The organism is Aneurinibacillus sp. Ricciae_BoGa-3 (genome assembly GCF_028421645.1).
In the GTDB taxonomy this organism is placed as follows: domain Bacteria; phylum Bacillota; class Bacilli; order Aneurinibacillales; family Aneurinibacillaceae; genus Aneurinibacillus_B.
In genome coordinates this window covers 4,337,501-4,395,171 of sequence record NZ_CP116887.1, presented here as the reverse complement: position 1 = coordinate 4,395,171, position 57,671 = coordinate 4,337,501, and the positions used below count along the sequence as shown (strand labels likewise).

Annotated in this window: 46 protein-coding genes, 2 tRNA genes and 3 pseudogenes (1 of these 51 cut by a window edge); 36 read left to right on the top strand and 15 right to left on the bottom strand. The window is 44.5% G+C overall.

Annotated features, from left to right (window positions below; genetic code table 11):
* Both metH and PP175_RS22435 read left to right on the top strand, forming a co-directional pair.
* Positions 1 to 2,831, top strand: the 3' portion of a protein-coding gene (metH, locus tag PP175_RS22440) for a methionine synthase (protein WP_272440440.1). 634 nt of this gene lie to the left of the window's left edge; only the last 2,831 of its 3,465 coding nucleotides appear in the window; its start codon lies beyond the left edge, outside the window; it ends in the stop codon at positions 2,829 to 2,831.
* A gap of 75 nt (positions 2,832 to 2,906) precedes the next feature.
* Positions 2,907 to 4,721, top strand: a complete 1,815-nt coding sequence (locus PP175_RS22435) for a bifunctional homocysteine S-methyltransferase/methylenetetrahydrofolate reductase (protein ID WP_442870493.1) — start codon at positions 2,907 to 2,909, stop codon at positions 4,719 to 4,721.
* A 323-nt stretch (positions 4,722 to 5,044) separates the two neighbouring features.
* Here PP175_RS22435 and PP175_RS22430 read toward each other — a convergent pair whose 3' ends face one another.
* Positions 5,045 to 6,421: a dipeptidase gene (locus PP175_RS22430; RefSeq protein WP_272440438.1), complete on the bottom strand. Its 1,377-nt coding sequence runs from the start codon at positions 6,419 to 6,421 to the stop codon at positions 5,045 to 5,047.
* A gap of 135 nt (positions 6,422 to 6,556) precedes the next feature.
* On the opposite strand from PP175_RS22430, the gene uvsE reads away from it, so the two are divergent.
* From uvsE to PP175_RS22355, 15 genes are all read left to right on the top strand, one after another.
* Positions 6,557 to 7,528, top strand: a complete 972-nt coding sequence (gene uvsE / locus PP175_RS22425) for a UV DNA damage repair endonuclease UvsE (protein ID WP_272440437.1) — start codon at positions 6,557 to 6,559, stop codon at positions 7,526 to 7,528.
* 46 nt (positions 7,529 to 7,574) lie between these two features.
* On the top strand, positions 7,575 to 7,913 hold the full coding sequence (locus tag PP175_RS22420; RefSeq protein ID WP_272440436.1) for a toprim domain-containing protein: 339 nt from the start codon (positions 7,575 to 7,577) through the stop codon (positions 7,911 to 7,913).
* A 19-nt stretch (positions 7,914 to 7,932) separates the two neighbouring features.
* Positions 7,933 to 8,550 carry an NUDIX hydrolase gene (locus tag PP175_RS22415; RefSeq protein WP_272440435.1) on the top strand — a complete coding sequence of 206 codons (618 nt, stop codon included), beginning with the start codon at positions 7,933 to 7,935 and terminating at the stop codon, positions 8,548 to 8,550.
* Between the two features lie 484 nt (positions 8,551 to 9,034).
* Positions 9,035 to 9,982, top strand: a complete 948-nt coding sequence (locus tag PP175_RS22410; protein ID WP_272440434.1) for a COX15/CtaA family protein — start codon at positions 9,035 to 9,037, stop codon at positions 9,980 to 9,982.
* Positions 9,983 to 10,003: 21 nt separating this feature from the next.
* Entirely contained in the window at positions 10,004 to 10,930 is a 927-nt protein-coding gene (gene cyoE / locus PP175_RS22405) for a heme o synthase (protein ID WP_272440433.1), read from the top strand.
* Between the two features lie 163 nt (positions 10,931 to 11,093).
* The gene (locus tag PP175_RS22400; RefSeq protein ID WP_272440432.1) at positions 11,094 to 12,026 is read left to right on the top strand and encodes a 50S ribosomal protein L11 methyltransferase; all 933 of its coding nucleotides are present in this window, start codon (positions 11,094 to 11,096) and stop codon (positions 12,024 to 12,026) included.
* Between the two features lie 72 nt (positions 12,027 to 12,098).
* Complete coding sequence (locus tag PP175_RS22395) at positions 12,099 to 12,935, top strand: amino acid ABC transporter substrate-binding protein (RefSeq protein ID WP_272440431.1); 837 nt, start codon at positions 12,099 to 12,101, stop codon at positions 12,933 to 12,935.
* A gap of 72 nt (positions 12,936 to 13,007) precedes the next feature.
* Positions 13,008 to 13,631, top strand: coding sequence for an amino acid ABC transporter permease (locus PP175_RS22390; RefSeq protein ID WP_272443347.1), 624 nt, complete (start codon positions 13,008 to 13,010; stop codon positions 13,629 to 13,631).
* Positions 13,632 to 13,694: 63 nt separating this feature from the next.
* Positions 13,695 to 13,781, top strand: a tRNA-Leu gene (locus PP175_RS22385).
* A gap of 220 nt (positions 13,782 to 14,001) precedes the next feature.
* Positions 14,002 to 15,243, top strand: coding sequence for a PucR family transcriptional regulator (locus PP175_RS22380; RefSeq protein WP_272440430.1), 1,242 nt, complete (start codon positions 14,002 to 14,004; stop codon positions 15,241 to 15,243).
* 247 nt (positions 15,244 to 15,490) lie between these two features.
* Positions 15,491 to 16,621, top strand: coding sequence for an alanine dehydrogenase (gene ald / locus PP175_RS22375; protein WP_272440429.1), 1,131 nt, complete (start codon positions 15,491 to 15,493; stop codon positions 16,619 to 16,621).
* Between the two features lie 323 nt (positions 16,622 to 16,944).
* Positions 16,945 to 18,105: a glycosyltransferase family 4 protein gene (locus PP175_RS22370; RefSeq protein ID WP_272440428.1), complete on the top strand. Its 1,161-nt coding sequence runs from the start codon at positions 16,945 to 16,947 to the stop codon at positions 18,103 to 18,105.
* 24 nt (positions 18,106 to 18,129) lie between these two features.
* Positions 18,130 to 19,431: a UDP-glucose dehydrogenase family protein gene (locus PP175_RS22365; protein WP_272440427.1), complete on the top strand. Its 1,302-nt coding sequence runs from the start codon at positions 18,130 to 18,132 to the stop codon at positions 19,429 to 19,431.
* Between the two features lie 295 nt (positions 19,432 to 19,726).
* Positions 19,727 to 19,800 (top strand) — tRNA-Thr (locus tag PP175_RS22360).
* Positions 19,801 to 20,081: 281 nt separating this feature from the next.
* Complete coding sequence (locus PP175_RS22355) at positions 20,082 to 20,477, top strand: hypothetical protein (protein WP_272440426.1); 396 nt, start codon at positions 20,082 to 20,084, stop codon at positions 20,475 to 20,477.
* Between the two features lie 143 nt (positions 20,478 to 20,620).
* Here PP175_RS22355 and PP175_RS22350 read toward each other — a convergent pair whose 3' ends face one another.
* Positions 20,621 to 20,992: a CBO0543 family protein gene (locus tag PP175_RS22350; RefSeq protein WP_272440425.1), complete on the bottom strand. Its 372-nt coding sequence runs from the start codon at positions 20,990 to 20,992 to the stop codon at positions 20,621 to 20,623.
* Positions 20,993 to 21,191: 199 nt separating this feature from the next.
* Between PP175_RS22350 and PP175_RS22345 the strand changes: the two genes are divergently transcribed.
* Positions 21,192 to 21,743, top strand: a complete 552-nt coding sequence (locus PP175_RS22345; protein WP_272440424.1) for an NADPH-dependent FMN reductase — start codon at positions 21,192 to 21,194, stop codon at positions 21,741 to 21,743.
* 264 nt (positions 21,744 to 22,007) lie between these two features.
* Here PP175_RS22345 and PP175_RS30145 read toward each other — a convergent pair whose 3' ends face one another.
* A complete protein-coding gene (locus PP175_RS30145) occupies positions 22,008 to 22,235 on the bottom strand; it encodes a MarR family winged helix-turn-helix transcriptional regulator (protein ID WP_442870399.1) in 228 nt (75 codons plus the stop codon).
* A 343-nt stretch (positions 22,236 to 22,578) separates the two neighbouring features.
* Between PP175_RS30145 and PP175_RS22340 the strand changes: the two genes are divergently transcribed.
* Both PP175_RS22340 and PP175_RS22335 read left to right on the top strand, forming a co-directional pair.
* Complete coding sequence (locus PP175_RS22340) at positions 22,579 to 24,555, top strand: methyl-accepting chemotaxis protein (RefSeq protein ID WP_272440423.1); 1,977 nt, start codon at positions 22,579 to 22,581, stop codon at positions 24,553 to 24,555.
* Positions 24,556 to 24,626: 71 nt separating this feature from the next.
* Positions 24,627 to 25,751: a type II asparaginase gene (locus PP175_RS22335; RefSeq protein WP_272440422.1), complete on the top strand. Its 1,125-nt coding sequence runs from the start codon at positions 24,627 to 24,629 to the stop codon at positions 25,749 to 25,751.
* Positions 25,752 to 26,099: 348 nt separating this feature from the next.
* Here the strand turns inward: PP175_RS22335 and gloA2 are convergent, their stop codons facing one another.
* Complete coding sequence (gene gloA2, locus PP175_RS22330) at positions 26,100 to 26,486, bottom strand: SMU1112c/YaeR family gloxylase I-like metalloprotein (protein WP_272440421.1); 387 nt, start codon at positions 26,484 to 26,486, stop codon at positions 26,100 to 26,102.
* A 99-nt stretch (positions 26,487 to 26,585) separates the two neighbouring features.
* Between gloA2 and PP175_RS22325 the strand changes: the two genes are divergently transcribed.
* Positions 26,586 to 27,257 (top strand): BsuPI-related putative proteinase inhibitor, encoded by a 672-nt coding sequence (locus PP175_RS22325; RefSeq protein WP_272440420.1) that lies wholly within the window; start codon positions 26,586 to 26,588, stop codon positions 27,255 to 27,257.
* 583 nt (positions 27,258 to 27,840) lie between these two features.
* Here PP175_RS22325 and PP175_RS22320 read toward each other — a convergent pair.
* The 4 genes from PP175_RS22320 to PP175_RS22305 form a co-directional block, all read right to left on the bottom strand.
* A complete protein-coding gene (locus tag PP175_RS22320) occupies positions 27,841 to 28,515 on the bottom strand; it encodes a PspA/IM30 family protein (RefSeq protein WP_272440419.1) in 675 nt (224 codons plus the stop codon).
* Positions 28,516 to 28,517: 2 nt separating this feature from the next.
* On the bottom strand, positions 28,518 to 28,808 hold the full coding sequence (locus PP175_RS22315; protein WP_272440418.1) for a hypothetical protein: 291 nt from the start codon (positions 28,806 to 28,808) through the stop codon (positions 28,518 to 28,520).
* A 163-nt stretch (positions 28,809 to 28,971) separates the two neighbouring features.
* Complete coding sequence (locus tag PP175_RS22310; protein ID WP_272440417.1) at positions 28,972 to 30,345, bottom strand: sensor histidine kinase; 1,374 nt, start codon at positions 30,343 to 30,345, stop codon at positions 28,972 to 28,974.
* On the bottom strand, positions 30,335 to 31,009 hold the full coding sequence (locus PP175_RS22305) for a response regulator transcription factor (protein WP_272440416.1): 675 nt from the start codon (positions 31,007 to 31,009) through the stop codon (positions 30,335 to 30,337). Before PP175_RS22305 ends, PP175_RS22310 begins: the two co-directional genes overlap by 11 nt.
* 180 nt (positions 31,010 to 31,189) lie before the next feature.
* Between PP175_RS22305 and PP175_RS22300 the strand changes: the two genes are divergently transcribed.
* Positions 31,190 to 31,942: a hypothetical protein gene (locus PP175_RS22300; RefSeq protein WP_272440415.1), complete on the top strand. Its 753-nt coding sequence runs from the start codon at positions 31,190 to 31,192 to the stop codon at positions 31,940 to 31,942.
* Positions 31,943 to 32,099: 157 nt separating this feature from the next.
* Positions 32,100 to 32,930 carry an STAS domain-containing protein gene (locus PP175_RS22295; protein ID WP_272440414.1) on the top strand — a complete coding sequence of 277 codons (831 nt, stop codon included), beginning with the start codon at positions 32,100 to 32,102 and terminating at the stop codon, positions 32,928 to 32,930.
* 528 nt (positions 32,931 to 33,458) lie between these two features.
* Here the strand turns inward: PP175_RS22295 and PP175_RS22290 are convergent.
* The 4 genes and pseudogenes from PP175_RS22290 to PP175_RS22275 all read right to left on the bottom strand — a co-directional run.
* A pseudogene (locus PP175_RS22290) lies at positions 33,459 to 33,743 on the bottom strand (IS5/IS1182 family transposase); the annotation flags it as partial.
* Between the two features lie 90 nt (positions 33,744 to 33,833).
* A pseudogene (locus PP175_RS22285) lies at positions 33,834 to 35,196 on the bottom strand (transposase).
* A 251-nt stretch (positions 35,197 to 35,447) separates the two neighbouring features.
* A pseudogene (locus PP175_RS22280) lies at positions 35,448 to 35,910 on the bottom strand (transposase); the annotation flags it as partial.
* A 157-nt stretch (positions 35,911 to 36,067) separates the two neighbouring features.
* Positions 36,068 to 36,394, bottom strand: a complete 327-nt coding sequence (locus PP175_RS22275) for a hypothetical protein (RefSeq protein ID WP_272440413.1) — start codon at positions 36,392 to 36,394, stop codon at positions 36,068 to 36,070.
* 387 nt (positions 36,395 to 36,781) lie between these two features.
* Here PP175_RS22275 and PP175_RS22270 point away from each other — a divergent pair, with 387 nt between their 5' ends.
* Positions 36,782 to 41,077 (top strand): AAA domain-containing protein, encoded by a 4,296-nt coding sequence (locus PP175_RS22270; RefSeq protein WP_272440412.1) that lies wholly within the window; start codon positions 36,782 to 36,784, stop codon positions 41,075 to 41,077.
* A gap of 67 nt (positions 41,078 to 41,144) precedes the next feature.
* Here PP175_RS22270 and PP175_RS22265 read toward each other — a convergent pair whose 3' ends face one another.
* Positions 41,145 to 41,357, bottom strand: coding sequence for a hypothetical protein (locus PP175_RS22265; RefSeq protein ID WP_272440411.1), 213 nt, complete (start codon positions 41,355 to 41,357; stop codon positions 41,145 to 41,147).
* A gap of 200 nt (positions 41,358 to 41,557) precedes the next feature.
* Between PP175_RS22265 and PP175_RS22260 the strand changes: the two genes are divergently transcribed.
* The 4 genes from PP175_RS22260 (at position 41,558) to PP175_RS22245 (ending at position 45,407) form a co-directional block, all read left to right on the top strand.
* The gene (locus tag PP175_RS22260) at positions 41,558 to 42,316 is read left to right on the top strand and encodes a DUF3891 family protein (RefSeq protein ID WP_272440410.1); all 759 of its coding nucleotides are present in this window, start codon (positions 41,558 to 41,560) and stop codon (positions 42,314 to 42,316) included.
* A 400-nt stretch (positions 42,317 to 42,716) separates the two neighbouring features.
* Positions 42,717 to 43,919 carry a DUF1343 domain-containing protein gene (locus PP175_RS22255; protein ID WP_272440409.1) on the top strand — a complete coding sequence of 401 codons (1,203 nt, stop codon included), beginning with the start codon at positions 42,717 to 42,719 and terminating at the stop codon, positions 43,917 to 43,919.
* Positions 43,920 to 44,013: 94 nt separating this feature from the next.
* Positions 44,014 to 44,214, top strand: a complete 201-nt coding sequence (locus PP175_RS22250) for a ChaB family protein (RefSeq protein WP_272440408.1) — start codon at positions 44,014 to 44,016, stop codon at positions 44,212 to 44,214.
* Positions 44,215 to 44,324: 110 nt separating this feature from the next.
* Complete coding sequence (locus PP175_RS22245; protein ID WP_272440407.1) at positions 44,325 to 45,407, top strand: DHH family phosphoesterase; 1,083 nt, start codon at positions 44,325 to 44,327, stop codon at positions 45,405 to 45,407.
* Between the two features lie 121 nt (positions 45,408 to 45,528).
* Here the strand turns inward: PP175_RS22245 and PP175_RS22240 are convergent, their stop codons facing one another.
* Entirely contained in the window at positions 45,529 to 46,146 is a 618-nt protein-coding gene (locus PP175_RS22240; RefSeq protein ID WP_272440406.1) for a 3D domain-containing protein, read from the bottom strand.
* A gap of 248 nt (positions 46,147 to 46,394) precedes the next feature.
* Here PP175_RS22240 and mnmA point away from each other — a divergent pair, with 248 nt between their 5' ends.
* Entirely contained in the window at positions 46,395 to 47,510 is a 1,116-nt protein-coding gene (mnmA, locus tag PP175_RS22235) for a tRNA 2-thiouridine(34) synthase MnmA (protein WP_272440405.1), read from the top strand.
* A 43-nt stretch (positions 47,511 to 47,553) separates the two neighbouring features.
* Here the strand turns inward: mnmA and acnA are convergent, their stop codons facing one another.
* Positions 47,554 to 50,304 (bottom strand): aconitate hydratase AcnA, encoded by a 2,751-nt coding sequence (acnA, locus tag PP175_RS22230; protein ID WP_272440404.1) that lies wholly within the window; start codon positions 50,302 to 50,304, stop codon positions 47,554 to 47,556.
* A 121-nt stretch (positions 50,305 to 50,425) separates the two neighbouring features.
* On the opposite strand from acnA, the gene PP175_RS22225 reads away from it, so the two are divergent.
* From PP175_RS22225 to PP175_RS22195, 7 genes are all read left to right on the top strand, one after another.
* Positions 50,426 to 50,614 (top strand): hypothetical protein, encoded by a 189-nt coding sequence (locus PP175_RS22225; protein WP_272440403.1) that lies wholly within the window; start codon positions 50,426 to 50,428, stop codon positions 50,612 to 50,614.
* Between the two features lie 127 nt (positions 50,615 to 50,741).
* On the top strand, positions 50,742 to 51,227 hold the full coding sequence (locus PP175_RS22220; RefSeq protein WP_272440402.1) for a CcdC family protein: 486 nt from the start codon (positions 50,742 to 50,744) through the stop codon (positions 51,225 to 51,227).
* 249 nt (positions 51,228 to 51,476) lie between these two features.
* A complete protein-coding gene (locus PP175_RS22215) occupies positions 51,477 to 52,169 on the top strand; it encodes a FadR/GntR family transcriptional regulator (protein ID WP_272440401.1) in 693 nt (230 codons plus the stop codon).
* A gap of 137 nt (positions 52,170 to 52,306) precedes the next feature.
* Positions 52,307 to 53,971, top strand: coding sequence for a lactate permease LctP family transporter (locus PP175_RS22210; RefSeq protein ID WP_272440400.1), 1,665 nt, complete (start codon positions 52,307 to 52,309; stop codon positions 53,969 to 53,971).
* Between the two features lie 103 nt (positions 53,972 to 54,074).
* Positions 54,075 to 54,806, top strand: coding sequence for a (Fe-S)-binding protein (locus PP175_RS22205; protein ID WP_272440399.1), 732 nt, complete (start codon positions 54,075 to 54,077; stop codon positions 54,804 to 54,806).
* The gene (locus tag PP175_RS22200; RefSeq protein WP_272440398.1) at positions 54,803 to 56,302 is read left to right on the top strand and encodes a LutB/LldF family L-lactate oxidation iron-sulfur protein; all 1,500 of its coding nucleotides are present in this window, start codon (positions 54,803 to 54,805) and stop codon (positions 56,300 to 56,302) included. Before PP175_RS22205 ends, PP175_RS22200 begins: the two co-directional genes overlap by 4 nt.
* Positions 56,299 to 57,018, top strand: coding sequence for a LutC/YkgG family protein (locus PP175_RS22195; RefSeq protein WP_272440397.1), 720 nt, complete (start codon positions 56,299 to 56,301; stop codon positions 57,016 to 57,018). Before PP175_RS22200 ends, PP175_RS22195 begins: the two co-directional genes overlap by 4 nt.
* The last annotated feature ends 653 nt before the right edge of the window (positions 57,019 to 57,671 follow it).

Sequence of the window (57,671 nt, the reverse complement as noted above, 5' to 3'; positions counted from 1 at the left end):
AGAATATCGAAGCATTCTACCTCTCGCTGGAACACCTTTCTCCGGTGGCCATCGGGCTCAACTGTGCAACCGGTCCTGAGTTTATGCGTGACCATATCCGCACGCTGTCTGGATTGGCATCTTGTTCGGTATCCTGTTATCCCAACGCCGGCCTTCCGGATGAGGATGGGCATTATCATGAGTCACCGCAGGGCCTGGCCGCAAAGTTGGCAGGCTTTGCTGAGAAGGGGTGGCTGAACATAGCAGGTGGATGCTGCGGAACGACTCCGGAGCACATTCGCGCAATTGCCGAGGCGATGAGGGACATCACTCCGCGGCAAGCTGAGCAAAGAGAGGGGCACGCGGTATCCGGAATTGAGCCTGTATATCTGGAGAAAGATAACCGGCCTCTTATGGTCGGAGAAAGAACGAATGTTATTGGCTCGAAGAAATTCCGAACGCTTATTGCGGAAGGCAAATATGAAGAGGCCTCTGAGATCGCCCGGGCCCAGGTTAAGCGGGGCGCTCATGTGATCGATATATGCCTGGCCGACCCTGACCGCGACGAGCGGGGTGACATGGAGGAATTTCTTCAATTTGTAACCAAAAAGGTGAAAGTGCCGATCATGATTGATTCAACCGATAGTTCAGTCATCGAAATGGCGCTGACGTATTCACAGGGCAAAGCGATTATCAATTCTATCAACCTAGAAGATGGCGAGAAGCGCTTTGAAGAAGTAACGCCACTCATCAGGCAATTTGGCGGGGCGGTAGTGGTTGGCACAATTGACGAAGAGGGAATGGCTGTAACCGCGGAGCGCAAGCTTGAGGTTGCCAGGCGTTCCTATGATCTGCTAACGGGTAAATACGGACTTAAGCCGAGCGACATTATTTTCGACCCGCTTGTCTTCCCAGTTGGAACAGGGGACGAAGCTTACATTGGATCGGCAAAAGAAACGGTAGAGGGGATCCGGCTCATTAAGCAGGAACTGCCCGAATGCCAGACCATACTTGGCATTAGTAACGTTTCGTTTGGCCTGCCTGCAGCGGGACGCGAAGTGCTGAACGCCGTTTTTCTCTACCATTGTACAAAAGCCGGCCTCGATTACGCCATTGTAAATACCGAGAAGCTGGAGCGCTATGCGTTAATTCCGGATGAGGAAAAAATGCAAGCAGAAAGCCTTATTTTTGATACGAACGATCAAAATCTTGCGGAGTTTACGGCTTTTTACCGTGAAAAGAAAGTGGAAACGAAAGAGGCCGATTTGTTAAATCTGACGTTAGAGGAGAGACTTGCGCATTACATTGTAGAGGGTACAAAGCAAGGGCTTATTCCCGATTTAGAGAAGGCACTGGAAAAATATGCGCCGCTCGATGTTATTAACGGGCCGTTAATGGATGGGATGAGTGAGGTAGGCCGCCTGTTCAATGACAATCAATTGATCGTGGCCGAAGTGCTGCAGAGTGCGGAAGTAATGAAGGCGTCCGTGGCTTATCTGGAAACATTTATGGAGAAAACGGAAAGTGCTACAAAGGGTAAGATCATGCTCGCTACCGTTAAAGGCGATGTACATGATATTGGCAAGAATCTAGTGGAGATTATCCTCTCTAATAACGGATACAAGATTATTAACCTTGGTATAAAAGTACCGCCTGAACAGATTATTCAGGCCTACCGTGAACAAAAGCCTGACATGATCGGACTGTCCGGCCTTCTTGTAAAATCGGCGCAGCAGATGGTTACGACCGCACAGGACTTACAGGCGGCAGGCATTGATGTGCCGATACTCGTAGGCGGAGCGGCCCTGACGCGTAAGTTTACGGAAAACCGCATCACTCCAGAATACAACGGCCTGGTCCTTTATTCGAAAGACGCGATGGATGGATTGGAGCTGGCGAATAAAGTAAGCAATCCGCAGGAAAAGGAAAAGCTTGTGCAACAGCTGCTGGAAGTGCGCAATCGGAGGTTAACAGATCAGGATGCAGAATGTACGGCAACACCTGCAGCGCAGCTGAAGCCTGTCCGATCAGCGGTCAGCACCAATGGGCCAGTGATTTTGCCGCCTGACTTGCACCGCCATATCTTTACTGATTATCCGCTGGCTTATCTGCAGCCTTACCTGAATCTGCGGATGCTTCTTGGAAAGCATCTAGGAATTCGCGGGAACGTCGATAGACTGCTCGCAGATGGCGATCCGAAAACGGTAGAACTTAAGGAACTGGTAGATGAGTTGCTCGAAGAGGCTAAAACGACCGGGCTGATTCAGGCGAACGGTATGTACCGCTTCTTCCCAGCGCAGTCGAAGGGAAATGATATTTTCATCTATGATCCGGCCGATCCCAGCAAGGTACTTAAAACCTTTACCTTCCCGCGTCAGAAGGAGGATCCGCATCTGTGCCTGGCCGACTTCGTTAAACCGGTGGAGAGCGGACAGATGGATTATGTAGCGTTTCTTGTTGTAACAGCAGGCCATGGGATTCGCGACCGGGCGGAAGAACTCAAAAATAAAGGCGAATACTTGCGTTCCCATGTGCTTCAGGCGCTTGCGCTGGAACTGGCAGAATCTTATGCAGAGAGGATTCACCACATTATCCGGGACGCATGGGGATTCCCGGATCCGGCGGAGATGACGATGCTGGAACGTTTTGGAGCCCGCTATCAGGGGATCCGCGTTTCGTTTGGCTATCCTGCCTGCCCGGATCTTGAGGATCAAAAGCTGCTCTTTGATTTAATGAATCCAGAAGAAATTGGAGTTGAGCTGACAGAAGGATGCATGATGGAACCGGAAGCTTCCGTTTCTGCGATGGTATTCTCTCATCCGGAAGCCCGCTACTTCAATGCGGAGCAATAAAAGGAGGGAAAAGAATTGAAAAAAGAAAAACTTACATCTTATCTCTCCAACCATTTGCTGATTGGGGACGGAGCCATGGCAACCTGGCTGTACGGTCAGGGCATTCCGGTGGGCGTGTCTTATGAAGAACTCAATCTGTCCAACCCGAAATTGATCGCTTCTGTCCACAGAAGTTACTATAAAGCAGGGGCCCGGTTTATTCAGACCAACTCATTCGGTGCCCACCGCGACTCGCTGTCCCGCTATGGATTTGAAAACAGTGTGTCTGCTATAAACCGGGCAGCCGTTCGAATTGCCAGGGAGGCTGCTGGGGATGACGCCTATATAGCGGGTGGCATTGGATCGATCAATGCAGGCCGGGTTAGAGACAACAAAATGAAGGGATACCGTGAACAATTTGAGGAGCAGGCAACGGCTCTCCTCTCTGCTGAACCGGATGCTATTCTGTTGGAAACTTTCCTTGACTTAGATGAATTGCTGCTGGCTGTCGATGTCATCCGTCCGCTATCGGATATTCCAATCGCAGCGCAAATCGCATCAATTGATGTGGGAAGAACCCGTGACGGTTACACCATAAGCCAGGCGTTTCGCGCGTTGAAAGAGGCGGGGGTTGATATTGTAGGCCTGAACTGCCGAATGGGACCAGCTGAAATCCTGCGTTCGATAGAGCAGGTTGTTGTGCCGGAGGAAACGCCGCTTTCCGTTTTTCCGAACGCAGGGCGACTTGGCCTCTCCGATGGGGAGTATGCCTACAAATCTATCCCGCAATATTTTGCTGACAGCGCGCTGAAGTTTCGCGAACAGGGGGCACGCTTAATTGGCGGGTGCTGCGGTACGACCCCGGAACATATTCGGGCCATGGCGGATGCGCTGGAAGGCCTTGCTCCAGTTTCCCGGATTAATCCTAAAGAGATAATAGAGGAAAATGTGCCCGTCAGACTGGCTATTTCGGAGCGTGAACCGGTGAAACGCGGCATTGTTGAAAAGGTTGCTGAGCGCCATACAATTATAGTCGAGTTCGACCCGCCAAAGGATCTGGATGTCGAACAATTTGTTCAAGGAACGCAAGCTCTATATGATGCCGGAGCTGATGCTGTGACACTGGCAGACAATTCGCTGGCTACCACAAGGATGAGCAATATGGCTTTAGGCTCGATTATTAAAAACAAAGTGGGTGTTGAACCCCTTCTGCATATTGCCTGCCGAGATCGAAACCTGATTGGCCAACAATCCCATCTCATGGGTCTTCATGCCCTGGGGATTCATCAGGTACTGGTCATTACCGGTGACCCGGCGCGCTTTGGTGATCTTCCGGGAGCAAGTTCTGTGTTCGATGTTTCGTCCTTTGATTTAATCCGCATGGTTAAGCAATTAAACGATGGTATCACGTTCTCAGGAAAACCGCTGAAACAGCGGGCGAACTTTGTAGTGGGGGCCGCTTTCAACCCGCATGTCCGCCAGTTTGATGCAGCCATCCGCCGTCTCGAGAAGAAGGTAGACGCCGGCGCGGATTTCATCATGACACAGCCGGTATATGACAGGGAAACGATTGAGCGGATCTACCAAGGTACCCGTCATATTGATGTCCCGATTTTTATGGGGGTTATGCCGCTAACGAGCGTTCGCAACGCCGAATTTCTGCATAATGAGGTACCTGGCATTAAGCTGTCTGATGCTGCTCTTGAGCGCATGCGCAGGGCGGGCAGCGGACCGGCAGCACGCAGTGAAGGGGTCGACATTGCGCGTGAACTCCTGGATATCGTAATGGAATACTTTAAAGGCATCTATCTGATCACGCCTTTTACGAACTACGGGATGACAGCTGAGCTCACCCGATATGTCCATAAGCAATCCAGCGTTCCCACACCGGTGAAAACATCGGCCATATAAGATGAGAAAAACATCGTGGGCCATGCCGCTCTCTCCTTTCCCCTCATAGAAGTTTTTACGGCCGCTTTGTGGAACGGCGGCGGACCGGCATTAGCAAAGCTTGGTCAGCAACAAGCGGAGCGCTGGCGATGACATTATACGGACATGTACCTCACGATGTTTTCCTAGGGTATATATAAACTGCATATCAACATAGAGAAAGGGACCCTTCGGTCCCAGTAAAAAATAACTTTAATTAATAAAACGAAATATACTTTCTAATGTATGAAAACAAAAGCCTGAGCACGTTGCGGAATAAACGGGGTGCTGCAGGCTTTTTCTGTCTACAGTTTCGTCTGAGCTAATTCATGCCAATAATCACAAAGCGTAAGCATTCCTTTGTCGAAATTTTCCAGGTGGAAATGTTCGTTTGGTGCGTGGAAATTCTCGCCAGGAAGGCTAAAACCCATCAACACGACTGGCAGGTTAAGCAGGCGGCCGAAGGCTTCCACAATCGGGATCGATCCGCCCATTCTAGTTAAAGCAGGTGTGATTTCGTATGCATGTTCATAGGCGCGCATAGCCGCCTGAATCACTGGATGGTCTTTCGGAGTAAGAAATGGCCGCCCTGTATCCATCTTTGTTATCGTGATGTCTACCCCTGGCGGCGTAAGTTTGCGGACATGGTTTTCAATCAGTTGCTGGATTTTTACTGGATCCTGATCGCCTACCAGCCGGCAGGATAGTTTTGCATGTGCTTCTGATGGCAGAACAGTTTTTGTTCCTTCCCCTTGGAATCCGCCATACATCCCGTTAATTTCAAGCGTGGGGCGGGTCCACGTGCGTTCCAGGAAGGAGTATCCTGCTTCCCCATACAGTTCTTTTACGTGTAACTCTTCTTTCACTTTATCTTCATCATATTGCAGGGAGCGGATGGATTCCCTTTCTTCAGCTGTTAATTCAGGCACGTTATCATAGAAGCCCTCGACTGCAACACGCCCACTTTTATCATGAAAGGAAGCCACGATAGAGGCGAGAGCATGCAGCGGGTTTTGCACACCGCCGCCATATAGGCCGGAATGAAGATCACCTGCGGCTCCTTTTACATCAATCTCCATGGCGCACAATCCGCGAAGCCCATAGCAGATGGCTGGTTTGCCTTTCTCGAGCATGGGTGTGTCTGAAATTACCAGTACATCAGCACTTAGAAGCTCCTTGTTTTGTTCAACGAATGGTTCAAGGTTGGGACTGCCTACCTCTTCTTCGCCTTCTATTAAGAATTTTACATTGATTGGAAGCTTTCCTTCTGTCGCAAGCAGGGCCTGAATGGCTTTTATATGCATGAATACCTGGCCTTTATCATCGCTTGAACCTCGGGCGTATATCTTTCCATCCCGGATGTCCGGCTCAAAAGGAGGGGTCTGCCACAGGTTAAGCGGGTCTACAGGCTGCACATCATAATGCCCGTATACGAGTGCGGTCGGCGCGCCTTCCGCATGTATCCAGTCCGCATAAACAATGGGGTTTCCTTCGGTCTGCATAAGGTTTACATGCTCTAACCCGGCTTCGGTTAACGACTCCTTCAGCCATTCGGCAGCGGTTTGAATATCTTTCTTATGGGCAGTAAGCGCACTTATGCTTTCAATTTTTAGGAACGCTTTCATCTCTTCTAGATGCCTGTTCCGGCTTTGTTCAAGGTATGAACGATAATTACTTGCCACCTGAGTATCCCGCCTTTTCTGTATGGTATATATCATTCTCTACGGTTAAGCATAGTACAACAGGTAGAAATTTTCAAAGCGTGGAAAAAAACACGTAAGGGAACCCTAGAAGAAAAACAAAAAGGGGATGAGCTGATGGAGGTTCGGCTAGGATATGTCGCCATGAGTGTACATGTGGCAAATGCTTCTCCTTCTAAAACGATGACGGCCGCCCAGTTCGACAAGATTGGGGACAAAGAGGCAGGATTGCATAAATTGGAGCGAATCGCAGAAGAAAATATCCATAATTGCATTCGGCTGCTGTACCATAATCGAGCTTATAACATTAAATTCTTTCGCCTGTCATCCAGGTTAATCCCGCTTGTCGGACATGAATACACGCATGGTTGGAACTATATGGACGAGCTTGCGCCCCACTTTCAGAAGCTAGGGGAAGTTGCACGGGAGGACGGTGTTCGGATTGATTTTCATCCGGATCATTTTGTGCTGTTAAATTCGCCTAGAAAGCAAGTGTTTGATACTTCCCACAAGGTTCTTGAACACCACATTCGGATGCTTACAGCTATGAGCCTCTCTCCAAAGCACCGCTGTGTCATGCATGTAGGAGGTGCTTATTCGGATAAAGAAAAGGCGCTTAAGCGATTCGTGGCTAACTGGGACAAGGTATCCCCTGAAGTGCGGCAAGCCATTATGCTTGAAAATGATGATAAGGTATATACAGCCAGGGATACTCTTATGCTTTGCGAAACACTAGGCATTCCCATGGTGCTCGACATCCATCATCACCGCTGCAACCCGGGGCAAGACGCGGATATTTCTTCGCTGTTGCCGCGTATTCTTGCGACCTGGAGCCGGTCTTCTCTCCCGCCTAAAATGCATATCTCAAGCCCGCGCAGCGACAAAAACAAACGTGCGCATGCAGATTACATCCGGCCGGAAGAACTGTTTCCTTTTCTAAAGGAAATGGCCAGGATGACTGAGCGCCTCGATATTATGGTCGAAGCCAAACAAAAGGATGATGCGGTACTTAGGTTGATGGACTGGGTTAAGCGGGAAGGTGAAGTTCATGGAATTCAAGCAGTTAATGGAGGGGCTTTTACAGTATAATAAAGAAGAGGGAAGTATTATCCAGCCGGCAGTGAGGTGACCGAACGTGATTATTAATAAAGTGATAATCGTTGAAGGGAAAACCGATAAGAAAAAACTTGAAAAAATATTGGCCGAGCCAGTTGAAATCATCTGCACCCATGGAACGTTAAGCAGTAAAAAGATTGAGGACCTATACGAAAAGACGGGTGCGGAAGAAGTTTTTATCTTTGTAGACGAAGATTCATCCGGTAAGAAGCTTCGTTCTCAGCTGAAACATGAGTTTCCGAATGCACACCATTTATATACCAGGAGAAGTTATGCAGAGATAGCCCGTACACCTTATGAATATTTAGCTAAGGTGCTAAGGGATGCGTATTTTCAAATTGATGAATCTGCCATATAAAGGGGAGGGGATCCGGAAAATGATGGAGGAAATCTACAGTAAAATGAACGCAAAAGGCCGGCCGTTTAACCTGTTCGGCTTCGCCCCGCTGATGCGTGCGGCCGTCATGATTCCTCTTGTTGAAATTGATGGCAGCGTGCATGTGCTATTTGAAACGCGTGCACATACGTTAAAGAGGCAGCCAGGGGAAATTTGCTTCCCGGGCGGAAAGATTGACACGGGGGATGCCTCAGAGGAAGCCGCGGCCATTAGGGAAACGTGTGAAGAACTCGGCCTCCAGAAAGAAGACGTCGAGATTATTGAACATCTGGGCGTGCTTATCCCGCCTCATGCTTCCTCTATCTACTCTTTTGTAGGCAAAATTAAAAATTACGAAAAAATAGTCCCAAGCAAAGATGAAGTAGAAGAGATTTTTTATGTTCCGCTTGATTTTTTTCTGAAACAAGAGCCGGATACGCATTATATCCGGCTTGCCATTAATCCTGAGGAAGATTTTCCATTTGAATTGATTCCGCATGGCAAAGACTACAAATGGCGTACGGTCCGCATGCCTGAATTTTTCTATGAGTACGAAGGCCATATTATATGGGGGTTGACCGCAAGAATTTTATTGGAATTCGTCACACTGTTAAAATAACGAATTACGCTCATTGATGAACGCTAAGGAAGGGTCCGACGTCTGCGCCCTTCCTTTTTGCATGTAGAGGTTCCTACACAAAATCGACACTTTTTAATCACAATTCGACCACATATAGCAGTTGATATATAGTCTGCCTCTCGATATGCTAATTATAGCATGTACGTAGTGAAAACCTGCTGTGAAAGCTGCTACATTGACACTGTTAAGCAGCGGACACTGCGGGAGGCCACTTCGTGGTATGTATAGCATCACTAGAGATGGATATAACTGGAGAGAGAGAGTGTTTTTTTCGGAACAATTCCGTTGCCTGTAACAGGATTGAGCGATTCTCCTGATTTTCAAAGCTCCTCTAACGTTGTATAATTCTATGGGTATTCCTGTATTTTGCGTGCAGCACTATTATTACGTTATATAGTTGACACCAGGCTTTAGCTAAAGTGATGGTAATTTTTTTGGAAACTCATGAATGGGAGTGGTAGTTATGGGTTATCGTTTGCCTCTGGTAACAACAATTTCGATTTTCCTGCTCCTTCTGGCCGGTAGTCTGGTGGTTAATTTTGATGCCGGACTGGCCTGTCCGGACTGGCCTCTGTGCAACGGTAAAATCATTCCGCCTTTACAGGGGAAGGTTGTTATTGAATATTCCCACCGGATGCTGACAACTGTTGTAAGCTTATTGATTTTCGTTAATGTTTTTGTAGCATGGCGTAAACGCAAGCATAATGGACTTCCATTTAAGCTTTCGCTGGTAGCCGTTGTGCTTTTATTCCTTGTAGCTGCAAGTGGAGCTATAAATGTTATGCTAAAATTGCCTCCAGGATTTACAGCGATTGATGTAAGCGAGGGAATGCTGTTATTCGCAACCTATGTTGTGATGACTGCCGTTACGCTGGCTGATCATCTTAAGAAGCAAAACAGCTTTCATCCAGCCAAGCTGGTAAAAGCCATCTACAAACCGGCTCTCGTTGCCACTATTGCCACTTTCTTGGAAGTCGTATTAGGCACATTTTTTGAACATAGCAAGGCAGGAAAAATCTGGATAGCAGAAGAATACCGCCTCCTGAATCATGTCATCAGCTCAAAAGAAATTGCAGCTGCTGTCGGATATACCCACATGTTTACGACATTTATCGTATGTGGTACTATTCTGTATGCTTTCTTTCATTCCATTCAAAAGAAAGTGCTTAAAGGAACTTCGATTACGCTCATCGTCCTGCTTGTCCTGCAAACACTGGCTGGTTTTGCTGCGATTCTTACCAAGCTGTCGATCGTATCGGAAATGGCGCATCTTGCATTGGCTGCTTTAACGCTAGCTGGTTGTGTATTTTTGACCGCGCAGGCAAAGTTTGGGGTCGATTTGCTGGTTCATAGTCCTAAATTGAGTGTTGTACCTATTAAGAAACAGAGGACGCACCTAAAAGCTAATTAATGTTGTGGAGGTAGATAAGAAATGGGCGCTCCTGTTGATCAAACGATTGAGAATAACAATCTAATAGAAAAACCGGCCGAATTAATGAAAGCCAAAGGCACATGGCGTGATTATGTGGAGGTAACCAAGACGGGCATTACGGTTTCAAATCTGATGACCGCGTTTGTCGGTTTCTGGATTGCAACCCAGGGCCCGCTCGATATGGTAACCATGCTTCTCGCTATGATTGGTACCGCACTCGTTATTATGTCCGGTACGGCTCTAAATAACTTTATTGACCGCGATCTGGATATGCTCATGGAGCGTACGAAAACACGCGCGCTTCCTTCAGGCCGGCTTGAACCGGCTAATGTTCTGCGATTTGGGATTATTCTAGGCGTATTAGGCACCATAACGCTGGCATCGATAAATGTTCTTACAGCTGTCCTTGGTCTTGTTGCGTTATTTTTCTACGTTGTGGTGTATACGCTCTGGACAAAGCGGACGACTACGCTAAATACGCTCGTTGGCGGTATCTCCGGTGCCATGCCTCCTATAATGGGATACGCAGCGGTAAAAGGCAGCCTCGATGAAACCGCGTTAATTCTCTTTACTGTCCTGTTTATCTGGCAGGTGCCTCACTTTCTTGCACTGGCTATGCGCAAGGCGAAAGATTACAGTGCCGCCGGATTTCAGATGCTCCCGTCTGTCTCCGGATTTAAGGTAACCAAGCGTCATATTCTGAGCTATACGATAGCCCTTCTGCCGGTTTCGCTTTTCCTGTATGAAGTGGGTGCTGTCGGCATTGTTTATTTTATTGGAATGGCACTGCTCGGATTGGGTTATGTGGTCCTTAATATGAGCGGATTTTTTATGAAGGATACCATGAAGTTTGCCAGAATGTCATTCATTTACTCCTTAGTGTATATTATGATGTTTAGCATCCTGATCATTATGGACCATGCATAATCAATTTTTTAGGTGAGTTAGATAAAACTGGGCTCTGACAAGGAGTCCGGTTTTTTTGGTTTTTCCCATGTTTCTGTCAGCGATGATGAAAGCGGGATTGGTGAGAATGGGTGCTCAGATATGGGACGAAAAGTTTAGAAAAGAAACACTGGAGGAATAATAAATGGAATGGATTGAATATCATTTGACTTTTCCATCTGTAACAGATACAGAATCAGTCATGTATCTGCTAGAAGAAATGGGTTATGAAAAAAGTTGGCTTGACAGCCCGATAGAAATTGTGCAAATACCGGATGGATATGACTACGCAGTAAAGGACTCTGATGTTACCGTTGTAACCTACCAGTCCATCCAACCGGGAACAAACGCTGTAGAAACAGCTGAGCAATCGCTTATCCTTCTCAATGCAAAACTTGAACCATTTGGGATAAAGAAAGTGTCATGGCAGAAGCCGCTTCTGCAGCAGGGGGATGAATGGAAAGCGTTCTTTCAGCCTGAAGCCGTCTCAGATGAGCTGGCGCTTATACCTGCCTGGCGGAAAGAAGAAGCGGGTTCTTTTCCGCAGCGTTATCATCTGATACTGGAGCCGGGCGGCGCATTTGGCACAGGCAATCACGGCACAACCAGAAGTTGTCTGCGTTTTATTGAGCGGGTCAATCTTGCGAACAAGGAAGTGCTGGATATTGGCGCCGGCTCAGGCATTCTATCCATTTACAGTGCGATGCGCGGCGCCAAGTCGGTATTAGCGATCGATATTAATCTTTCTTCACCTTCCGAGATCGCTTATAACGCTGCGTTCAATGGTGTTGCGGATAAAATCCGGACACATGTGGGGGACGGAAATAAGCTGGCCGGTGCGGAGCAATATGATTTAATCCTTATTAATATTGGCGGGGAAGAAGCTATCCGGCATGCGGCTACATGCCGGCGCCTGATCCGTGCAGGGGGTACGCTTATTGTTTCTGGAATCGTAGAATGGGCAGAGACAGATGTTAGGCAAACATATGAAAGGTTAGGATTTGTCTACTGTGATCGACAGACGGACGATGAATGGATAACGCTGCTTTATCAGGTTAGTGAACAGCTTGACAGCTAGAATTGTTAGTACTAGTATCAATGAGTAACAAAAAACCTATCATGCTGAGGGAATAACTGGGGGTAATAGACGATGAAAAAGATATACGGATTACTTGCTGTCCTTGTTGTTTTTGCTATGGCCCTTACGGCTTGCAGCAGTTCGAACCAGAACAGCAGTGAGAATACAAACCAAGGCAGCAGCCAGAATGGCCAACAGGCCGGCGGGCAGAACTTGCTGCAGAAGATAAAAAAAGCGGGTGTTATTAACATCGGAACAGAAGGTACATACGCTCCGTATACGTTCCACGATAAATCCGGAAAGCTTACAGGCTTTGATGTAGAGCTGGCGCAGGAAGTGGCCAAGCGCATCGGCGTAAAACCTAATTTTGTTGAAACCAAGTGGGATGGCATGTTTGCCGGACTCAATGCGCAGCGATTTGATATGGTAGCGAACGAAGTGGGCATCCGCCCTGACCGCGAGCAAAAATATGACTTCTCTAAACCGTATATTTTCTCAAAGGCTGCACTTATTGTCAGCCAGAACAATAACACAATCAAAACGTTTGCTGATTTAAAAGGCAAAAAAGCTGCGCAATCACTTACAAGCAATTTTGCGGATATCGCAAAGAAAAATGGCGCAACGATTGTTCGTGCAGATGGCTTTAATGAAGCGGTAAGCCTGCTAACATCCGGCCGTGTTGATGCATCAATTAATGAGGAATATTCCTTTAAGTCCATTAAGCAGGAGAATCCAAGCACATCGATTAAAATTGTGGCCGAGCAGCCTGCAGCAGGCAGCGGATTCCTCTTTAACAAAGGAAATAAAGAACTGGTTGACGCTGCAGACAAAGCGCTGGATGAGATGAAAAAAGATGGCACATACCTGCGCATCTCTAAAAAATATTTTGGCGCAGACGTTTCCAAATAAAAGGGTTGATAACGAGTGGCGACTGACCGTATAAACCATATTATAGGTATCCTGAAAGAGTCTTTCTTTCCGATGCTGACGGCGGGGATTGAGTTCACGGTTCCCCTGACGCTTATTTCCTTTGTGTTGGGGTTAATCCTCGCTTTCCTTACGGCCCTGGCCCGCCTGTCCAACATAAAACCGCTGCGGGCGATTGCCTGGTTTTATGTATGGATTATCCGCGGTACACCGCTTCTGGTCCAGCTCTTTATCATTTTCTATGGACTGCCAAGCGTGGGAATTACAATCAATGCTTTTCCAGCTGCCGTGATTGGTTTTACGCTTAGCGTAGGGGCTTATAACTCTGAAATCATCCGGGCTGCGATTTTATCCGTCAACAGAGGGCAATGGGAAGCGGCCGCTGCGCTAGGGCTTGCGAAGGCTCAGGTTATGCGCTGGGTTATCATTCCGCAGGCCCTGCGTGTTTCTGTTCCACCGCTTGGTAATTCATTTATCAGCCTGGTTAAGGATACTTCATTGGCCGCGACCATTACGCTTACCGAATTGTTTGAAGTGGCACAGGAGAAAACCGCAACCAATTATGAGCCGCTGTGGATGTACGCGGAAGCCGCTTTTATTTACCTGATATTCAGCAGCATTCTTACAGCGTTGCAGAATCGACTGGAGACGCGGTTTGATCGGTATACAGACAGATAAATATTAGTTATTGACTATTAAAGCAGCAAGTGATATTATTATCTTGTTGCTTTAAAAACATGTGCGGGTGTGGCGGAATTGGCAGACGCGCTAGATTCAGGTTCTAGTGGTGGCAACACCGTGGGGGTTCAAGTCCCTTCATCCGCACCAATAATATCGAATTCTTCTACGTCGAGTTACCTTCTCAGTTGAATTCGAATCAGTTGTACCCGCAGGGTGCACCATTAACTTAAAAAACCATTTACTTTTAAAATGACGGTTCATCTTAAAAGTAAATGGTTTTTTTTATACGTAAGCGCAGCACCGCGCGAGCCGTCCCCAGGAGGTTGTGTGCTATACTGAAGGAAGCGGAAGTGTAGGGGGAAAAACAATGGAAAACGTCGAATTCTCGGATTTAATGGAACTGGCTGAAATGATTTCTGAGCGGCTGGATAATCCGATTACGATAGAAGATATGAATCATCGCGTGATTGCCTACAGTACGCACGGCGACATGACAGATCCAGTTAGAATGCAGACCATCATGAAGCGCAAGGTGCCGGAAGCCGTCCTCGTACGGTTCTGGAAAGAAGGGGTAATTCAGGCGCTGATGCACACGGATGAACCTGTCCGTATACCGGCTATTAAAGATGTTGGCCTGGACAACCGGGCGGCTATTTCGATTCGGCGCGGCCAGGAAGTGCTTGGCTACATATGGGTTCAGGAGGCTGTGCGCAGGATTGAGGATGCGGATCTAGACGTATTAAAGTGGGCGGCCCGTATGGCGATGCCGCGCATGATTCACCGCAAGACTCGCCACTCGCAGAATGAAGAGAAGCGGAGGGAGCTGTTCTGGCAGCTTCTTTCAAAGGGCGCAATGGATCGCCGTGAGATAGAGAAGCAGGCAGCAGATCTGCAAGTCCACCTTCCCGCTGTGATGGAAGTGCTTGTGTTTGAAGCAAAGTGTGCGGCAGATATCTGGCGGAATGTGCAAAAAGAACTGGAATATCTGTTGTCCAACCTTAATGACTTCATCCCTTTTCAATCGCTGCCGCTTTGGACGTTTGATCAGAGGCAGCTTATCGTATTAGGCGGGTTGGATAAAAAAAATGAAGGCAAGATACAGGCCATAAGCATGCAATTTATTGAGCAGCTCCTGAAACGCCTGGACCAGCGTTTTAGCGGGGAGAAACTGATGATTGCCGGCTACGGTCAGCCTGTTTACGATGTGTTGCAAGTATCCAGAAGCTATCAGCAAGCGCTTGAAGTGATCCACTTAAAACAATCCCTTTCCGATGAATTGGGTCATGTGTGCGGATACCACCAGCTTGGTGTATATCATATGTTCCCGCAAATGGCCCGCCTGAATGAACAGATGGGATACCGGAACGAGAAGCTGGAGCGGCTCATGGAATACGACCGGCAGAACAACAGCAACCTTGTGGAAACACTTGAGGCTTTCTTAGATGCAGCCGGAAGAATGAACCGAACAGTCGAAGTTCTTCATGTACACCCCAACACACTTAGCTACAGGTTAAAGCGGATTGGTGAAGTGGGGGATATCAATTTGAATGACCCGAATGACCGGGTCACGTTATTTCTCGATATTAAACTTAGCAAATACAAACCTTAGCATCCGCCTCTGTGGGCGGATGTTTTTAATTAGGCTATTTGCGGGTGCATAAAGGGATAAGTTTTCAACAATAAGGACATGGAACCGCTATTTTGTGTAAATACACAAATAACATTATACAATTTTAAACTTTGAAACAAAGAAATTATGACGAAATAAACATAAAATATTTATAAGAAAGACGTGCTAATACTGAATAGACATTATAGGTCCTTTAGGGCTTATAATAGTAGGAGGAATTATTGCGATGATCGTTGGGATTCCTAAAGAAATTAAAAATAATGAAAATCGTGTAGCTATTACGCCAGCCGGTGTTGCACAGCTTGTGCATGCTGGCCAGAAAGTTATCATTGAAACCAACGCAGGTCTTGGCAGCGGCTTTAGTGACCAGGAATATAAAGCAGAGGGTGCCAAAATTGTTGCAACCGCAAAAGAGGCCTGGTCTGCTGATATGATAATGAAAGTGAAGGAGCCGCTTGAAGAAGAGTTCCAATTTTTCCGTGAGGGGCTTGTGCTGTTTACGTATCTTCACCTTGCTCCGGAACCAGAACTGACGAAAGCCCTTATCGATAAAAAGGTCATCGCGATTGCTTATGAGACCGTGCAGCTTGATAACGGTGCGCTGCCGCTCCTTTCTCCGATGAGTGAAGTAGCAGGCCGCATGGCTGTTCAAATAGGTGCTCAATTCCTTGAAAAATTTGAAGGCGGCAAAGGCATTCTGCTCGGTGGTGTGCCAGGTGTTGAAGCTGCTAAAGTAACCGTAGTGGGTGGCGGAATTGTTGGTACAAATGCTGCAAAAATCGCACTGGGAATGGGTGCCCGCGTGACTTTGCTTGATATTAACCCCGACCGCCTACGCTACCTCGATGAGGTGTTTGGCGGGCGCGTTCAGACACTCATGTCTAACCGCTATAACATTGCCAAAGCTGTAAAAGATGCGGATCTCTTAATCGGTGCTGTGCTGATTCCCGGCGCACGCGCTCCTCGCCTTGTTACGGAAGACATGGTTAAACAAATGGAAGAAGGTTCTGTAATCGTTGACGTAGCTATTGACCAGGGTGGCTCTATTGAAACCATCGACAGAATCACCACCCACAGCGAACCGACATACGTAAAACATGGCGTTGTTCACTACGCTGTAGCCAATATGCCTGGTGCTGTAGCCCGTACATCTACGCTCGCTCTAACAAATTCTACTATGCCGTATGCCGTGCAGCTTGCAACCAAGGGTTACCTGGAAGCGGCACGCAGCAACAAAGCCCTTGCAAAAGGCTTCAACGTGATCGATGGCAAAATCACCTTTAAGGGTGTAGCGGACGCGCTTAGCTATCAATACATCGATATCAACGACGTATTAGCGGGCGGAAAAACCGTCTAGCCTAATAAAAACAGAGCCTTCACCATGTAAATTAAAAGAGATACGACTGCTAAATCCATTAGTTACACTGTTAGTTAAGGGGCTAATACCCAAGGAGATGTAAATGATCCTTTGGGTGTCAGCCCCCATTTTATTTAATAAATTTATTTGAACATTTTGGCATATATTTCTTTATGAAGCTGCTGTGAATTTTAAATGAAGAATCATTTAAGCTGATTGTAAATATTCCTTATACTTCATATAAAGTGTAATAACTTATCAGTATGTTAAAAGCGAATATTGTATAACGGAGGAGAAAAGAGGATCACAAGGAGGGTGATAAAATGCGGCTTGCGCTGTTTACGGATACTTATTACCCGCAGGTAAACGGAGTGGCCTTAACGCTGCAAAAGCTTGTCAGGCATCTTGAACACCGGAAAATTACTCATCAAGTTTTTATCCCGGACGTTACTGACCAAGATTTATTTGCAAGTAATATCCATCGTTTTGCCAGCCTCCCTTTCTTTCTATATCCGGAATGCCGTATTGCTTTTCCCAATTACTTTTCCGTTCGCAACAGTCTGCAAACATTTCAGCCTGACCTCATTCATATCGCTACCCCTTTTAACATCGGTTTATGCGGTCTGTACTATGGCAAGAAATATAAAATCCCCCATATTGCTTCCTACCACACACATTTTGAACGTTATTTGGAGTACTACCGGCTGCAAGCCGTCTCATATTGGCTATGGCGTTACATCCGCTGGTTTCATCACTCATGCGCGATGACATTGGTGCCTTCCGAAGAGACCAAGAGACATCTGCGAAGCCATGGGATTTTCAGATTGGGACTTTGGAAGCGCGGGGTTGACTGCCATCTTTTTACCCCTGCCAAAAACAATGGCCAGATACGGAAGAAATACAATATTAATGCCCGTTTACTTTGTCTGTATGTCGGCAGAATGGCTCCGGAAAAAGACCTCGATATCCTATTGGAAGTAATGAGACGAATACCCGCCCCTTTATCCGGCGACATTCACTGGCTTCTGGTTGGTGATGGGCCCCTGCTCGATAAATTACGTACCCAATTCCCCACAAACAATGTGACATTTACAGGTTACTTACAAGGAGAAGCTTTGGCCGAAGCCTACGCGGCAGCAGATTTGTTCGTTTTTCCTTCCAGTACGGAGACCTTCGGTAATGTGGTGCTTGAAGCGATGGCATCAGGAACGCCGGCCGTTGGAGCTCAAGCCGGGGGGGTGCAAGAAATCATTCAGCATAAAGTTACCGGAATGTTATGTCCGCCGCGTGATGCTCAATCATTTGCCGATGCGGTTACGGCAGCAATAAAAGATGCGGACCTTTTAAAGGAAATGAAACAACAGGCGCGCCGCTATGCCCTAACCCAGTCATGGGAAGCGATTTTCGACGAACTGCTTACCTGTTATGAGAGGGTTATTTTTCTGAGTAAATCCCCGGATGATGGAAATATAGACTCGGCCTGAGCAGAGAGAAGGGGGACTTGTCAGATGAAAGTTACTGTCATAGGAACCGGATATGTAGGTTTGGTTACGGGAGCCTGCCTGGCGAACCTGGGGCACCAGGTTATTTGCGCTGACATTTCCGTCGAAAAGATCACCACCTTGACGTCAGGCGAACTACCCATCTGGGAAATGGGACTGGATGGTCTATTAAAAGAAGCGAGAAGAAGTGAACGAATTCGCTATACAACCAACATGGATTTTGCCATTGAAGAAGCTGAAGTTTTACTCATTGCGGTTGGTACGCCATCTCAACCCGATGGAGACGCTGATTTGTCACACTTATGGTCCGTGGTACATGACCTTGCAGCTTATAATCTGACAAATAAATTACTTATCATAAAAAGTACCGTGCCGGTTGGAACTACGGATGCAATTGATGTTTTTTTACATCAGCTGTCATCCGATCATCATCCAATTGATGTGGTTCATAATCCCGAATTTCTTCGTCAAGGGAATGCCGTGCATGACTTCTTCCATCCTGACCGGATTGTTGTGGGTTGTGCCTCAGAAACGGCGCGAAATATAATGCGCACCCTTTACAACGGTGTTTCAGCCCCGTTTCACTTCTGTAACCGCTCCAGTGCAGAACTTATTAAATATGCCTCAAACGTCTTTTTGGCAATGAAAATTTCGTATATCAACATGATTGCAGACTTGGCCGAAAATCTTGGTGCAAATATTGAAGATGTCGCAAAAGGAATGGGATTAGATAAACGAATTGGAGCTTCTTTCCTCCAGGCCGGAGCGGGATACGGCGGTTCTTGCTTTCCGAAAGACATCAAAGCGCTTAAAACGCTTGGACAAAAGTGGGAATGTGAACTTCCGCTTCTTGATTCCATAGAGGCCATTAACAATGAACGACCGCGCGCTATTGTAAACAAAGCAAAAAAGTATTTGGGATCCTTAATTGGTAAAAAAATTGCTTTATTTGGTCTTACATTTAAACCGATGACGGACGACATTCGCGAAGCCTCTTCACTCGCAGTAAGTCAGTTATGTATAGCCGAAGGGGCAGATGTACACGTTTATGATCCGCTTGTTCATACGTATCCGGTGCAAGGGGTGACCGTGCATCGCGATATGTACCTGGCTGCCGATTCCTGCGATTCGCTTATCATTCTAACCGAATGGGAGGAATTCCGGGATCTTGATTGGAGTATTATCAGTAAAGCGCTTCGTTTTCCTCTTATCATTGACGGGAGAAACATGTTCTCTTGGGAGTATATGCGGCAGCATGCAAAAGAACATCATCTTATTTACCTTTCTATAGGCCGTCCTCCAATGTAAAATGGAGAGGTAGTAACGGAAATTTGGCCGGAGAATTAACCTCATTTCTTTCCGTTTAGATAAACAAGAAACTCCCCTGTAACCGCATGCTGCAGGGCATATTTCTGCTGGGCGATGTGAAACGGCAAACTCTACGTACAAAGTAGGATAGAGTTAAGGGGATAACAATCCGTTTAAATCTATCCTCTATTTTTTGTATTTTGCTTTTATTAGCATATTTTAAGCTTGTTTTTTTGAAGTTGCATATTGACACATGATTTTTTAGGGTATATAATATTTTTCGTTGATAAAAATTGCTCCTATAGTTAAACGGTATAACAGATCACTCGTAATGATCAGTTCGTGGTTCGATTCCGCGTGGGAGCACCATCCACAAACACTTAATATTACTGCGTTTTGATACATAAGGCCACTCATCCGAGTGGCCTTTTTTTTGCGGCTGGTGTGTCTATGGTGTGCCAACTTTTTAAAGTGCTGTGTCAGGGTTTATTTCAACAACATGCTTTCTAATTTCTCAGCAGCCTTTTCTGCATATCAGGAAGGACATGCAATATAAAGGCTCTTTATCACCGCTCATTTTGTATTAAAGAAACGGTTGTCTATATCACCTCATAGCTTGTTCTCATATTTATATAGGGGAGGTGATAAAAATGGCAACAACAGCTACGGTGGAAATTGGTTCGAGATGTATTATTAACAACAATGGACGCTTTTTCTTATTGGCTGAGATTGAAGCAAAGGCTCCTGGAGTAGAAATTGACCCGATTATCATTATTCGTATTACGGCTGAACAAGCTAGACGACTTCTTAGTGGTGGATTAAAACTATGTCCGATCACAAATAAGAGACCGCGTCCTACTCCAGGTACTAAAGTGGAGTTTAAATGTATCTTTATCGATAATGGTCGTGCGTTTTCTATTTTTGATGTGGAAAACAGTACAGATAATGCTGTACTGTTACGAATTCCTTTAGCGCTAGCTCGTCGATTAATTGCAAAAGGGGTTCGTCGTTGTACGGTTATCCGTCGCCCCTTTTTAGGTAGCTAAAATACCGTTACATCATATGAATCAGCCGTTTCCATGAAACGGCTTTTTTGTCTTTTCCTCTATTTTTATTCTTCTTTTAGTGATACCAATAGTTCAATATTATTCATGGTGCTTAATTTTTTAATGAACGATTCCGCGGTAACTCATTTCCCCTGAATACTTAGTTTCTCTAATTGAAAGACCTTATGGAAATAATAAAAAATCATATATAAGAAAAAATTAGCAAGGTATGACCATCCATAATTCCACCATTTCTCATGTGTCATATGGTGGGTAACCACATGTATCCATTCAATAGTGATACCAATGGTTGCAAAGACCAATATGTAAAGAGATAGCCAGCAGTATGTCTGCCGTTCAGGTAGCCATTGGATAAATAAGTATGTAACGACAATATAGATACCCCAGTCATCGCCTATAAGGGGGATTAAGGGATGATTTGTTGGATAAGTCCATAAAGCGTAATGCTGAATAATATTGTCTGTTGTAGCACCTAAAAGCCCTGCAAAGAACATACAGGAAATATCTCTCTCCATCGTTCAAAGGATGATATTCCCCCTTGTTAAGTTAGGATTATTTTCGCATAATTTACTAAATAATTGAAATATATAGAGGTGATAAACGTAATAATTTTTACCTATACATGGACGGAGAGAAGGACTTTTTGTTATTATAAAACTGTTTACATAGATTAATTAAAAGGAGAATTCAAAATTGCAATCATTAAGGTCAGAATTGCATATCGTTGGAATATGTGGGAGTTTACGTAAACATTCTCATAACCTTGGATTATTACGTGCTTTCGAGCAGGAATTACCAGATAATATTAAGTTTACCTTAGCGGATATTTCAGAAATCCCGTTTTTTAATGAAGACCGAGAACAACCCTATCCAGAAGCGGTTTTAAAACTTAAAGAAACATTGGATTCTGCTGATGCTTTGGTAATTAGCTCACCTGAGTATAATCTGTCTTATACAGGCGTACTTAAAAATGCATTAGAATGGGTATCACGCCGGTCGTTACAAACAAAACTAGCAGGTAAACCTGTTGCTCTTATTGGGGCTGCAGCTATTGGAGTTGGAGTGTCACAAAGTCATCTGCGAGATGTAATGTTCGCTTTGAATATGAAGGTGATAAATAGACCGATTGTACAGGTTGGATACACTCGTGAAAAGTTTGACAGTGAAGGGAATTTGAAAGATAACGTTACCAGGGATTTGCTAGTGCAGTTAAAAAATGCATTAATCGATGCTATTGTTACTTAGGTAATCTGAGGAGCAGGTTATTTTACTCAGTGGTTCCGGAGAGCAGCACGGGCATTTTATATAAGGTATTAGAATAAAAAGTCGATTACTTAATTCAAGTAATCGGCGAGCGAAAGAAAAGTGTAATGGGCGCCTAAGATTAAAATCCTACGGTGTTTTGTACTTTCATAGTCTTTTTCAATTGGTTTTATTATCGGTTCCGATATTTTATTTTCTCCTCTCATACTATATTACTCCGTTTTCATAATGAAATTTAAAATTCATTTAATTAATGTCTTCCACTGTTGATGCAATTCGAGCCAATTTCTCATAAATCTGCACCAAATTTTCCAGTTGCTCCGACTCTAAATGCTTAAAATAATAAGAAATTATTTCAAATCGCCTTTGTTTGGCTTTTTCTAAGACTTCTTTTCCTTTCTCTGTTAAATGGATAAAAACAACTCTGCGGTCATTTTCATCTCGGTCTCTAATTACCAATCTGTTTTTATGCAACCGTATCGATTTACTGAGTAAAAATACGTCAGTAATTTTTCGAAAACGTTTATATACAAATGATATTTAATCGTGTAAAAAATCTATTATTTTATCTAGCCACTCGAAAGATGCATTATATCAATTACAATGACGCATAGGTAGTATTGCTTATCTTTAGAGAAATACGTTTAATAATTTATAAAAAACATATAAAATGCATTAGTGTTAGGGAAATATATCTACAGAAAAAAGGGAGATGAGTGTATGTAGACGTGTGATTAGTTAAGAAATCCCGTTATTTTTACCTAGTCACATTTTGAATTTATACAAAGTCTGAGTGTTGCTTTAAGGGGAGATTAACATGAAAAAACGATTTGGAAAATCTTTAAGCATCAGAGGTAAATTAATTCTATCTTTTGCCCTTATCCTACTTTTGCCAGCCATCTTTATTGGATATTTCTCATATGAAACCGCAAAAAGTCGCATAGGAAACGAACTAATTAAAGCAGCACAACAAAATACTTCTCTATTAAATCAAGCTGTTGATCAAATGATCAGTCCGAAATTAAGCGATGCAAACTATTTAGCTCAACAACCGGTTATAAAAAATAATAATCTTATAAATTTAAGTCAACTTAAAGACAAATTTGATGAGTATCAAGCCTTACATAAAGAAAGCCAGCTTGTCTATATCGGTACATCAACTGGTAAATTCATTAGCTCTCCTTTTGTTGTGAACCCTCCCGATTACGATGCGCGTAAAAGGGGCTGGTATAAAGATGCGCTTGCCCGCAAAGGAGAAGTGGTCATTTCGAGCCCCTATGTCTCAGCTTCTGCTAAGAATATGGTGATTACAGTTTCTAAAGCATTAAATGACGGATCTGGTGTTATCGGGATCGATATTAGTTTAGCTCAATTAGGACAGACCGTAAAAGGCGTAAAAATTGGAAACAATGGGTACGTTACGATGTTGGATAAAGAAAAAAATTACTTGTTTAATCCAACTATAGAGGGTGGTACTGCCGCAACCGGTTCTTATATTGATCAGATGTACGCTTCAGATTCCGGCGAAATGCAGTTTACCCTTCAAAACAAACCAAAGGAAATGGTCTTTCTAACAAATCCTACTACTGGGTGGAAACTTGCCGGTGTCATGGATTCTCAAGAGATTCAAAATGAAGCGGCCCCTATTTTCAACAACATGTTAGTGGTTATACTTGTATTCTTAGTGATTGGCGGTATTATCATTTACTTTAACATCCGCTCCTTCACACGGCCTCTTATGCATCTTATGTCAGCCACGAATAAAATAAGCAAAGGTGATTTGAAAGAACGCATTGAAATCACTTCAACGGACGAGTTCGGCAAACTCAGTAATCATTTTAATGAAATGGCAGATTCCCTTCATGCCGTTATTAACGAAGTTTCAGAAAACACAACGCAATTAGCTGCTTACTCTGAACAACTGACAGCCAGTGCTGAACAAAATAGCAAAGCGAGTGAGCAAATTGCTGATGTTATTCAAGAAGTAGCGGTAGGCTCAGACAATCAAGTACAAACCGTAGAAAAGACCACGGAAATCATTATGAACCTATCACAAAATATGAAGGATATTGAAGTTAATTCAGAAAGCTTAACGTACAAGGCCGTTGAAACAGAGGAAAAATCACAACAAGGAAACAAAGCGATTAGTACTACCATGAATCAAATGAGTGAAATTAACGAAACCGTCATGGGATTATCAACCGTAATTAAAGAGTTAGGCGAACATTCGGAAGAGATTGGGAAAATTATTGAGGTTATTACCAATATTGCCGAACAAACCAACCTTTTAGCTTTAAATGCGGCTATAGAAGCCGCTAGAGCGGGAGAGCACGGGCGTGGATTTTCAGTCGTAGCCGATGAAGTACGGAAATTAGCGGAACAATCCGGCCAATCCGCTCAACAAATTGCTGTGTTGGTTTCCGCCATCCAAACAGAAACCGTAAAGGCTGTAGAAACAATGGAAACAACCACCGCTCAAGTGAAAGAAGGTATTGATGTAGTAAATACAGCTGGTAAATCATTCAATGATATTCAGGAATCTATCAAAGAAGTTACGGAACAAATCAAGGGGATTTCAGCTTCGATGGTTAAAATGTCAGCAGAAACAGAAGACGTGTTCCAATCTATTAATCTCATTAAAACTGTATCAGAGGACACTTCCGGCGGGATGCAAAATATATCGGCTTCTACAGAAGAACAATTAGCTTCTATGCAAGAGATTACAGCGTCGTCTAGTTCTTTATCAAAAATGGCTGAAAACCTGCAAACCTTGATAAACAAGTTTACTTTATAAGCGTACAAAGTTATAAGCACAGTAAGAATGAAATCTATTACATATTTCTTAAGAACTGGGGGCTTTTCTAGATGAAACCAACATTTAAAAAAATTCTTAGCACCACTCTTCTTATGGCGTTAGGCGCATCAGGTTTTCAAACCGCATCTTTTGCCGCGACAACGCCAGCCAACAACAAAGCGGTCACTTTATCACAGTCGGCTGCTAACCATCTTAAAAATATTAAAATTTTAGCTACTGGAGGAACCATTGCGGGTACGGGAACTTCCAATACACAAACTACCGGCTATACAGCTGGGGTTTTGGGCGTCGATGCTTTGATTAAGGCCGTTCCTGGCTTAGATAAAGTCGCTAATATTTCAGGAGAACAAGTTGCGAATATTGACAGCTCCGCTATGACAAACGAAATCTGGTTAAAACTCGCAAAAGAAGTCAATGCTCAGTTAGCGAAACCAGATGTTGATGGGGTTGTCATCACACATGGTACGGATACCTTGGAAGAAACAGCGTATTTCCTTAATCTTGTTGTGCATTCTGATAAACCAGTTGTTTTAGTAGGTTCTATGAGACCTGCTACGGCTACAAGTGCAGATGGCCCAATGAACCTTTATAATGCGGTGGCACTTGCTTCAAGCAATGCGGCAAAAGGGAAAGGGGTTTTAGTTTCCTTGAATGATCAAATTAACGGGGCCCGGGATGTAACGAAAACGAATACTACGAATATGGATACATTTAAAAGCCCTGAACTCGGATACATGGGATATATGCTTGGTGGAAAAGCCCATTTCTATAATCAATCGACAAAAAGGCATACAACTAACTCTGAGTTTTCTGTTGATGATCTAAAATCCTTACCGCGAGTTGATATTGTTTATAGCCATGAAAATGATGGCCGTGAATTCGTAGATGCAGCTGCTAAGGCAGGAGCCAAAGGGATTATCCATGCTGGGACAGGGGATGGTAGTGTATACCCGGTAACCAAAGAGGGGTTGCTAGATGCACAGAAAAAAGGCATCGTGGTTGTGCGCAGTTCACGTGTAGGAAATGGTATTGTTTCTCACGAGGCCGATGATGACGTTAATCATTTCGTAACCTCTGATAACCTTAATCCTCAAAAAGCACGCGTTCTGCTTATGCTGGCTTTAACCAAAACAAATGATCCATCTGAAATCCAAAGAATGTTTGATGAATATTAAAAACAATATTTAAGTAAACATTAAAAAAGAATTTGTATGTGGCGACCTTTTCTCGGTAATCTCAGAGAGAAAGGTCGCTATTTTTATTGGGATCTCTTTGAGCAATAATCAGCTTGCTCATAGTTCAGCGTCATGGAATGTACTCGTTGTATATCACGAAGGCAAAAAAAGAGCCCATAGCCTGTGGCTATGGACCAAAAAAGGGTGGAGAACTATATAGGAGTTGAATAAGCTAACGTCTACTCTCGTTAGCAAAAAACATTATAACACTAGACAAAAATAATAAGCCGTATTCAGAAAATGTTCACCTAATGTTCAAAAAGATCCGGAGACATAGAAAGATAAATCTCACTTTTCATACAGTTCAAGTGGCAGTCCATCCGGATCATTAAAGAAGGTGAATTTTTTATCGGTATGTACATCTAAACGAATCGGTTCAACAGAGATGCCCATCGATTGCAGTTCATTAACCGTTGTATGGATATCATCGACTTCAAAAGCTAAGTGCCTCAATCCACTGGCTTCTGGATAGCTTGGCCTTGCCGGAGGATTCGGAAAGGAAAATAACTCGATTTGATAATCCTCACCTACTTGTAAGTCCAGTTTGTAAGAATTCCTTTCGGCACGATACGTTTCTCCGAGAATTTTCAAACCTAATAACTCAACATAAAAATGCTTAGACGCCTTATAATTGGCACAGATGATCGCTACGTGATGAATCTTGTTTAACTTCATCGTACACCCCCGCTTCAATTAGCTTGTGATTTATTGAATGTTGCACACTTCATTATAACTTGCAGCGTTATAAGGGTATAACACCCAGGAGGTATTGGTATGATAAAACTAAATGTAAAATCTCTCGCGATTGGTGTCGTCATTGGCAGTGTATGTACTACAGGAGTTAGTTTTGCAGCAGTTGCGGGATTAACGCAAATTTCAGTTGATTTAAATCCAGTGGCCATTAAAATTGATGACAAATTGGTCGAACAGTCGAAAGCTAACACTTTCAACAATGGAAAGACGACGGTTCCGCTATCCATGGTTTATCAGGGAACGACCTATGTCCCCCTCCGTTTTTTGAGTGAGGCTTTAAACAAACAAGTCGAATGGAGTGATCGTTCAATTTCTATCAAAAATAAAGGCATTTTGGCCGGTTCCATTGAAAGTTCTCTCACATATGATGGGCAAGGCTCATTATTGTTTACTATTAAAAATCAAACAGAAGACGTTCAAGCGTTAACATTTAACACGGGCCAGAGATATGATTATATCATTTGGGACGATAAAGGACAAAGAATTCAACAGTATTCATCCGGCAGGATGTTTAATCAGTTAGTCTCAACAGAAAGTTTAAAACAAGGGGAAGAGAAAACATATACGGCCCCTCTTAGCCGCTTGAAAAAAGGAAAGTATAAAGCGGAGTTTTGGCTTGCAACGCAAAGCGCTAATTTGAGCAAAACGATCCCATTTGAAGTAACACAGGATTTAACGGACGCTTCTGAATAGGATTTAAAAAATACAGTTTCAATAAAAAACCCGCGTATCGGCGGGTTTCTTTCATGTAGCATAACTTTGAGGGACTGCAATCGGCTTAAACGGATTGTTACAACCACCGACTCCGCACTGGATGTGCCTAAACTATTGTAATAAAAAAGGAGCCTACTTAAATATAAAATCGCAAAATATTTAGCCAATTTACTTCTATCCCAAAGGGTTGCACATATAAACTTATAATAAAGTTGATGATGTTGGTATACTAGCCCAAATATTACATGTGGAAAAATACAAAACATCTGCCACAATAGTCATAGTAATAATTTGTGGAGAGCAGAGTGATAGAATGCAGTGGTTGATAGAATTTTTCGTAGACATAATCGTTGATCTCATTTTGAAAGGTATATTTATCGGGGTCTCCACATTAATGAAAGGCATAGTCCAATTCGTTTCCGTTTGCTCAAGTTACCTGGTAAACCGAGGCAAGCCGCAATAAAAATTGCTGTCTAAAGGAGCGTATCCATACAAAGTAGAAAGAAGAACCGTTTCAGCTGGGAAACGGTTCTTTAAATCTTAGACAGACAAAATCAGGGAATTACGCTGTCTCTTGCTTCGTTTGTTTTAACTTATCTAATTCTAGCTGTACTTCTTCTTGAAGGGCGGAGTCTACCAGATAGGGAGAAACATCCTTTGATGCCTGATACAGTTGGCTGCCTGCTTCGGCCTCAGCTTCCATCCTTATAATTCTTTCCTCCGCACGGGCAAAGCTATGGGCTATATTATCGCCACTATTAAATGAAGCAAATGACTGATTCATCTGTTTGATAGATTGGGCGACATTCGCTCGAGATATCAGAAGGAGGCGTCTATTCTGTAGTTCATTATACTTCTCTTTTAATTCATTTAACTTATCAAGCAGCAGCGCGGTCTGGTTTTTGATCGTTTCATATTGATCCAGATACAGGTTTAACTTTTTTTCCTGGAGCAATTTTTCCTGGAGAGCCAGCTTTGCGATGGCCTCTTCCCCTTGATCCACAGCCAGCTTGGCCTGTCGCGTCCTCTTCATAACGGAAAGGTCGGCGTCAGCGATAAAAGCCATTTGCCTCTTCTCCAAATACAGCTGGTTCGCATATGCCTGCTGTCCTCTGGCAATTTCCTCTTCCATCTCCCGCACGTAATGATTCAGCATCTTAATCGGATCCTCTGCCTGATCGAGCAGGGCATGGATCTCTGCGGTTGCTATGTCTTTAATCCGTTTTACTATTTTCATAATTATGGTTCCTCCTTATGTTTTGTTTGGCGTTTTTCCCATTCGTCAAGGAAATCAACTTCATCGCGGGTAACCGTATGATAGGTAACAGGCAACTCCATTAGCGATTGGCTTACTGATTGGTTCCTTCTTCGCTTCTGCAGCCATGCAACGACAAGCACCACAGCGGCTAACCAGAACAAAAGGGTTACAGCAGTCCCAATGAAATGAAAACCTTCCATAGCGTGGTATTCTCGCATAAAATGGTGTCCATGCATAACGTAGATTTGGCGATAATCATCACCTGGGTTCATTGTCTTTCCTCCTCTTGCTTGTCCTGCTAACGGTTTTGATTATAGAGAGTGAAAGTGAAAAATAGGAGAAATCAAGCATCGACAGGGAAAGTGCCGGATAATGGCAAGGACAGCTGTGTTGGTGATGGCCTTCTATCAGAAAAAAACAGCGTGCCGGGTTACGTCACGCTGTTTCATCCACAACAGGCATTATGATGGTAAATGTACTTCCTTTTCCTAACGTACTGGCAACCTGGATGGTTCCATGATGCGCTTCTACGATCCACTTCGCGATTGCCAAACCCAATCCGGTGCCTCCCATTTGTCTGGATCTGTTCTTGTCGACTCTATAAAATCGGTCAAAGATGTGTTCCTGTTCTTCCGGCGGAATACCGATGCCTGAATCCTGAACAACGATCTGCAGGGCCGGTTGTTTTTCATATGCTTGAACTAAAAGCGTAAGGCTAACCTCTCCGCTATCTGGCGTGTATTTGATCGCATTATCCAGCAGGATATAGAGCAACTGTTTTATCCTTTCATGGTCACCTTGAATTACCAGGCGTGAAGGTGCTTTTAAGCGAAGGCTCAGCATCTTCGAATTGGCAAGTGTTTGCGTGGATTGAACCAATTGCTCGACAGACGGAACCAAATCAAATCTTTCGAGCTGAAGATGAGGTGATCCGGAATCGGAGCGTGCCAGTGTTAATAGATTACCAACCAAATGGGTCATCCGTTTTACTTCGTCTTTCATATTCGACATAATCTTTTGTGAGAAATCCGATAGATGTTCCCCTTCCTCCATCTGCAGAACATCCAGCGACGAATTTAGGATGCTGAGAGGCGTGCGCAGCTCATGAGAAGCGTCCGCGACAAATTCGCGCTGCCGGTTGAACGATCTTCGTATCGGAATCATGGCCCTTTTGGACATGAAATAACTAAGAAGCAGCGCGATCCCAAGAAACAAAACGCCTAATATAACCAGCGTGGTGAGCAGCTGGTGAATGAGCTGGTTGTAAAACGAAATATCTTTTCCTATATAGAAAATACCTACCAGTTGGTCCCCCTGGAAAAGGGCCCTTCCGGTCATCATCAAATCGATGGACCGGTGCCTGTCATGTCCGTGGGGGTGAATATCAACGGTTGCATAGCGTATATCGTTTTCCTGTGGCACCCAGCCCTGTAAGAGTTGCAAAATCTGAGGCTGTAAAGGGTGAATGACTTCGTCTCCAAAAAGCAGCTGTCCATTTGGGCGGACTACATAGTAGAAGAATTGGGTTCCGCTTTCTTGATTTGCGCGAAGATTGTCAAGCTCCCGCGCGCTGATTGCATCATCTTGTATGGCGTTTCGAATAATATTTCCCTGCTGGAAGGCGATTGATTCGAGCTCCTGTTTCTGTTGATAAGAAATAATCGTGTTTATTAAGAAGTAAACAATAAGAATAAACAGCATTAGAAAAACCATAATCAGCACGCTGTACTGAAGGGTCAACCGATTTTGCGTGTGGATAAAGAGATCCTTTTTCCAATCACGAATGCGTGACTTCCAATCAAAAATCAAGTTTATATCCCACCCCGCGAATGCTTTGAATGATGTCTTTTGAATCGCGGCCGTATAATTTCTTGCGCAGCAATTTAACGGTCGCATCAATCGTTTTCATAGACGCTTCAGAATCATATCCCCAAACTCTGTCATAAATAATCTCGCGCGATAAAACCTGTCCTTTGTTACGAATAAGTAAATCCAGCAGTTGAAATTCCCTCGGAGTTAACAGAATTTCTTTATCTTCATAAGAGACCGTGCGATTGGTAAGATTGACTATGATATTTTGCAGTTGAACAATCTGCTCCTGAATCGGAGCATAGTTGCGGCGTGCCAGCGCCCGGATTCTGGCCAGAAGTTCATCTGTTTCAAAAGGCTTGACTAAATAATCATCCGCACCAGCATCGAGCCCTTTGACCCTGTCTTCCAGCCCATCTTTCGCCGTTAGCATAATGATCGCCCCTGAATAACCTTTTTTCCGAAGCCGGCTGCAAATGCTAACTCCTTCTTCACCCGGCATCATCCAATCAAGAATAAGTACATCATATGGCGTTTCCACCGTGTAATCATATACATCGTTGCCGTTTGTAACCCATGTTACCTGGTATCCTGCTTTTTTTTTCAGAAGGTGGGTAATCAGTTCACCGAGGCGTATATCGTCTTCAGCCAATAAAATATTCAAAAATAACACTCCCTATATAAAATAAGTACGCGTTAAATCGCTGCTTATCTTTTTGATTGTATACGATGTTGGTGAAAAATGAGTAAAAATAATTTCCTTCATAATTTCACCATTTTTTCACCAACCTTGTCTAAATTAATTACTGTCCAAAACAAAACCTAAACATAAGGAGTGTTACTGATGAAAAAATTACTTACCCTTGCTTCTGCTGGAGTGGCTGTTCTTGCCATAGCAAGTTCTGCTTATGCTGCTACAACCAGTACAACCACTTCAACTGGTTCAACCGCTACTGCAGCGACACAACAAGCAGCTGTGGCCCATCAACACAAAGGGCAATTTAACAACCAGCAACTGTTGACATTATTGAACGTGGATGCCACCACACTGCAGCAGGATTTGAAAGCAGGTAAGTCTTTAGCAGATATCGCTTCTGCGCAGGGAGTAGACGAACAAAAGGTAATTGACTTATTGGTAAGCCAACAGTCTCAAAGATTGGACCAGGCTCTGCAATCGGGAAAATTAACACAGGATCAAGTAACCAAAAAGAAAGCGGATTTGCAAAGTGAAATCAAGAACAGAGTAGAACATAAAGGCGAATTTGGTTTTGAAGGAAAACATGGTGACCGCGGAGGACAATTCAAGGATGCAGCATCTGTGCTGGGAATGAACCCGCAGGACGTGTTGACCCAATTAAAGTCTGGAAAATCTCTCGCACAGATCGCGCAGAGCAAAGGCATCAGTGAAACCGATTTAGTAAATCAATTGCTTCAAAAGGATAAAGATCGCTTAACTAAAATGGTTGAACAAACATGGAATCAGAAGCAGCACAGAACGAACGCCGATGGCGAAACGAATGACGCTGCTACAGCATCCAGCAGTACGAATACCCCTTCTACAAGCACAACCTCTGACACAATTAGCAATGCACAATAAGAAAAAACCCCGCTTCTTCTGGAGCGGGGTTTTTTTATGACTCCCATCATAAACAGGCCTGGGCTGAAATTCTTCCCACTAATGTCTGTATTATCTTACTTTCTCTTTGGGTTGTAAGATATAATAGAACTATAATGAAGGTGGGGATGTGGGAATTATGAGCCCGATTTCAAAGGTTGCTAAATATTTTATTGAACACGCACAATCATTGGCTGCTGAAATCGTTGAGACTATCATTGATAGAATGAAGTTGGAGCCTGTTCTGCTTGAAGGCGAAAAAGAGCAGGCAGTGAACGTATACGCGGAATTTTTGGGTTTTCTGGGTCGCTCTTTTGCATCCAAAGAAGTAGAAGCACCTGAGGGGCTTGTAACCTGGAGTAAAAAGAATGGGGAGCAGGAGGCCTCCTGCCGTGGGAAAATTTCTGAAATTATCATGCGTTATCCCGCTACGCGAATGGTTTTCGCGGAATATGTGATGAAAGTTAGCATCCTCTATGGATTAACGATAGAGGAAGTTGTATTTATAAATACGCGAATTAATTATTTGCTGGATATTAGTATTAATGAAACGGTTCTTGCTTTTGAACGCCTCAAAGACAAAATCATTAAAGAAACACAGGACGAGATCAATGAGCTATCAGCACCTGTGGTCCCTATTGAAGATGGCATTGCCGTACTTCCGTTGATTGGGTCAATCGACTCTTACAGAGCCAACTATATCGTTGAAAAAGTTATTCCCAAAATCACCGAATTGAGCGTTACATGCCTGGTAATTGACTTTTCTGGCATCCAGATTATCGACACAGCCGTTGCGAATCATGTGTTTAAAATCCACAGCGTACTTCGGCTGCTAGGGATAAATGCCATCGTAACAGGGATACGCCCTGAGTTAGCACAGACAGTCGTTGGGGCAGGCATCGATTTTTCAACGATTGAGGTATATGCTAATGTTCAGCAGGCATTGGAAGAGATAAAAGCAAAGTCATAACAAACACATCGTCCTGAGCATGACGTAAAAGGGCTTTTTTTTTGGCATAAAATACATAGCTTGCATATAGTATAAGAGAGTTAAAGTATACAAATTTTTTATTTAGTCAAGGGTTAAATAAAATATTAATATAAAATTTACAAAAACTTAACAATGTGTTACAATAATTTTACAAAATAAAAGGGAAAAGGAGGCGGACTGCATGTTTCAGTTCATGAAGGTTAATACTAAGAGAGGTATTGAGAAAATTTTGCCCCACTATGGTACTGTAGTTAAGGAATCGGAGCAATTTGTCTACCTTCTATTCCAAGACGGTCTGTGTAAAGTTCCTGTAGAGGAATATAAGAAAATGTAGGTCAACAAAAAAGAGCCAGTCTGCCTGAGGGCACTGAAAAACCGAAGGTTTTTCAAAGACGGTAAAAAGCAACATTAAAAAAGACGACTTTAAAATTTCTAAATGTGAATTTTAAGTCGTCTTTTTATATTCAAAGGGGCTATTTCGCCACTATTCTTCATCGATTCGTTTCAATATTCTTTTTGTTCTGTATGTTCATTTGATTTGATACTTACAGAATAAGTTTTACTTTTAGCACCTTCCTTATAACATCCATCTTTAAACGGGCAGTGTTTACATTTTTCTATATTAAAATAGTACGTATAAACTTGGTTTGTACCTTCCCCTTTTTTTCCTTGTTTTGCTTTCCTGATAGCCATATGTCCTGCCTTACAGACATACATTCCAGCATCTTTATTAAATTCAAATTCATCTTCTTTTGAACGAAAACCTTGCGTGACAGAAGGGTTTAATTTAGCTGAATCAATTTCATAGTTACTTTTGCTCGGATGCTAAGACTCTCAGAATTTCAATATTTTCATTTTAAAACGACCGTAGGTCGTAATGTGTTACGCTGCTTTGCAATTTAATCTAGTGTTAATACGGTCAACAGCAATTTTACAAGCGTTGAATAGTAAGCATGTTAAATCTACTTGAACTCTTGCAAGTTCTCCTAAGCGATATCGTAGGTTATTTAGCTGGAAGTATTCTTTTAAATAGGCATTTACTCGTTCAACAGAAGTGCGTTCTTTATAAAGTTTTTTCCATGCTTTACTACCTCGTGATGGAGCAGGATAACGTCGTAAATCCGTTGTCTTTTTGATTTTAATAATTTTTTGACATAGCGTATCATGCGCAAGCGGACAATCTTTACATTCGTTCGGTCTGGAATATTTCAGCGTCTCGTATTTCATATCATAGCTGTCATACTGATAGGAATGTTCCCGTACACACGTAGGGGCAAAATGCTTGTCAACACCGATAGGTGGTGCTTCGTTGCGCTTGTTATACGCAATAATACCGTCCGCCTTCATGCGATAAATTTGTTCATAAATTGGTTTGTAATCATAGCCAGCATCCGCCATCACTTTCGTGATGTTTAGGAAAGGAAATCGCTCAGCTAGTCCTTTTAGCAAGGGAATGGCGGCTTTAGCATCATTCATGTTCCCTGAAGAAAGCAAGTTAACCAGAATGTATTGGCTTTTGGTTTCAACAGCCAGGTGAAGCTTATATCCATACCAGTAAACATGTTTGTTCTCGGAATTTTTCTTAATTCCCTAACGAGGAGAACAGGGCATCTCTTTCTGAAGTTCACCGAAGGTATGGTTTAATTGTTTGTCAATTTTCTGTTCAAAAGAGGAAGTGCGTTTTGAATTTCCTCTTGTTCTTTTTTCCATGATTCCACGTCTTCTTTTTTCTTGCGACCCGTTTTTTCGGTTCTTTGACAGGTCCTTCCACCTTACTTTCTTGCTTTTGTGGAGCCTGGTCTCTCGCTTCAATGTGGGTAGCATCGATTGCAATATGTTCACCATCTATGAAGCCTTCTTTAATTGCATGTAAAAGAAATTCATGGTTCATTTCATTCAACACATTGGATGTTTTCATTTTTTGGACCAAACGTGAAAAAGAAGCTTCAGACGGAACTCGATCCGAAAGAGCAAAACCGCAGTCTAAAAAGAACAGCATGTCTTTTTTCAATCGACGAACAAGAAGTTTAATCGTTGGAATGCCTTCTAAAATACGGGCAAACAGTGAATAGATCATGGATGCATAATTAAGCGATTGTGGAGCACCCTCTCTTACCTTCTTGGATACAATTGTGAGTAGCGGCATAATATTAATGCATTCAAAAATTGCTTCAAAACGATGGGTAGGTTCTAAATCTAATAAATCTTGCAGGGAAAACAAACAGCCTTGACGAATTGAATACATGAGGAGAACACCCTTTCTCATTGAGTTGTCTGGACAACTACTCTATTCGAGATTTGAGGAGGTACTCCTTTTTTCTATGCTCGTTGAACCTTACGGTTCAAGGGTTGTGAATTATGAAATTGATTCAGCTACTAATTTTATTTCATTCTCACTAGCATATTGGATATTTCCCTTTTCAGAGTAAGCAGCATCACCGATTATAGTTTCAATCTGCATCCCCGCTTTAATACTTTTTTCAATCAGTGTTTCTAATTGTAGCGAGCTTTTGTATGGGTGGCATCCATGATAATGGATTTACTTTTGATAATTTCTTTTTCAATAGCAATTTCAAGCAGTTTTATTGATAAGCATGTCCAAGAGGTTTATATCTTTTAAACGAAGCTTTCGGAACTTAGTTAAAGAACTGGGTTCGATTACTGGCTCCTCTGGAGCCATGTTAAGAAAATACTTAAAAGACATGTCGTATTTAGAACGCTCAACCACATCGGCATCAAACAGGTCATAGATTGACTTCAACAATAAATATTTGAACATACGAATAGGGTCCACGGCGTTCCGACCATTATCATGGCAATATTTGTCTTTAAGTTCATCATAAACAAAAAAGAAGTTGGTCAAATCGTTAATTTTACGCAACACATTATCCTTTGGAACAACCAAATCATAAATAGCCGAATATGGACTGAAAATCATTGACTGTTGATTTTTAATCATAGTACCCACCCGTTTGAAATTGATACTATAATTATACAGCAAAAAAGGTATAATTCCCTCAATAACGGGGTATTATACCTTTTTCACATTTAAGGGCACTTTTTCAGTGCCCTCGTCTGCCTTGGCTCTTTTTTTATTTATAGGAAATTAAATGGGTTCAATCTACTATTTCCCTGTAACGGCTGAAATATTTCTCCGTTTTCAGCGCGCTGCTGCGTCCGGTTAAGTCGACATCGGTATGATCGTCGCCGAATTTATCGGCCATATGTTTTGCTAGGTGCAATTTTAACCCCGCATCTTCGTAATCCCTAATAATTGATTTCAACTCGCTTATGACAACAATCGTCGGTTTCCCCAAAAGAATGAACGAACCTTCCTCGCTGCTGCGGCTTGTCTCCAGCAGTACCCAGCCACTGCTTAAATGTTCATTAATTGCTTTTGTCTCTGAGTCATGAAATCTTTTTGTTTGCAGTATATGCTCCATAACGAGACCCTCCTTCTTCATAGTACTGCGGCTGTTAGCTATTACTATTTACGAAAATGATCATCAATAAACAGAAAACGGCCGGGAACAAGGAAAAGCGTGTATGTTTATATTCCCTAATGTGTAAAGTTGAAAACGCACAGAAAGACGGCTGGATTCTCCTGTCAGTAGAAGTAGATGCCAATCTTGCGTCTTTTCGAATTGAAACGGAGTTGGAGGAAGGTGAACTTGTCGTATAAGCTTTACAAGTGTAGTTTAGCAATAGAGCAGGTGACAACGGTGCCCAATTCCTGTTTTAGCTTCTCTTTTGTAAATTTATGATAAAATATGGCTATTAACGTCTATTTTTCATGTGAACAATTTTCTAAGAAATTAAGGTGGGAAAAAATGTCCGTAAAACCTCAACAAATATTTGAATATCTGCTGGCCATAAAAAATATGACATCCCCGCCGATGCGGGATTTCCGCGATTATGAATACTATCGATACCTGGAAGAACTCCCACAGGGAGAAGGGTGCTATCTTTTAGGAGAAGGAAACGATACTGATGCATGGATAGAGGTACATAAGCAGCAAATATCACCGCCTCCACGCCCAGCAAAAATGCTGGAGGCCTGGATAACAAACGGTTTTCGTGATGAAACAGTTGTTCCAGAAGTGTATGAAGAGAAGAAATTACCTCCTGCACAAACAGATTACCACGAAGAACCCACTCAAACCGAAAAGTTTACCGATGACATTGAGCGGGCCCGTCTTTTCGATGACTGGCTGGACATTTGGAAGGGATGGGCCGAAGATACAAAACGAAAGAAACAAATTCAGGAATTTTATGGTTTTCTATTTGCCTTGGTTCAAAGGATTGAACGCGAAGGGGAATCCATTGAGTTGGGTTTTGGCCACGGACTCCTTTCCTGGAAACATCCACAGGGAGACGTAATGCATCCTATCCTAATTACACATGCAGAGCTTACATTTGATGCTGGCAAGGGTATTTTTTGTTTAAAACCTAACCAGCGCGGGACCGTTCTAGAAACGGAAATGCTAACAGGTCTTGAGATTCCGAATCATGCCCATCTTCATAAAATGAAACAATCGATTGGAGAGGCTGGGATAGATCCAAGACACATTGAAAGTGTGGCAGGTTTCTATAAAGAGTTAGTTCAAACGCTTGATCCAGATGGGGAGTACGGCAAGAAGCTGGATAAAGTTACGCTTTCTTCTACCCCTTATATAACTGAAAAGCCCGTACTATTTATAAGAAATCGTTCCGCCCAGTTGTGGAAAGAGGAACTTTCCCAGATTATTGAATACCTCAATAACAATGGTCAAGCCCCAAAAACAATTCAGGCTCTGCTGCAGATAGAACCCCTGTTGCAAAATGAATCGGAAAAAAGAGAATGGAATGCTATTGGTGAAGATTTACTGTTTCCGCTGCCGGCTAATGAAGATCAGAAAGAAATTGCCCGCCGCCTTGCGGGGAATTTTGGTATCACCGTTCAGGGACCACCGGGCACAGGGAAAAGCCATACCATTGCCAACTTAATTTCGCACCTGCTGGCCCATGGCAAAAAGGTGCTGGTTACAAGCCATACAGAGCGTGCACTTAAAGTGTTGGCAGATAAAATACCCGAAGAAATCCGTTCTCTGTGTGTTCCTGTACTGGGCGGAGATGCCCGTTCTCTGCAGGTGATTGAAGATGCCGTCCGTTCTATCTCGGATAAAATGGAATATTACGATGTAGAAATGCTAAACAAGGAGATAGAGATTTTTCAGCAGCATCTGATAGGGACGCGAAATAATATTGCACAGTTAAAGGAAAAGCTCCGACAAGCTGCTTCTGCATCCCACCAGACTGTGGATTGGAAGGGAAAAGAACTCTCTGCAATAGATGCTGCGAAGAAATTGCATGAGGAGCAGGCACATAACTGGCTGCCTGATGCCATTGGACTGCAGGCTTCTTTTCCTTTATCCGACAAAGAATTTAATCGTTTATGGGAGCTCCGGGGAGAGCTGCAGGCTAAGGATTCCTCCATTGTGGAGCAATATCTGCCGGATGAAGAGAAAGTCTTATCCCCACAAACCGTGAGGGAGTTCTTTGTTGAAGGAGAAAATTTAGAACGGCAGGTAGCAGATGCTCAGCACCATATTACACGGTATTCGATCCCGCTTGAGGAAAACTTTCTTGCAGAAGCTGCCGAACATGTAGAGGCTATTATAGCGGAGAATGAGATATTAGATACTGCTTATCTAAGTCAGATAATAATGGATGTAACTGCAGGAGGAGAAAGGGAAAAAACGTGGGTAGATCTCACAACGGATGCATCAAATGAGGTCAATGAAATTAGCATGTTAACTCGCAGACTGGCAGAGTATGAAATTACGCTGCCTGATAAGGAACTCCATGAGATAAAGCAGGATTTATATGTTATTAAGGAGCGCCTTGCTAAAAGGAAGCTTGGGAAGCTGTACTTGATGACTTCCGGTCGAAAAGTAAAATACCTGGCAGAATTCGGGGTTATTAACGGCAAACATATTGAAAACCTACAAGAAGCGGAAGTCGTACAATCCTTCATCAAACTCACGGAAAAGAAAGAGCGTTTAATAAGAAAATGGAATGCAACTATCCAGGAAGTGAATGGTCCTGTGTTTAAACAGGAGGAGGGTAGGCTGACAGCCCGCTTGGATGAAGCAGTTGGTCATATTAAAAAGGCAGTTGGCTTGGCGTATAAGATTATGAAAGCGCAAAAGGTCATGCAGAGGTTACGTCCGCCCTCAGGTTTCTCTTTTTATTCATCTGAACAACTTCACGATTTAGCCCATGCATTAGAGGAAGCAAAATGGGCTGTCAAAAAAGAGTTATGGGATAAATCGTTTGCACAGCATGAAGCTAATCTTGATACGCTTCTTTCCAGGGACAGGGCACATAGTAATTGCCAGCACTTATTAGAGGTATTTCGTTCTAGAGATATAGACGGCTGGGCCGAGGCATACGAGATTATGGGGAGGGTACATGAACTCCGAGATAAGCATCGGGCGTTTAATGAATTGTTGGATAAAATCCAGTTGGCTGCTCCAAACTGGGCTAGCCACATACGGACAACAATGGCAAGCGCAGTTGATTTTCCAACCGATTGGAAGCAAGCATGGGAATGGAGTCAGTTGAACACGTGGCTTACCATACTTAACAGTGAAGGCCCTGAGAAGATGGAGGAGAAGCTGCAGGCAGAACAAAAGCACGAACGAAAGCTGATAGAACAAATTGTGGCCAAATCAACTTGGAAAAAGCAGATTGAGAGAACAACTGAGCCACAAAAAAGGGCTCTTCAGGCATGGAAACAAAAGATAAAAAGGATCGGTAAAGGAACGGGGAAATATGCAGACAAGTTTCGGAAAGAAGCACGTGAGGAAATGGATCAGTGCCGTCCCGCGATTCCTGTATGGATTATGCCAATTCATCGGGTTATTGAAAATCTGTCTATAAGTGATGACAAATTTGATGTTGTTATTGTGGATGAGAGCAGTCAGTGTGACCTATTTGCTTTGTCCGCTTTACTACGTGCAGAAAAAGCTGTGATTGTCGGCGATGACGAACAAATTAGCCCCTCAGCAGTAGGGGTTCATCAGGAAGAGGTCCGCTCTTTAATTTCCCGCTACCTGGTTGATGTCCCACAAGCCAATAGTCTTGATATGCAGACATCCCTTTACGATATAGCTGCTCGTGTGTTCCCGGGAAAATTGATGCTCAAGGAACATTTTCGGTGTGTACCGGAAATTATCCAGTTCTCCAATGATTTAAGCTACGGGGGAGAGATTATTCCTCTACGCCTTCCAACTCTTAAAGAAAAGATTGAACCCGCTGTTGTCACCAAGAGAGTGATAGGATACAGGAGCGAAGGAACAAGAATATTCAACGAGGCAGAGGCAGAAGAAATAGTGAAAGATGTAAAAGAAATGGTTGCAGATCCGGCTTTTGAAGGGAGAACGATTGGGGTCATTTCATTGCAGGGCCAGCATCAGGCACAATTAATCGAATCGAGACTCCGCGAAGAAATTGGTGAAGAAGAAATCGTAAAAAGAAAGCTTATTTGTGGTGACTCTTACGATTTTCAAGGGGATGAAAGAGATGTTATTTTCTTATCGCTTATTGTTGCAAATAATGTTCGCTTTATGCCATTAACCAAAAAAGATGCACAACAGCGCTTTAATGTGGCCGCCAGTCGTGCGCAAAATCAACTGAGGTTGTACCATTCAGTCGATCTCTCCGAGTTAAACCCTGAGGATATGCGTTATCGTCTGCTTGCTTATTGCCTAAATCCATCAAGAGTTATGGAAAGGGTAGAAGAAGCGGAAAAGTTGTGCGACTCTCAGTTTGAAATTGATGTTCTCCGAATGATTACTGCCAAGGGATATCAGGTGCGACCGCAGGTTCAGGTTGGCCGCTTTCGAATTGACTTAGTAATTGAAGGGGTAAAAAACCGATTGGCTGTAGAGTGTGACGGTGACAGGTGGCACGGAATTGATAAATGGGAGGAAGATCGTGAAAGGCAGCGTATCCTTGAGCGTGCAGGGTGGATCTTCTGGAGAGTTCGGGGCAGTAAGTTTTATCTGGACCAAAAGAAAGCGATGGAGGATTTATGGATAAAGCTTGACGAGATGGGGATCGATCATGAAGCTGTCTCATAGTTGCATTCTGGATAAACAAAAGACAACCGGTCCAATTTGAAGGCCGGCTGTCTTTTTATTTGATGTATTAATGAGTGTCGGTCGATTCAATCAGCGTGATTTTATCTTCATGTACCCAGAAGCCCATATCTTTTCGGTGGTCTTCAATGACATCACCGGTTATAATGCTTTTTTTAAACATGGTTGGGGCCTGCAGCCCTTCATTTCTGTCCCCTGTGTGAAGACCCCATGCTTCAGGGGAGATTGAGGTTAGTGAGTTTTTCTTCTCCTGTGTTTTCATATCATACTTCTCCTTTGGCTGTGGTTATCTCTTATTTACTCGCTTTTCTTTACCACGCATTAGGTCCTTTTGTAACCTGAATCAGGGGTGATTGTGCAGAAAAAAGTCGGAAAAGATACCCGAAGTGAAACGCTTAAAAACAGGCTTATCCAAAAAAATAGGTTGTCTGATTTGCATATAAAACAAAGGGAGGACTTATCGTGATTGTATATGAGCAAAACAATCAGTGGGTTATGATCACGCAACATGACCATGCTGCGGTATCGGGACAGGTGGCGAAAGTGTGGCGCAAGGATGTGTTTGAGGGTATGCACGTTAGAGATGATGTGCTTTACGCGATTGCCCAGCACGATAGGGGCTGGATTGGCTTGGACCAAACACCCTTTTGGAATGATGGCGAAAAGAAGCCGTATTCCTTCCAAGACTTCCCTGCTGTTCCCAAGCTGGCGTTTTACCGCAAGGGTGTGGATGAAGTGGAAGCTCACAGCCCATACGCAGGACTGCTGTGCAGCCTTCATTATGTCTCTTTTTTCCCGCATCCCGATAGTCCGGATGTGATGGCGTATCTTGCCGACGAAAAAGCGAGACAGAATAGAATTAAGGGGGAGCTTGAGTTTAACCAGCGAGAGCTCGTATTTCATTTTGATCTGCTGCAATTTTGCGATAATCTTTCGCTTTATATGTGCATGCAGGAACCGGGAGTGACTAAGGAAAAAGAGATAACCTGGTTCCGCAATGGTTTTCCGCAGCAGTTCCGTTTTACACAGGGAAAGAAAGTCATGGCAAGATGGGTGGATAATGAACATGTATCGCTGCATCCTTTTCCTCTGCAGGCTGAAACATGCGTGTCGGTTCCGGCCCGGGCGGTTTCCATGGAAGCTGCCCACAGAGCAGGCATTGCAGCTGCCTATCATGATGCGCCAAGGGATCATATAAGGGTCACATTCGTGCAAGGTTAACGAGCCTATTAATTGGTTTTTTTATCGTATGGGAAAGTATTTGGCTTTAACTTGTTGGTGCGTTGAGCGATTTTTTAAATGGGACCTCCGGTCCCCAAACACCCAAGGAAAACATCGTGAGGCGCATGACCGCACCTTTCTTTCCCCTTGTGGAGCGTGTGGAACAGAGGGCGAAAAAGACCGGCAAACTGTCTCCATCACTGAGATACCCAGATGTTTTTGCCGGTCCGCCCGTAGTTCCGCAAAGCGGCCGTAAAAGCTTCTATGAGGGGAAAGGAGAGAGCGGCATGGCCCGCGATGTTTTTCTCATTGCTAATTAAGGAAACTTATGGGTGACTCCCGCGTCCAATTATGTAGAGCAGGAACAGAACCTGCAATAGATGGAAGGGAGTTATACAGAATGAAAGGGAGAAAGGTTGTGCTGCTTCTGTTGGTCATGCTTCTGGCAATTGGAATCAGTCTGCCAGTCGCCGCCCAGGGGCAGAAGCCTGTAGTCAAGCTGGGGGATGACCTCTTGCTTAGCAAGTATAGCAGACTAATAGACGGGAAAAGGATAGGTTTTGTAACGAACCAGACTGGAGTCAACAGCTTCGAACAGAGTATGATCCAGCTGCTTGCTGCTTATCCGAAAGCAAAGCTGACTGCTTTGTACGGTCCGGAGCATGGCATTGATGGCAAAGCATCAGCGGGAGCTACTGTGAAGACTTACATGCATCCGACCCTGCACATCCCGGTGTACAGCCTGTATGGGGATACCCGGATGCCTACAGTGAGTATGCTGAAGAACGTGGATGTGCTGGTTTTTGATATACAGGATATTGGGGCGCGTTCTTATACGTTTATGTCAACCCTGAATTATGTCATGCAGGCTGCCAGGCGTGACAATAAGCCAATTGTAGTTTTGGACCGTCCGAACCCTCTTGGCGGTGTTATTGCTGACGGCCCGGTACTGGAGGATAGATTCAAGACGTTTGTAGGGGTCGATAACTTGCCTATGACACACGGGATGACGCCGGGTGAACTCGCACAGTTCTTCAATCGTAAAATCGGTGCGTCTTTAACTGTGATTCCGATGCAGGGCTATAAACGAACAATGATTTTCCAGGATACGGGGCTTAAATGGGTTCAGAGCTCGCCGTTTATTCCAGATCTCGCTTCAGTTTTTGGCTATTCTGCTACAGGGCTTGGGGAAGGGACAACCATTTATCAGGCGGACGCGTTTAAATGGGTAGGCGGCCGAGGCATTAATTCACAGAGATTTGCTTCCCTGTTAAACGCCGCCCATCTTCCTGGCGTGCGTTTTGTGCCCTATTCCCGTGGTTCTGCTGGAGGCGTCAAGCTTGCGATTACAGATTGGCATGCGTTTAACCCGGCTAAAACGGGAATTTACGTGCTTGCGTATGCCCATTCACTGAACCATTTTTCGGTGCCGACAAGCGGAAAAACGCAGGCAAGCATTGTTATGTTTGACAAGATCATGGGAACAGATAAAATCGGATCGTATTTAAAGCAGGGATTAACCGCTCAACAGATTGAAGCAAAATACGCTGCCGGGCTCAACAAGTTTAAACAGGATCGGCGTAAGTACTTGATCTACCAATGAGAAAGTCGGTGACACCAAGCGGCAGGGGTTAAGGCAGCAGCCTTGATTTTAACCCGGTAAGAAAGGGTAAGACGAAGGATAAGGAGGGATGATCATGCCTTATAAATCAACTTCTGATCTGCCTGATACAATGAAGGACAACCTGCCGGGCCATGCGAAAGAAATTTTCAAGGAAGCATTTAATTCGGCATTAGAGGAATATAATAAAGAAGAAACCGCTTTTAAGGTTGCATGGAGTGCGGTCAAAAAGAAATACGAAAAAAACGATGACGGTGATTGGGTGAAAAAAGAGTAGCATGATGCGGGTGGTCAATCCACCCGTATTTTTGATTGCCTGGCGTTACACAAAATACCCGTATACTGGTATAATCGAATGAGGTATGAAATAAACGAGGTGTAGCGCAAATGAATCCGAAGCAAAATATCAACCTGCATGACTTAATCGCTAAAGCGGAGAGCCTGGGAATGAAAGTGAAAGTGAGCCCGGGAAGCGAGCTTCTTGTACAGCAGCCTGCAGGGAAAAAGAAAGCACGTCCGCATGACGAGAGGGACAGAAGAAAAGGAAAAGTTAAGCTGTTCACGCACAACGACACAGACGGAGTAAGCTGCGGAATACTTGCTAAACTTGCATTCGGTGACCGTATACATATTGACTACTGCAATTATGATGACATAAACAATAAAATTCAAAGGTTTATCCAAGAGTTTATGCACCGCTATGACCAAGTTTTTATTACGGATATCTCTGTGAACGAAGAGATTGCAGCGCAGATTGACGAGTTAGTGAAGCAAGGAAAGATTAGATTCCAGCTGCTGGACCATCACCAGACTGCCGGCTGGCTTAATCAATACGAATGGGCGAGTGTGCAAGTAAGGCATGAGAATGAAAAACTTGCAAGTGGAACCAGCCTTTATTATCGGCACCTGACAGACAGCCGTTTGCTGGCAGAAAGCGAGAAACTGTCTGCTTTTGTTGAGCTGGTGCGACAGTATGATACATGGGACTGGAAGGAACTAAACAATCAGCATGCCAAACAACTCAATGATCTTTTCTATATTACAGGCCGCGACCGATTTTTAAATCGCTTTGTATATGACAGCTCTATTGAATTTACGGAAGCAGAGGTCATGCTGCTTGAGCTGGAGCAGGATAAAATTGATAAATACATAAAGAGCAAATCCCGGGATGTCATTTTTAAAGAGATTTGCGGGTATAAAGCGGGCATTGTGTTTGCTGAGCAATATGTGTCTGAGCTGGGCAATGCACTTGCTGAGCAGCATCCGGAAGTGGACTTTATTGCAATGGTGAACGTAGGCCGCGTGATTAGCTACAGAACGGTGAAAGAGGATATCAATCTTGGCGATATAGCCGGCGTATTCGGCGGAGGCGGACACCAGAAGGCTGCAGGCAGTCCCGTGGCTCCGGAATTAAGGGAGAAGATAGTCCATCTGCTGTTTAGCGAGGTAGAAGAAGCGCTGACCCTGTAGATTCACAATAAAGAAAGTAGAAAAAAGGGCGCCTGGGCGCCCTTTGCATTATTTTTAGGGAAGATGAACCGTATTTTGTATGCAGGTTTTATGTATGTATGAAGGTTCATTCACTTAATTTTTATGGCAATGAAAGGACTTTTACCGTTACGTTGCGAACGCCCCAGTTATTAACCGCGGCTTCATCGGAAAAACCTACATCAATCCTTGTCCCTGTTATCGCCCCGCCGGTGTCTTCTGCCACACATTTTCCGTATCCTTCTACCCACAACGTTGTGCCAAGCGGAATGACGGCAGGATCTACTGCTACTACGCCGTGGCGAACCCGGGTGCCTAAACATGTGCGGCCCGTACCTGAGTATGCTGTCGCATAAGAAGTAAAAGTAGCCCCTGGGCGAATCATGGATCGCAGTTCGGAACGTGAAGACTTTTTAACTCTTTTCTTGGCTTTGGAAGAAAGCTGTATAACTGCTGCATCCTCATTAACAGCGGCTGCAAGGCCGAGAGGAGCTAATTCTTTTGCTGAGACTTCTCCGTTAGGAAAGGGGGCTTGTGCCCGGTCGCTCGGGATTTTTAAAGGAAGATCCTTTTGTATGGAGTGAGAAGTTTCAGCAAGAGAACTAAAGAAATAAACTGTGAGAAAAATTAATGCCGTGCCGACGCCGATTATTACAGACCAGAGATTCGGACTGAAAACCCTTTCTTTCTTAGATAAAACGCGCTTCTTGTACTTTGTCATAACAACCTCCCTTTTTGAAAAAAGATAGTTGTACTACCTAAGTGCTACTTGAGTATACCACAGGGTGATAAAAAAGTCACTATTTTTTAGAAAATTTTGTTTTTTACAAATAAATAAATGATTCGCCGCATTGTGTAACTTGCCGTGAACAAGGATATTGTATTTGTTTGAAGGATATTCTATTTGTTATAATAAAGAAACGGCGAAAAATTTGCCGTTTATCTAAAAAAGCAAGGAAGTAGATATATATGAATAAATCTCCACAAGATACCCGCGTTGTTGTAGGTATGTCTGGTGGCGTTGACTCCTCGGTCGCTGCTCTCTTGCTCAAGCAGCAGGGATATGATGTCATTGGCATTTTCATGAAGAACTGGGATGACACGGATGAGTTTGGCTATTGCACAGCTGAAGAAGATTATGAAGATGTAAGGCGTGTGGCCGGACAAATTGGTATCCCTTATTATACCGTTAATTTCGAGAAAGAGTACTGGGATCGCGTGTTCACGTACTTCCTCGATGAATATAAAAAGGGCCGCACACCTAATCCAGATGTCATGTGTAACAAGGAAATTAAGTTTAAGGCATTTTTGGACAGGGCACTCGAACTCGGTGCCGATTATCTGGCCACCGGGCATTACGCTGCCAATGATTTTAAAGACGGGGAGTACCGTTTGCTTCGGGCAGCTGATATTAGAAAAGACCAAACGTACTTTTTAAATCAGCTTAGCCAGCAGCAGCTATCACGCGCGATGTTCCCGCTGGGCCACCTGCAGAAGCCTGAAGTTCGCCGGATCGCTGCCGAAGCTGGCCTCGCAACGGCAGGCAAAAAGGACAGCACAGGCATTTGTTTTATCGGGGAACGGGATTTTAAAGGATTCCTGCAGTCTTATTTGCCCGCTAACCCAGGTGAAATGCGTACCCTGGATGGGGAAGTAAAAGGCCGTCATGACGGGCTGATGTATTATACGCTCGGTCAGCGGCATGGCCTGGGCATAGGCGGCTCAGGTTCCGGTGAACCATGGTTTGTGGTTGGCAAGGATCTGGAACGCAACATTCTGTATGTGGCACAGGGTACCGATCATGGTAGCCTCTATTCCGATAGTCTAGTGGCAAGTGATATCCACTGGATTAGCAAGAAGGAAATGCCCGAGACTTTTAGATGCACCGCCAAGTTCCGCTATCGCCAGCCGGATCAGGGGGTCACCGTGCACCGTAAACCCGACAACACCTGTGAAGTTGTATTCGATGAACCTCAACGGGCCATCACACCTGGACAGGCAGTCGTCTTCTATAAAGATGAAGTTTGCCTCGGTGGAGGTACGATTGAGAAAGCCTTCAAAAATAACGAAGCGGTTCTAGCCTAAAGCAAAGCGGCCTGTCCCCAATACGGGACAGGCCGCTTTTTCGCTAGGTATTTCGAATCCCCGTGTCGCTTTTATCCTGAATCAGATTTCGCAGAACCATGGGCAGGATTCCGCCGTTCTTGAAGTAGTTGACTTCTACGTCGCTGTCGAGGCGCACGATACAGGGGAATTCAAACGATGAACCATCGGTGCGGACGGCTTCTATCGTGATGGTTTCACGGGGTGACAAATCATCGTTAAGTCCCACCAGATCGAACGTTTCATCACCTGTGATTGCCAGTGTTTCGGCACTGATTCCTTCTTCAAACTGAAGCGGAAGGACGCCCATTCCGACCAGGTTGCTTCGATGGATTCTTTCAAAGCTTTCTGCAATTACCGCCTTCACGCCAAGCAGGAGGGTGCCTTTTGCTGCCCAGTCACGGGAGCTGCCTGTGCCGTATTCTTTACCGGCAATAACAAGCGTTGGCGTATGATTCTCCATGTACTTTATGGCAGCGTCAAATATCGACATCACTTCACCGGTGGGCAGGTAGGTGGTGACACCGCCCTCTGTACCGGGTGCTATTTTGTTGCGAATCCGGATATTGGCGAATGTTCCCCGCATCATCACTTCATGGTTGCCCCGTCTTGAACCATAAGAATTAAAATCGTGCACATCCACCCCTTTATTTTGCAGGAATAGGCCTGCAGGGCTTTTTGGCGAGATAGCGCCAGCCGGGGAGATGTGATCGGTAGTAACGGAGTCGCCAAGCAACGCCAGCACCCGGGCTCCTTTTATTTGTTCAATCCCATGGGTATCCAGCGAGAAATCCGTGAAAAATGGCGGCGATTGAATATACGTTGAATCCCTGTCCCATTTATATAATTCTCCGGTGGGCACCGGCAGCTCATTCCATTGTTCATTGGAGCGCAGCACATTTTCGTAATTTGCGCGGAAGATGTCCGAAGTGAGCGCCTGGGACATCGCCTGCTGAATTTCCTCCGGCGATGGCCAAATGTCGCGCAGGTAGACCGGTTGCCCATCCTTGCCGTGTCCGATGGGTTCACTATACAGGTCAATATCGACAGTCCCTGCCAGGGCGTAGACCACAACAAGTGGAGGGGATGCCAGGTAATTCGCTTTAACAAGCGGATGAATGCGCCCTTCAAAGTTTCTGTTTCCGCTGAGGACGGCGGCGACGGTTAAATCATTGTCCCGTACAGCCTCCGTAACCTCTGGTATGAGCGGACCGCTATTGCCGATGCAGGTGGTGCACCCGTACCCGACTACCTGAAACCCAAGCTTATCCAGATACGAAAGAAGTCCGGCGTCCTCCAAATACTGCGTTACGACGCGCGAGCCAGGCGCCAGACTCACTTTAACATTTGGATTGCGCGCCAATCCTTTTTCAACCGCTTTTTTAGCGACGAGGCCCGCTCCAAGCATGACGGAGGGGTTGGAGGTATTCGTACAGCTCGTGATGGCTGCTATGACAACCGAGCCAGTCTCGAGCGTAGAGCGGCTTCCATCGGCATAACTGACGGGTACCTCTTTCCCTATTTCCTCGTCTGAAAGGCCGAACCCACCTTCATTGACAGGTGTGCGCAGGGTTTCTTCAAATTGCGTTTTCATATCCGTGAGATTGATGCGATCTTGTGGCCGTTTTGGACCGGCAAGCGATGGTACAATGGTCGATAAATCGATCGTCACAACTTCTGAATATTCAGGGTCAGGCATATCGTCAGAACGGAAAAGCCCCTGAGCCTTTGCATAGGCTTCAACCAGTGCAATGCGATCCTCACTGCGCCCGGTGGTCCGCAGATAATCTAGTGTCCGGTTATCAATAGGGAAGAATCCGGCAGTTGCCCCGTACTCAGGGGCCATATTGGCGACAGTTGCCCGGTCTTCAAGCGACATCGCATTGAGTCCATTACCAAAAAACTCAACAAATTTGCCAACTACTCCCTTTTTGCGGAGAATGTTGGTTACGGTTAGTGCGAGATCGGTTGCCGTAGAGCCTTCGGGGAGTTCGCCTGTCAGCTTAAAGCCTACCACGCGTGGCACCAGAAAATAAGTGGGTTGTCCCAGCATAGCCGCTTCCGCTTCAATTCCACCCACACCCCAGCCAAGCACCCCCAGCCCATTCACCATTGTGGTGTGGGAATCGGTTCCCACCAGGGAGTCTGGAAATAATTCCAGCCCACCCGGCGTTTCCTGGGAAGCCACAACGGTGGCCAGGTATTCTAGGTTGACTTGATGGACAATGCCTACAGAGGGTGGAACAACGCGAAAGTTTGTAAACGCCTGGGTAGCCCAGCGCAAAAATTTGTAGCGCTCGTTGTTACGGGCAAATTCTAAATCCATGTTCACAGTCAGTGAGCGGTCTGTTCCGAAATGGTCAACTTGAACAGAATGGTCAATAACGAGGTCTACCGGAATTAATGGATTGATCTTTCCGGCATCCGATCCCAGCTGATCAACGGCCTTGCGCATAGCGGCCAGGTCCACAACAGAGGGGACACCGGTGAAGTCCTGCAGCAGGACGCGTGCGGGCATAAAGGGAATTTCATGAATGTCTTCCGGCCTTGGGTTTGGGTTCCATCCTGCCAATCTTCTTACATATTCTTCAGTGATGATTTTACCATCGTTTTTTCGGAGTACCGCTTCCAGCAATATTTTTATTGAGAAAGGCATCCTGGAGATGTTGCCGATTCCCTGTTCTTCAAGCGTTTGCAAGCGGTAATAATAGGCTTTGCGGCCATTTACATTTAACTCTGTGCGGGATAGATCACGGAGTCGCTGTTCTTTATGCATAATACCCGTCCTTTCAACCTTATTTTTCAAGTATAGTATGTGCCAATTTTCAGTGGTTATAAGTGGAAAAGGGGGCATACTACATACGCGATTTAAAGTTTACCTGAAAGGAGGCAGCCTCATGAAAGCAGAAAATTCGCAGGGTCCAGACTCGCAGCACGGTGTGTATACAGAGGATACGGACGAGGGAATAAGCCGCATGGAAGACGAAGGCGGCGGGGTGGTTGACCAGGTCAACCCTGCAGCCGATCCTGTGCTGCGCACTTTCCTTGTGGACGTGGGTGAACCATCGGACGAACAGGCTAAATAAATTGGTGATATCGCAGCAAATCATAAAAAGCCGGGGATCACCTGGCTTTTCGCTTTCCTTACATATTTCACTTCGCTGCGTGATTATGTATAATAGAGAATGAACGGTTGACAATTGAAGGGAGGACATGGTTTTGATAACAATCATTAGCTCGATTGTGGCATTATGCATGGCTTTGATGGTTTTCTTTGTCCGCATGCGAGCTGCCAATAAACCGGCGTCCGTTAAAAAAATTATTCTGCCCCCATTTTTTATGAGTTCAGGGTTCTTGATGTTTTTATATCCGGGTTTTCACGTCCCTGTAGAATATGCGATAATTGCTTTTTTTGTGGGTATGTTATTTTCATATCCGCTCATTATTACTTCGCGTTTTGAGGTGGTGGGCAAGGATGTATACCTTAAACGTTCGAAAGCATTTGTTTTTATCCTTCTGGGCCTTGTGGTGATCCGCCTTGTCTTGAAAACTTACATTAGCCAGTACATTAATGTTATGGAAACAGGGAGCCTTTTCTTTGTTCTTGCATTTGGTATGATTGTTCCATGGCGTATTGCGATGTATTTTAGTTATCTTCGCGTTCAGCGCGAATTAGATGATAAAACCATATTAACTTGATCGATAAACTTTACTTGAAGGTTAAAGACCAGAGCTGCGTGTGCTCTCCATTTACTGAACAAATGCACCGTGAACTGCTGGTCTTTTTTTATGGAATAAGATAAATAGCCTACCTTAAAGGGTCAAAGTGGTTCTTGTTTTTTTTTTTTTTTGGAAGAATATTGACAAAAGACTGAATACTATATTAAGATAAAACCACTTGCTACACATCTGATGACCTGAACGCAAACCAAATAGGGGTTGAAAGCGTTGCCACAGTTTAAAGTTAAAAAAACATATGAGGAAGTAGCAGACTATTTAAAAGAGCAGATTATATCTGGAACGTATCGGCCCGGTGAAAGGCTCCCATCCCTTAGAGAACTCGGGGAAACCATGGGGGTAGGCCAGTCCACTGTCAGGGAGGCGATTAGTTCTCTTAAAACAATTGGCCTGGTTAAGATCAAGCAGGGAGAAGGGACATTCGTTACAAAGATTAATCCGGAAGAGTTGTTAAGCGCCTTCGAAGGCATTCGTCTTGTGACCAAACGGGATATTTACGAACTGCTTGAAGTCCGCAAAATTCTCGAAACAGGAACGGTTCGGCTTGCAGCAGAGAGACGATCAGAAGAAGAACTGGCCAGAATTGAAAGGGCACTTAAAGAAATGGAAGAAGCGTTGAAGCTGGGTGAATTGGGAGATAAGGCAGACTGGAATTTCCACTATTCGGTTGCAGATGCCTCTCATAACGAAATTTTAAAGTCCGTAATGCTTTCCATGTCAGAAACCATGGAACGGACGCTAAAAGCCAGCAGGCAGAAGTTATACAGAACCCGGACTAACCCTGAACAGCTGTATCAGGAACACCGGGATATTTATGAGGCCATCCGGCTTCAGAACAGCAGTAAGGCGGAAGAGGCCATGCTGTATCACTTGCTGGGAGTAGAGAAAAAAATGCTCAGCTAGTTTTTTTGGCCAAGTTATCTGATCACCTTACGTATATGCTTAACATCAGATCACCCGAGAACTATACAAAAATGTACCCAGGTTGTTTCGCCTTCGGGCGTACACATAAAAATTAAGAGGTAAAAGAGGTGTTGCGAATGCATACTTGGACGCAGGTTTACAATCCACTGGGGAACATCTGGCTATCTGCTTGTGTCGCACTTATTCCGATCGTATTCTTCTTCCTTTCGCTGACTGTTTTTCGCATGAAAGGGCATGTAGCCGGCTTGTTAACGGTGGTGATTACCGTGATTGTAGCGATCACTGAGTATCAGATGCCTATCAAAATGGCCTTGGCTGCTACAGGTTATGGTTTTGTTTATGGGCTGTGGCCGATTGCCTGGATAATTGTAACCGCTGTCTTTCTGTACAAAATTACGGTTAAGACCGGTCAATTTGAGATTATTCGATCTTCAGTTGTTTCGATTACGGAAGACCAGCGGCTGCAGCTCATACTGGTTGGCTTTTCGTTTGGTGCATTTCTTGAGGGAGCAGCTGGTTTCGGTGCTCCGGTAGCCATTACAGCTGCCCTTCTCGTTGGTCTGGGCTTTAACCCGCTTTATGCAGCCGGATTGTGCCTTATTGCTAACACGGCGCCGGTAGCATTTGGCGCCATGGGGATTCCGATTACGGTTGCGGGTCAGACAACCGGGATTTCAGCGATGCACATCGGCCAAATGGCCGGGCGTACGCTTCCGCTTCTGTCTGTATTTGTTCCTTTCTGGCTTGTGTTTATCATGGATGGCATTCGTGGCATTCGTGAGACCTGGCCCGCTGTACTGGTAGCCGGGGCATCCTTTGCGATTACGCAGTTTATCACTTCGAATTTTGTCGGACCTGAGCTTCCGGATATCACATCCGCGCTTGTCAGCTTAATCTGTCTGGCTTTATTCCTAAAAGTATGGCAGCCGAAGCGCATTTTCCGTTTTGACGATAAGAAAGCGCCAGCCCACCGGGAAGTGGCGGCAGCTGCGGAGGCTGTACGCTATACAGGCGGCCAGATATTTAAAGCCTGGTCTCCGTTCGTTGTATTAACGATTATGGTGACCATTTGGAGCGTACCGGTATTTAAGAAGCTGTTTGATAAAACAGGTCCTTTGAAAGATCTTGTATTCCAATATAAAGTTCCTGGCCTCCATAATTTGGTGCTTCAGACCACACCTATTATGAAAAAGCTAACACCTTACGCTTGTATATTTAAGTTTGACATTGTGTCTGCGACGGGAACGGCGATCTTGCTCGCCGCCATTATCTCGATGGTTATTCTCAGAATGAAGGCAAAAGACGGCGTCCAATTATTTGGCGAAACGTTAAAAGAGCTGGCTAAACCGATTTTCTCCATTGCAATGGTACTTGGTTTCGCCATGATTTCTAATTACTCAGGCATATCATCTACGCTTGGTCTCGCGCTTGCCGCAACGGGTGGATTATTCCCATTCTTCTCGCCTTTCTTAGGGTGGCTCGGGGTATTTCTTACCGGTTCGGATACGTCGAGCAATGCATTGTTCTCTAATCTGCAGAATGTTACGGCCGCACAGATCGGTGTTAAGCAGACCTTGCTCGTAGCAGCCAATACAACGGGTGGTGTAACAGGGAAAATGATTTCACCGCAGTCGATAGCGGTAGCTTGCGCGGCTGTAGGTCTTGCGGGTAAAGAATCTGACTTATTCCGTTTCACCGTTAAGCACAGCCTATTCTTCCTTGTTATTGTCGGTATAATCACATATGTTCAGGCTTACTATTTAACTTGGATGATTCCATAGAGAAAAATCAGGAGTTAGTTTGAGTACAGGGGAGAGATCCACCGTTTTAATTACGGTCGGGGTTCTCCCTCTTGCTTTTGACGTTATGAAGGAGAGATGAATCATGAAAGTTTCTATGTTTATTACGTGTTTATCTGATGCTATTTACCCGAAGGTGGGCGAGGCCATGGCAAAAATTCTTAGCCGATACGGGGTGAAGCTGGATTTCCCCGAGGTACAGACCTGCTGCGGCCAGCCGGCTTTTAATAGCGGGTATTGGGATGAGGCACGCGCTTCTGCCCGCACGATTATCGAGGCTTTCGAAGACAGTGATTTTGTGGTAGTACCATCCGGATCTTGCACGGGAATGGTGCACCATTATTACCCTACACTTTTCAAAGAAGACCCGGTTATGCTGGAGAAGGCGAACCGTTTGATTGAAAAATCGTATGAGTTCAGCCAGTTCCTTGTCAATGTGCTGGGTGTCAAAGACCTGGGGGCGAAGTTTCCGCATAAGGTTACGTACCATCCATCTTGCCACGGCACCCGGCTGCTCGGGATAAAAGAGGAGCCGCGTACATTGCTTGCGAATGTGCAGGGCCTGGAGTTTGTAGAGCTGCCGTTTGGCGAGGACTGTTGTGGATTTGGCGGAACTTTCGCGGTAAAAATGCCGGATATCTCGGGCGCCATGGTGGAAGAGAAAGTGGATCATATTCTTGAAACGGAAGCTGAAGTGCTTGTTGGTATGGATATGGGATGTCTGATGAATATATCTGGCCGGCTTCATTATGAAGGCAAACCGGTAAAGGTTATGCATCTCGCAGAATTGCTGTATGAAGGAGTGAAAGAGGCATGAGTGATTTCAATCCAACCCTTACTTTAAAGGAGCGCGCGGAGGTCGCGCTTAACGATGAATTCCTGCGCAATGCGGTTAAGTTTACAACGCAGAAACTGCGCACCGGGAAGAAAGTGGCGTCTGATGAGCTTGGCAACTGGGAAGATTGGCGCGAGCGGGCGCGGGCTATCCGCCTGCACACCATTGCCCATCTTGATTATTACCTCGGTGAATTTATAAAAAATGCCAGAGCCAATGGGGTGCATGTCCACATTGCTTCTAATGCGGAAGAGGCAGTCGATATTACCATGAAGATTGCAGCCTCGAAAGAAGCAAAGTCCGTTGCCAAATCGAAATCTATGGTGTCGGAAGAACTTCATATCAACCATGCGCTTGAGCAGCAGGGGATTGAAGCGGTGGAAACCGATCTGGGCGAATACATTATTCAGTTAGCGGGTGAGACCCCTTCTCATCTCATCATCCCGGCTATTCACAAGAACAAACAGCAGGTTGCTGATTTGTTCTCCGAGGTGAGTGGTGAGACGCTTCCTGCGGATACGAAAGTTCTCGCCGGATTCGCCCGGGCTAAGCTTCGAGAAAAATTTCTAGAGGCCGATATCGGGATGACCGGGTGTAATTTTGCGATAGCCGAAACGGGTTCCATGGTTCTTTTCTCTAATGAAGGCAATGCCCGGATGGTGAGCACCCTGCCCAAGACGCAGATTACGTATATGGGTATGGAGCGGATTATTCCGTCACTGGAAGATCTGGAAGTAATGGCGACCATGCTGCCCCGTTCCGCTACGGGCCAGAAGTTAACGGTATATATGTCCACCATTACAGGTCCTCGGAGAGCGGAAGATTCAGATGGGCCGGAAGAGATGCATATTATCATCATCGACAATGGCCGGTCTGAGCAGCTTGGCGACCCCGAATTCCAGGAAGTGCTTAACTGCATTCGCTGCGGGGCGTGCCTGAATGCTTGTCCGGTATACCGCCATGTTGGCGGCCATACGTACGGGTGGGTATACAGCGGGCCGATTGGGGCTGTACTTACTCCGCGCCTCAATCAGGACATGGAGAAGTGGGGCGAAGTTGCCTACGCTTCAAGCCTGTGCGGTGCTTGCCATGAAGCATGCCCGGTGAAGATTCCGTTGCATGATATGCTTGTTTATATACGTCGCCAGAAGGTTGAAGAAGGCTATACGCCTTCCACAGAACGAATGGCTTTTAAAGGGTTTAAGTATGTCATGTCGGATTACAGACGATTTAAACGATCCATGAAGCTGGGTAAAATTGGGCAAAAATTTGTTGCAAAAGATGGTGTGATTAAGTCGAAAATGGGTCCGCTGAAAGGGTGGAATACGTACCGGGATGCACCGACGATGGCTGAAGAGTCTTTCCGTGAATCCTGGAGCAAGCTTGACTGGGAGCTAAGCCGGGACACACCATCAATGGATCCAGAAATATTAAAGCGCATGAATGAGGCTATTGCAAAGCGAGGTAAAAACAAATGAGTAATCAGGATATTATTAGGGAACTGGATGAGCAGGCCAAGAAAAAAGAAGATGAGTTTTTAAATCACCTTGCTGCCCGGTTAAAACGTCCGCGCATTACGAGTAAACCGGATCAACCGTTTCGCGGTGCGCCGGATTTCTGGACATCTTATGAGTTGCCACCCAATGAACGAATAAAGCTTTTTATGGACAATTGGACCAGCATGGGCGGCGTTGCAGAGCGGTTTGCCGACATCGACGAAGCTGTTGCGTATATTGCGGAACTTGCAGGCAAGATGCAGGCAAAATATGTAGTACGCTTTGATGATCCGGTATTGGAGCAGGCGAATATTGATGATCGAATTCCGGGTACCGAGATGACCATCTGGAATGAAAAATCACAGGAAAATATCATGGCTAAAGCTGCCGGTGCGGATATTGGAATTGCGGTTGTGGATTATGGGATAGCCCATACCGGAACGGTGGTCGCCGTATCCGGCGCCAAACAGGGACGCTCGGTAAGCCTTCTTCCTACTGTATTTATTGCCATCGTACGAGCTTCTGATATCAAAACCCGCATGGGAGAAGTAATGACTGATTTACAGCGGAGATTTGGAACTGAACTGCCTGCGGGTGTGCATTTTATTACCGGGCCGAGCCGTTCATCCGATATTGAAAACGACCTGACTATCGGGGTGCATGGACCTGGTATTGTGTATGCGTTGGTTATTGATTAAGGAATCTTTTTAAAACATTTGATAACGAAATGATTAGTAAAGCCCGCGTGGTTTCTATAAATTAGAACTCTAGGCGGGCTCTTTAACGATTTTCCGTTTTGACCTACAAGGAAGGCTGACGCATCCACCTCCATATCCGAGGGTGCATTCCAATTCACCACCACACTCAGGTGCGTTAGTGTTAATCTTAGTTAAATCAACCTTTTCTCCCCTTATTAATGTATGTACCATGTGAGAACCCCTTTCTCAAAAAAGCAGTTGGTTAATCGGATTTTCTTTGTATCGATAAGAACTATTGCTAGCTTTGTAATAGATGACGCTTAGCTCTTTGCGTAATAAAATTGAAATTCTTTAACTTATTCTACCATTGACTCTTCATTATTCCAGTAATAATTGAGAGTTGCCCACTCCGTAGCCTCCACTAAAAGGCCGTGTAAAACACCTTGCTATGGGCGTGATTATTCCGGCATAGAGCCAACAACGTTGTGCATGGGAAGTAAAAAAATTATTGATTAAATGATTAAATCGTGTTAAGCTATGCACCTACCTTCCAAAGGGCTTATTCTACTAACTATAGTAGTAATGGAAAAAATAAGTTATTGATTAATAAAGTTAAATGTTATATGATAGTTAAGTCGCCGCTGATAACTGAT

Coding starts and splice junctions, on each gene's coding strand:
- ald (WP_272440429.1), top strand. CDS start 15,491: ATGATCGTTGGGATTCCTAAAGAAATTAAAAATAATGAAAATCGTGTA.
- PP175_RS22245 (WP_272440407.1), top strand. CDS start 44,325: ATGAATCCGAAGCAAAATATCAACCTGCATGACTTAATCGCTAAAGCG.
- PP175_RS22335 (WP_272440422.1), top strand. CDS start 24,627: ATGAAACCAACATTTAAAAAAATTCTTAGCACCACTCTTCTTATGGCG.
- PP175_RS22325 (WP_272440420.1), top strand. CDS start 26,586: ATGATAAAACTAAATGTAAAATCTCTCGCGATTGGTGTCGTCATTGGC.
- acnA (WP_272440404.1), bottom strand. CDS start 50,304: ATGCATAAAGAACAGCGACTCCGTGATCTATCCCGCACAGAGTTAAAT.
- PP175_RS22255 (WP_272440409.1), top strand. CDS start 42,717: ATGAAAGGGAGAAAGGTTGTGCTGCTTCTGTTGGTCATGCTTCTGGCA.
- PP175_RS22240 (WP_272440406.1), bottom strand. CDS start 46,146: ATGACAAAGTACAAGAAGCGCGTTTTATCTAAGAAAGAAAGGGTTTTC.
- cyoE (WP_272440433.1), top strand. CDS start 10,004: ATGGGCGCTCCTGTTGATCAAACGATTGAGAATAACAATCTAATAGAA.
- PP175_RS22225 (WP_272440403.1), top strand. CDS start 50,426: ATGAAAGCAGAAAATTCGCAGGGTCCAGACTCGCAGCACGGTGTGTAT.
- PP175_RS22265 (WP_272440411.1), bottom strand. CDS start 41,357: ATGAAAACACAGGAGAAGAAAAACTCACTAACCTCAATCTCCCCTGAA.
- PP175_RS22205 (WP_272440399.1), top strand. CDS start 54,075: ATGAAAGTTTCTATGTTTATTACGTGTTTATCTGATGCTATTTACCCG.
- PP175_RS22300 (WP_272440415.1), top strand. CDS start 31,190: ATGAAAAAATTACTTACCCTTGCTTCTGCTGGAGTGGCTGTTCTTGCC.
- uvsE (WP_272440437.1), top strand. CDS start 6,557: ATGGAGGTTCGGCTAGGATATGTCGCCATGAGTGTACATGTGGCAAAT.
- PP175_RS22340 (WP_272440423.1), top strand. CDS start 22,579: ATGAAAAAACGATTTGGAAAATCTTTAAGCATCAGAGGTAAATTAATT.
- PP175_RS22415 (WP_272440435.1), top strand. CDS start 7,933: ATGATGGAGGAAATCTACAGTAAAATGAACGCAAAAGGCCGGCCGTTT.
- PP175_RS22320 (WP_272440419.1), bottom strand. CDS start 28,515: ATGAAAATAGTAAAACGGATTAAAGACATAGCAACCGCAGAGATCCAT.
- PP175_RS22200 (WP_272440398.1), top strand. CDS start 54,803: ATGAGTGATTTCAATCCAACCCTTACTTTAAAGGAGCGCGCGGAGGTC.
- gloA2 (WP_272440421.1), bottom strand. CDS start 26,486: ATGAAGTTAAACAAGATTCATCACGTAGCGATCATCTGTGCCAATTAT.
- PP175_RS22390 (WP_272443347.1), top strand. CDS start 13,008: ATGCTGACGGCGGGGATTGAGTTCACGGTTCCCCTGACGCTTATTTCC.
- PP175_RS22410 (WP_272440434.1), top strand. CDS start 9,035: ATGGGTTATCGTTTGCCTCTGGTAACAACAATTTCGATTTTCCTGCTC.
- PP175_RS22315 (WP_272440418.1), bottom strand. CDS start 28,808: ATGAACCCAGGTGATGATTATCGCCAAATCTACGTTATGCATGGACAC.
- PP175_RS22355 (WP_272440426.1), top strand. CDS start 20,082: ATGGCAACAACAGCTACGGTGGAAATTGGTTCGAGATGTATTATTAAC.
- PP175_RS22220 (WP_272440402.1), top strand. CDS start 50,742: ATGGTTTTGATAACAATCATTAGCTCGATTGTGGCATTATGCATGGCT.
- PP175_RS22270 (WP_272440412.1), top strand. CDS start 36,782: ATGTCCGTAAAACCTCAACAAATATTTGAATATCTGCTGGCCATAAAA.
- PP175_RS22250 (WP_272440408.1), top strand. CDS start 44,014: ATGCCTTATAAATCAACTTCTGATCTGCCTGATACAATGAAGGACAAC.
- PP175_RS22435 (WP_442870493.1), top strand. CDS start 2,907: ATGGCAACCTGGCTGTACGGTCAGGGCATTCCGGTGGGCGTGTCTTAT.
- PP175_RS22295 (WP_272440414.1), top strand. CDS start 32,100: ATGAGCCCGATTTCAAAGGTTGCTAAATATTTTATTGAACACGCACAA.
- PP175_RS22380 (WP_272440430.1), top strand. CDS start 14,002: ATGGAAAACGTCGAATTCTCGGATTTAATGGAACTGGCTGAAATGATT.
- PP175_RS22275 (WP_272440413.1), bottom strand. CDS start 36,394: ATGGAGCATATACTGCAAACAAAAAGATTTCATGACTCAGAGACAAAA.
- PP175_RS22350 (WP_272440425.1), bottom strand. CDS start 20,992: ATGTTCTTTGCAGGGCTTTTAGGTGCTACAACAGACAATATTATTCAG.
- mnmA (WP_272440405.1), top strand. CDS start 46,395: ATGAATAAATCTCCACAAGATACCCGCGTTGTTGTAGGTATGTCTGGT.
- PP175_RS22210 (WP_272440400.1), top strand. CDS start 52,307: ATGCATACTTGGACGCAGGTTTACAATCCACTGGGGAACATCTGGCTA.
- PP175_RS22400 (WP_272440432.1), top strand. CDS start 11,094: ATGGAATGGATTGAATATCATTTGACTTTTCCATCTGTAACAGATACA.
- PP175_RS22395 (WP_272440431.1), top strand. CDS start 12,099: ATGAAAAAGATATACGGATTACTTGCTGTCCTTGTTGTTTTTGCTATG.
- PP175_RS22195 (WP_272440397.1), top strand. CDS start 56,299: ATGAGTAATCAGGATATTATTAGGGAACTGGATGAGCAGGCCAAGAAA.
- PP175_RS22365 (WP_272440427.1), top strand. CDS start 18,130: ATGAAAGTTACTGTCATAGGAACCGGATATGTAGGTTTGGTTACGGGA.
- PP175_RS22370 (WP_272440428.1), top strand. CDS start 16,945: ATGCGGCTTGCGCTGTTTACGGATACTTATTACCCGCAGGTAAACGGA.